49 protein-coding genes (2 of these 49 running past the window's edge) are annotated in these 57329 nt (G+C 71.6%); 13 read left to right on the top strand and 36 right to left on the bottom strand.

The features are described 5' to 3' along the window. A protein-coding gene (locus tag EIO00_RS08425) for a GmrSD restriction endonuclease domain-containing protein (RefSeq protein WP_140176857.1) crosses the window boundary here: on the top strand, positions 1-1851 show its 3' portion. 231 nt of this gene lie to the left of the window's left edge; the window shows 1851 of its 2082 coding nt (coding positions 232-2082); the start codon falls outside the window, past its left edge; the stop codon is at positions 1849-1851. An 85-nt stretch (positions 1852-1936) separates the two neighbouring features. Here EIO00_RS08425 and EIO00_RS08420 read toward each other — a convergent pair whose 3' ends face one another. From EIO00_RS08420 to EIO00_RS08395, 6 genes are all read right to left on the bottom strand, one after another. Further along, positions 1937-2662: an abortive infection family protein gene (locus EIO00_RS08420; RefSeq protein WP_206664079.1), complete on the bottom strand. Its 726-nt coding sequence runs from the start codon at positions 2660-2662 to the stop codon at positions 1937-1939. Positions 2663-3217: 555 nt separating this feature from the next. Continuing rightward, a complete protein-coding gene (locus EIO00_RS08415) occupies positions 3218-4123 on the bottom strand; it encodes a carbohydrate ABC transporter permease (RefSeq protein WP_140176853.1) in 906 nt (301 codons plus the stop codon). Between the two features lie 7 nt (positions 4124-4130). Beyond that, a complete protein-coding gene (locus tag EIO00_RS08410) occupies positions 4131-5570 on the bottom strand; it encodes a carbohydrate ABC transporter permease (RefSeq protein WP_140176851.1) in 1440 nt (479 codons plus the stop codon). 115 nt (positions 5571-5685) lie between these two features. Further along, positions 5686-7008, bottom strand: a complete 1323-nt coding sequence (locus EIO00_RS08405; RefSeq protein ID WP_140176849.1) for an ABC transporter substrate-binding protein — start codon at positions 7006-7008, stop codon at positions 5686-5688. Then, on the bottom strand, positions 7005-8234 hold the full coding sequence (locus EIO00_RS08400) for an ABC transporter ATP-binding protein (protein ID WP_140176847.1): 1230 nt from the start codon (positions 8232-8234) through the stop codon (positions 7005-7007). Before EIO00_RS08400 ends, EIO00_RS08405 begins: the two co-directional genes overlap by 4 nt. Before the next feature lie 207 nt (positions 8235-8441). Continuing rightward, positions 8442-9560 (bottom strand): M24 family metallopeptidase, encoded by a 1119-nt coding sequence (locus EIO00_RS08395; RefSeq protein WP_140176845.1) that lies wholly within the window; start codon positions 9558-9560, stop codon positions 8442-8444. A gap of 97 nt (positions 9561-9657) precedes the next feature. Between EIO00_RS08395 and EIO00_RS08390 the strand changes: the two genes are divergently transcribed. Together EIO00_RS08390 and EIO00_RS08385 are read left to right on the top strand one after the other, a co-directional pair. Beyond that, on the top strand, positions 9658-10617 hold the full coding sequence (locus tag EIO00_RS08390; RefSeq protein ID WP_140176843.1) for a 5'-3' exonuclease: 960 nt from the start codon (positions 9658-9660) through the stop codon (positions 10615-10617). Positions 10618-10780: 163 nt separating this feature from the next. Continuing rightward, complete coding sequence (locus tag EIO00_RS08385; RefSeq protein WP_140176841.1) at positions 10781-11578, top strand: hypothetical protein; 798 nt, start codon at positions 10781-10783, stop codon at positions 11576-11578. A gap of 135 nt (positions 11579-11713) precedes the next feature. Here EIO00_RS08385 and EIO00_RS08380 read toward each other — a convergent pair whose 3' ends face one another. The 6 genes from EIO00_RS08380 to EIO00_RS08355 all read right to left on the bottom strand — a co-directional run bounded on the left by EIO00_RS08380 (position 11714) and on the right by EIO00_RS08355 (position 18006). Further along, the gene (locus EIO00_RS08380) at positions 11714-14470 is read right to left on the bottom strand and encodes a DEAD/DEAH box helicase (protein ID WP_140176839.1); all 2757 of its coding nucleotides are present in this window, start codon (positions 14468-14470) and stop codon (positions 11714-11716) included. A 63-nt stretch (positions 14471-14533) separates the two neighbouring features. Further along, positions 14534-15355: a twin-arginine translocase subunit TatC gene (tatC, locus tag EIO00_RS08375; RefSeq protein WP_241661218.1), complete on the bottom strand. Its 822-nt coding sequence runs from the start codon at positions 15353-15355 to the stop codon at positions 14534-14536. Positions 15356-15461: 106 nt separating this feature from the next. Beyond that, the gene (tatA, locus tag EIO00_RS08370; RefSeq protein WP_140176835.1) at positions 15462-15749 is read right to left on the bottom strand and encodes a Sec-independent protein translocase subunit TatA; all 288 of its coding nucleotides are present in this window, start codon (positions 15747-15749) and stop codon (positions 15462-15464) included. 25 nt (positions 15750-15774) lie between these two features. Beyond that, a complete protein-coding gene (locus EIO00_RS08365; RefSeq protein ID WP_241661217.1) occupies positions 15775-15996 on the bottom strand; it encodes a hypothetical protein in 222 nt (73 codons plus the stop codon). Positions 15997-16045: 49 nt separating this feature from the next. Then, a complete protein-coding gene (locus tag EIO00_RS08360; RefSeq protein WP_140176831.1) occupies positions 16046-17020 on the bottom strand; it encodes a helix-turn-helix transcriptional regulator in 975 nt (324 codons plus the stop codon). Beyond that, a complete protein-coding gene (locus tag EIO00_RS08355) occupies positions 17017-18006 on the bottom strand; it encodes a helix-turn-helix transcriptional regulator (RefSeq protein WP_241661216.1) in 990 nt (329 codons plus the stop codon). Before EIO00_RS08355 ends, EIO00_RS08360 begins: the two co-directional genes overlap by 4 nt. Before the next feature lie 76 nt (positions 18007-18082). Between EIO00_RS08355 and EIO00_RS08350 the strand changes: the two genes are divergently transcribed. Then, the gene (locus tag EIO00_RS08350) at positions 18083-19165 is read left to right on the top strand and encodes a DUF3866 family protein (RefSeq protein ID WP_140176829.1); all 1083 of its coding nucleotides are present in this window, start codon (positions 18083-18085) and stop codon (positions 19163-19165) included. Between the two features lie 33 nt (positions 19166-19198). Here EIO00_RS08350 and EIO00_RS24775 read toward each other — a convergent pair whose 3' ends face one another. The 6 genes from EIO00_RS24775 to prcB all read right to left on the bottom strand — a co-directional run bounded on the left by EIO00_RS24775 (position 19199) and on the right by prcB (position 24414). Next, positions 19199-19417 (bottom strand): hypothetical protein, encoded by a 219-nt coding sequence (locus EIO00_RS24775; protein ID WP_206664078.1) that lies wholly within the window; start codon positions 19415-19417, stop codon positions 19199-19201. 3 nt (positions 19418-19420) lie between these two features. Further along, entirely contained in the window at positions 19421-20086 is a 666-nt protein-coding gene (locus EIO00_RS08340; protein ID WP_140176827.1) for a helix-turn-helix transcriptional regulator, read from the bottom strand. 152 nt (positions 20087-20238) lie between these two features. Then, positions 20239-21168 carry an FKBP-type peptidyl-prolyl cis-trans isomerase gene (locus tag EIO00_RS08335; protein ID WP_140176826.1) on the bottom strand — a complete coding sequence of 310 codons (930 nt, stop codon included), beginning with the start codon at positions 21166-21168 and terminating at the stop codon, positions 20239-20241. Positions 21169-21242: 74 nt separating this feature from the next. After that, positions 21243-22601, bottom strand: coding sequence for a Pup--protein ligase (pafA, locus tag EIO00_RS08330; protein ID WP_140176824.1), 1359 nt, complete (start codon positions 22599-22601; stop codon positions 21243-21245). 217 nt (positions 22602-22818) lie between these two features. Continuing rightward, positions 22819-23517: a proteasome subunit alpha gene (prcA, locus tag EIO00_RS08325; RefSeq protein WP_140176936.1), complete on the bottom strand. Its 699-nt coding sequence runs from the start codon at positions 23515-23517 to the stop codon at positions 22819-22821. Between the two features lie 21 nt (positions 23518-23538). Continuing rightward, a complete protein-coding gene (gene prcB / locus EIO00_RS08320; RefSeq protein ID WP_206664077.1) occupies positions 23539-24414 on the bottom strand; it encodes a proteasome subunit beta in 876 nt (291 codons plus the stop codon). A 136-nt stretch (positions 24415-24550) separates the two neighbouring features. On the opposite strand from prcB, the gene EIO00_RS08315 reads away from it, so the two are divergent. Next, positions 24551-26173, top strand: a complete 1623-nt coding sequence (locus EIO00_RS08315; RefSeq protein ID WP_140176819.1) for a hypothetical protein — start codon at positions 24551-24553, stop codon at positions 26171-26173. Positions 26174-26259: 86 nt separating this feature from the next. Here the strand turns inward: EIO00_RS08315 and EIO00_RS08310 are convergent, their stop codons facing one another. The 5 genes from EIO00_RS08310 to EIO00_RS08290 form a co-directional block, all read right to left on the bottom strand. Next, entirely contained in the window at positions 26260-26469 is a 210-nt protein-coding gene (locus tag EIO00_RS08310; RefSeq protein ID WP_140176817.1) for a ubiquitin-like protein Pup, read from the bottom strand. Between the two features lie 196 nt (positions 26470-26665). Further along, positions 26666-28183 (bottom strand): depupylase/deamidase Dop, encoded by a 1518-nt coding sequence (gene dop, locus EIO00_RS08305; RefSeq protein ID WP_140176815.1) that lies wholly within the window; start codon positions 28181-28183, stop codon positions 26666-26668. Positions 28184-28449: 266 nt separating this feature from the next. After that, positions 28450-30168 carry a proteasome ATPase gene (arc, locus tag EIO00_RS08300; protein ID WP_194151110.1) on the bottom strand — a complete coding sequence of 573 codons (1719 nt, stop codon included), beginning with the start codon at positions 30166-30168 and terminating at the stop codon, positions 28450-28452. A 369-nt stretch (positions 30169-30537) separates the two neighbouring features. Next, a complete protein-coding gene (locus EIO00_RS08295) occupies positions 30538-31488 on the bottom strand; it encodes a tRNA (adenine-N1)-methyltransferase (RefSeq protein WP_140176811.1) in 951 nt (316 codons plus the stop codon). A gap of 113 nt (positions 31489-31601) precedes the next feature. Beyond that, entirely contained in the window at positions 31602-32690 is a 1089-nt protein-coding gene (locus tag EIO00_RS08290; protein ID WP_140176809.1) for a site-2 protease family protein, read from the bottom strand. A gap of 150 nt (positions 32691-32840) precedes the next feature. Between EIO00_RS08290 and EIO00_RS08285 the strand changes: the two genes are divergently transcribed. From EIO00_RS08285 to EIO00_RS08265, 5 genes are all read left to right on the top strand, one after another. Then, complete coding sequence (locus EIO00_RS08285; RefSeq protein WP_140176807.1) at positions 32841-33785, top strand: RecB family exonuclease; 945 nt, start codon at positions 32841-32843, stop codon at positions 33783-33785. A gap of 119 nt (positions 33786-33904) precedes the next feature. Next, entirely contained in the window at positions 33905-35122 is a 1218-nt protein-coding gene (locus EIO00_RS08280) for a sensor histidine kinase (RefSeq protein ID WP_140176805.1), read from the top strand. Between the two features lie 69 nt (positions 35123-35191). Beyond that, positions 35192-35878 (top strand): response regulator, encoded by a 687-nt coding sequence (locus EIO00_RS08275; RefSeq protein ID WP_140176803.1) that lies wholly within the window; start codon positions 35192-35194, stop codon positions 35876-35878. Positions 35879-36166: 288 nt separating this feature from the next. Then, positions 36167-36958: an ABC transporter ATP-binding protein gene (locus EIO00_RS08270; RefSeq protein ID WP_140176801.1), complete on the top strand. Its 792-nt coding sequence runs from the start codon at positions 36167-36169 to the stop codon at positions 36956-36958. A 1-nt stretch (position 36959) separates the two neighbouring features. Then, complete coding sequence (locus tag EIO00_RS08265) at positions 36960-39464, top strand: ABC transporter permease (protein ID WP_140176799.1); 2505 nt, start codon at positions 36960-36962, stop codon at positions 39462-39464. Positions 39465-39542: 78 nt separating this feature from the next. On the opposite strand, the gene EIO00_RS08260 is transcribed toward EIO00_RS08265, so the two are convergent. From EIO00_RS08260 to metH, 8 genes are all read right to left on the bottom strand, one after another. Continuing rightward, positions 39543-40634 (bottom strand): ABC transporter ATP-binding protein, encoded by a 1092-nt coding sequence (locus EIO00_RS08260; RefSeq protein ID WP_277752864.1) that lies wholly within the window; start codon positions 40632-40634, stop codon positions 39543-39545. Between the two features lie 74 nt (positions 40635-40708). Next, positions 40709-41800 carry an ABC transporter ATP-binding protein gene (locus EIO00_RS08255; RefSeq protein ID WP_140176795.1) on the bottom strand — a complete coding sequence of 364 codons (1092 nt, stop codon included), beginning with the start codon at positions 41798-41800 and terminating at the stop codon, positions 40709-40711. Continuing rightward, on the bottom strand, positions 41800-42810 hold the full coding sequence (locus EIO00_RS08250; protein ID WP_206664076.1) for an ABC transporter permease: 1011 nt from the start codon (positions 42808-42810) through the stop codon (positions 41800-41802). Before EIO00_RS08250 ends, EIO00_RS08255 begins: the two co-directional genes overlap by 1 nt. 95 nt (positions 42811-42905) lie before the next feature. Then, positions 42906-44651 (bottom strand): ABC transporter substrate-binding protein, encoded by a 1746-nt coding sequence (locus tag EIO00_RS08245; protein ID WP_140176793.1) that lies wholly within the window; start codon positions 44649-44651, stop codon positions 42906-42908. 39 nt (positions 44652-44690) lie between these two features. After that, positions 44691-45689: an ABC transporter permease gene (locus EIO00_RS08240; RefSeq protein WP_140176791.1), complete on the bottom strand. Its 999-nt coding sequence runs from the start codon at positions 45687-45689 to the stop codon at positions 44691-44693. 375 nt (positions 45690-46064) lie between these two features. Then, the gene (locus EIO00_RS08235; RefSeq protein WP_140176789.1) at positions 46065-46484 is read right to left on the bottom strand and encodes a hypothetical protein; all 420 of its coding nucleotides are present in this window, start codon (positions 46482-46484) and stop codon (positions 46065-46067) included. Positions 46485-46617: 133 nt separating this feature from the next. After that, positions 46618-47289 (bottom strand): HAD family hydrolase, encoded by a 672-nt coding sequence (locus EIO00_RS08230; protein WP_140176787.1) that lies wholly within the window; start codon positions 47287-47289, stop codon positions 46618-46620. Between the two features lie 71 nt (positions 47290-47360). Further along, complete coding sequence (gene metH, locus EIO00_RS08225) at positions 47361-50840, bottom strand: methionine synthase (RefSeq protein WP_140176784.1); 3480 nt, start codon at positions 50838-50840, stop codon at positions 47361-47363. Positions 50841-50973: 133 nt separating this feature from the next. On the opposite strand from metH, the gene EIO00_RS08220 reads away from it, so the two are divergent. The 3 genes from EIO00_RS08220 (at position 50974) to EIO00_RS08210 (ending at position 53160) form a co-directional block, all read left to right on the top strand. Then, positions 50974-51435: a universal stress protein gene (locus tag EIO00_RS08220; protein WP_140176782.1), complete on the top strand. Its 462-nt coding sequence runs from the start codon at positions 50974-50976 to the stop codon at positions 51433-51435. Between the two features lie 182 nt (positions 51436-51617). Next, positions 51618-52478 carry a PAC2 family protein gene (locus EIO00_RS08215; protein ID WP_140176780.1) on the top strand — a complete coding sequence of 287 codons (861 nt, stop codon included), beginning with the start codon at positions 51618-51620 and terminating at the stop codon, positions 52476-52478. Positions 52479-52614: 136 nt separating this feature from the next. Beyond that, positions 52615-53160 (top strand): TrmH family RNA methyltransferase, encoded by a 546-nt coding sequence (locus tag EIO00_RS08210; protein ID WP_140176778.1) that lies wholly within the window; start codon positions 52615-52617, stop codon positions 53158-53160. A gap of 54 nt (positions 53161-53214) precedes the next feature. Here the strand turns inward: EIO00_RS08210 and mshC are convergent, their stop codons facing one another. The 5 genes from mshC to EIO00_RS08185 form a co-directional block, all read right to left on the bottom strand. After that, entirely contained in the window at positions 53215-54462 is a 1248-nt protein-coding gene (gene mshC / locus EIO00_RS08205; RefSeq protein ID WP_140176776.1) for a cysteine--1-D-myo-inosityl 2-amino-2-deoxy-alpha-D-glucopyranoside ligase, read from the bottom strand. A gap of 65 nt (positions 54463-54527) precedes the next feature. Continuing rightward, entirely contained in the window at positions 54528-55301 is a 774-nt protein-coding gene (locus EIO00_RS08200; RefSeq protein ID WP_140176774.1) for an NRDE family protein, read from the bottom strand. Positions 55302-55332: 31 nt separating this feature from the next. Continuing rightward, complete coding sequence (locus EIO00_RS08195) at positions 55333-56109, bottom strand: SCO1664 family protein (RefSeq protein WP_140176772.1); 777 nt, start codon at positions 56107-56109, stop codon at positions 55333-55335. Between the two features lie 64 nt (positions 56110-56173). Further along, entirely contained in the window at positions 56174-56734 is a 561-nt protein-coding gene (locus tag EIO00_RS08190) for a DUF3090 domain-containing protein (RefSeq protein WP_140176770.1), read from the bottom strand. Between the two features lie 56 nt (positions 56735-56790). Beyond that, on the bottom strand, positions 56791-57329 hold the 3' portion of the coding sequence (locus EIO00_RS08185; RefSeq protein WP_140176768.1) for an MSMEG_4193 family putative phosphomutase. 157 nt of this gene lie beyond the right edge of the window; the window shows 539 of its 696 coding nt (coding positions 158-696); its start codon lies beyond the right edge, outside the window; it ends in the stop codon at positions 56791-56793.

The following is a 57329-nucleotide window of genomic DNA, read 5'->3' as shown; positions in this document are numbered from 1 at the left end:
CCCCGGCACGTGATCGTGGACGGGCAGCAGCGGCTCACCTCGCTGTATGCGGTGATGCGGGGCAAGGAGGTGGTGCGGGAGAACTACGAGAAGACCCGCATCCGCATCGCCTTCCGGCCCGCCGACGCCACCTTCAAGGTGACCGACGCGGCCACCGAGCAGGATCCGGAGTACATCCCCGACATCAGCGTGCTGTGGACCGCGCCGAGCTTCCACCGGGTGGTGCGGGAATTCATCAAGGGCCTGCGGGAACGCCGCGAGGTGAGCGAGGACGAAGAGGACCGGCTCGTCGAGGCCCTCAACCGGCTGCGCGATCTGAGCAACTACAGCTCCAACGTGGTGGAGCTGTCGAAGTCCACCGACGAAGAGCAGGTCGCCGAGATCTTCGTGCGGATCAACAGCGCGGGCGTCACGCTCAACCAGTCCGACTTCATCCTCACGCTGATGAGCGTGTTCTGGGAGAAGGGGCGGCGCGACCTGGAGGAGTTCTGCCGCGGCGCCCGGCAGCCCTCCCTGGACGGCACGACCGCCTTCAACTGGTACCTGCGTCCGCAGCCCGACCAGTTGCTGCGAGTGAGCGTGGCGCTGGCGTTCCGGCGCGCGGTGCTCAAGGACGTCTACACGCTGCTGCGCGGCAAGACCCTTGAGGGGCACACCCGCGAAGAGCAGTTCGCGCGGCTGGAGCAGGCCCAGGCCCAGGTGCTCGACCTGGGCAACTGGCACGAATTCCTGCTGTGCCTGGAACGCGCCGGGTTCCGCGGCGGCAAGATGATCACCAGCGAGACGGCCATCGTGTTCACTTACGCGCTGTGGCTGCTGGGCCGCACCGAGTTCGCGGTGCCGGCGCAGCGACTGCGAGAGGTGATCGCCCGCTGGTTCTTCATGGCGCACACCACCTCCCGCTACACCGGCAGCTTCGAGACCCAGGCCGAACGCGACTTCCGCCTGCTGGACGAGGTGGCCCCCGGCGACGCCGACGGCTTCTGCCAGGTGCTGGACCGGGTGGTGGACAACACCCTCACCGCCGACTACTGGAACATCCGGCTGCCCGACGACCTGGAGACCTCGGCCTCGCGGTCGCCGAACCTGTCGGCCTACCTGGCGGCGCTCAACATCCACGACGCACCGGTGCTGCTGTCGCGCACCAGCGTGCGCGCCGCCATGGACCCGGCGGTCACCAGCCGGCGAGGAATCAATCGCGACCACCTGTTCCGCCGGACCTACCTGCAGGAGGCCTACCGGATCACCACCACCGGGCAGATCAACCAGATCGCGAACATGACGCTGGTGGAGTGGCCCGGGTCCGTCCCCGGCGCCGACCCGTCCCGGTACTGGCCCGCCGAGGTGGAGGCCAGCGGGCTGACGCCGGAAGAGGTGGCCCGGCAGATGCACCTGCACGCCCTGCCGGAGGGCTGGCACGAGATGGACTACCAGTCCTTCCTCAAGGCCCGACGCGTGCTGATGGCCCAGGTGATCCGGGAGGCCTTCCAGCTGCTGCGCGACCCCGGCTACACCGCGGCCTACCCCGCCCCCGGCAGGCCGGTGAGCGAAGGCGGACGCGCGGTGTACGGAGTCGATCTCTCCCACCTGTTGGAGCATGGGCTGCTGGAGCCGGGCTGCATCCTCATCGGGGCGGAGAACCACGTCAGCGCCACCGTGACCTCCACCGGCCAGGTCGAGTTCGAGGGGCAGATCTACGACTCGCCGAGCGGCGCCGCCAAGGCGGCCGCCGGTGGCCACCGCAACGGCTGGGAGTTCTGGAGCGCCTCGCTGGACGGCGAGCTGACGCCGCTGGCGATCTTGCGCCTGGAGTACGTGCAGCGAACAGGCCAGAGCGCTCCCTCGGAGTGAACACCCGCCCGTGTGCCGCCCGCATCCGTCGCGCGATCGGCACACGGGCGGCCGACCATCGCGGGCCGCATCCGTCCGCGGAACGTCAAGTGTTCTGCCGCCGTTCCGGCATGTCGGACAGAGTGTCGAGCAAGTAGGCGCACCAGGCGATGGCCGCGCGGACGACCAGGCGGCTGTCGCGGGAGTCGATCCCGCTGACGGCGGTGGCCTGACCGTGCCCGTCACCCGCCTGATTGCGCATCGTGTTCACCTTCTTGGCCAGGCCCGTCAGATGTTCGAGCAGCTCGCTCTGCGCCTTCGGCTTGCCCGCGGCGGTCAGGTCCAGCTGGTCCATCGCCCGGTCCACCAGCCAGGGCACACTAGCGTTCTTGTCGTACTTTTCGCCGCACCTGGTCAAGACGATCTTGGCGGTGGACTCCACCAAGCGCTTGGCGGTGCCGATGTCACGGCCGGGATCCTCGTCCAGGCCGCGTTCCAACCGGGCAAGCTCGACCCGCAGAGCGGATGCATCAGTCAGCCGGGCAGTGGCCAGGGCCGCCAGCTCCCGGATGACCGCCCTCGGATCGCCGCTCTGATCGAGGAAGTAGCCGTCGTTGGCCAGGCATCTCCGCAGGTGCGACAGCCGTCCCGGATCGGCGTCCGGAGACTGGGCATAGGACTCGGCCAGCCTGGCCGTCACCGCCAGCACCGTGTTCACCACCGCCCGGTCGGTCAGGTCCAGGTTTTGGAGCGTCCGGAACAACCGCTGCGAGACGTGCGGGACGATGACCGTCCCACCGTGCCTGCCGACCGGAACCTCGACCAGTTCCAACTCCGTTCCGGCGAGCGCTGCCTCGACCTGAGGCTGTGATCGGGCCAGGTCCGCGATCGCCCCGATGGACGCTCGACTCAGTAGTGGACGCGGCGGTTCGGACATCGCCACCTTCCTCGGTCTTTCCGCATGCCCGGAGCAACCCAATCACGTCCACCGGCAATAGTGCGGGAATTTCCCACAACTACGGCACAAGCTCCCCTGTCTCTGCTGCACCGCAGGGACGAACACGGACCGAGAGTCGACGGCGGGTGCGGACCTCCGCGGCCGTCCGTGGTCGAAAGCACCGCCGCATGCTCCAGAACCCGGCGATGGCACCGGTCTGGGGCAGTGTCGCCCACCTCGACGGCGGTGGCGCGGAAGCCACTCCCCCCAGGCTGGAAGTTACCGGCGAGTTCGTCTCCCAAACGTCTCCCAAAGCCCCGCACCACCGATAAATGATCTTGATCTGTGGTGGCCGGGAGGGCCGCTCGCTCCGGGGCGGCCTGGAAACGGCGTCGCCGCCCGAGCCCGTCGCGGGTTCGGGCGGCGGCGCCGTCCTCTTCATTCGGTCGGCTACTTGACCGAGCCGGCCAGCACGCCCTGGACGAAGTAGCGCTGGAAGGCGAAGAACACGATCAGCGGAACCAGCATCGACAAGAAGGCTCCCGAGGAGATGATGTCGATGTTGGCACCGAACTGACGGGTCTGCTGCTGGATCGCCACCGTCAGCGGGTAAGAGTCCTCGTCACCGAAGATCAGCGCGATCAGCAGGTCGTTCCACACCCACAGGAACTGGAAGATCGCCAGTGAGGCGATCGCCGGACCGCCCAGCGGGAAGATCACCCGGCGGAAGATGGTCCACTCGGTGCCGCCGTCCATCCGCGCCGCTTCCAGCAGGTCCCGCGGGATCCCGGCGAAGTAGTTGCGCAGCAGGAAGATCGCGAACGGCAGCCCGTAGGCGGTGTGGAACAGCACGATGCCGGGGATGGTGCCGAACAGGCCGATGTCGCCGAACAGCTGGATCAGCGGGATCAGGCCGACCTGGATGGGCACCACCAGCAGCGCCACCACGCCCAGGAACAGCCAGTCCCGGCCGGGGAAGTCGATCCAGGCGAACGCGTAGGCCGCCAGCGCCGCTATGACCACCACCAGCAGGGTGCTCGGCACGGTGATCAGGAAGGTGTTGACGAAGCTCCGCGCGATCGCGTCGTTCCCCAGCAGGTTGCCGTAGTTGGCCAGGGTGAGCTGGGCGGGCGCGGTCAGCACGGTCCACCAGCCGCTGTTGGCGCTGTCGGACGCGCTGCGCAGCGACGCCACGAACAGCCCGATCGTGGGCACCAGCCAGATCAGCGCGATCAGCGCCAGCAGCGCCTGCACGAACCCGTTGCCCAGCCTGCCGACGATCCGGGAGGCCACGGACCGGCGCGGCGCACCCGCCGCCAGTCCGCTGCCCGACTCGGCCTTGGTGGTGACGGTCATCGGCGGCTCACCCCTGTTCGGACCGGAATCGGCGGATGTTGAAGATCATCGCAGGCAGCACCAGCAGGAACAGCACCACCGCGATCGCGCTGCCCAGCCCTTGGTCGGGACTCTCCCCGACGAACGACACCAGGTACATCCGCAGCGCCAGCACTTGGGCGTCCTGGATCGACGAGCCCGGCGCCATGATGTACACCAGGTCGAAGATCTTCAGGACGTTGATCACCAACGTCACGAACACCACGACCAGCACCGGCGCCAGCAGCGGGATCGTCACCCGCCGGAACACCTGCCACTCGGTGGCCCCGTCGACGCGGGCGGCCTCCAGGGCGTCCCGCGGGATCGCCGACAGCCCCGCCCCGATGAGCACCATCGCGAACCCGGCCCACATCCACACGTACGCGCCGATGATCGCCGGGGTCACCAGGTTCGGCCCCAGCCAGGTCACCCCGTTGTAGGGCGGGGTGAAGTTGGACTCGGCCAGCCGCAGCGTGTACGCGCCGTCGGGCACGGCGATCCGGAAGGTGCCGTCGTCGCGGGTGGTGGCGGTCGCCACGACCTTCCCGCCCTGCAACGCCTCGACCTTGACCTTGGACAGGCCCTTCTCGTTGGCGTCGATCTGGTTGGGCTTGCCGCCGCCGGGCGCGAAGTCGGCCCACACGGTGCCGGTGACGGCGCCGGGCTGGGCGGGGGCGGCCTTCGCCGCCTTCAGGTCCCGCTGCTTGGCCGGGGAGAGCGCCACCAGCGGCAGCGCCACCGACTGGCCCGGGCGCACCTGCGCGGTGGTGGAGAACCCGCCGCTGCCGTCGGGCCGCAGCGGGCTGCCCTGCTCACGAGGCCGCACCCCCGGATACGGCGAGGGGGACTTGAACGTGTCGTGCACGCCGACCGCGATCGCGTTCAGCACGCCGCGCTCGGGCGCGTGGTCGTACACGAGGGTGAAGATCACACCGGCGGCGACCATCGAGATCGCCATCGGCATGAACACGATGATCTTGAACGCGGCGGCCCACCGGACCCGCTCGGTGAGCACCGCGAAGATCAATCCGCATGCGGTGATCAACGCGGGCGCCACCGCCACCCAGATGGCGTTGTTCTTCAACGCCTGGAAGGTGGCCGAGTCGGTGAAGATCGCCACGTAGTTGTCCAGCGCGACGAAGGTCTCCCCGTCGGCGTCGTACAGGCTCCGCCAGATCGTGTACAGGATCGGGTACACCACCAGCAGGCCCAGCAGGATCAGCGCCGGGGCCAGGAAGCCTCCGGCCAGCCAGGGCGGGGGTCCCAGCCGCCCCTTTCCGGCCGCGACACCGCTCGTGGCGGACGAGGGCGCGGCGACCGCCGCGGCACGGTCGCCGGGGGACGCCGAAGCGGGCGGGGACGAGTCGGCGGCGGACGCGTCGTCCGGCCGCTGCTCGCGCGGCGCGGGCGGGTCGGAGGTGTCTGTCATCGCGCACTCTCCCGGAGGGCTGCTCGGCGGGTGGAACGAAGGTCAGGCGGGCACCGGGCCGACGGGTGGGACGGGCCGGGGCACCGCGGCCCGTCCCACCCGGGTCGTCAGCGGATCACTTGAACGCCGCCTTGGCGGCGTCCTCCAGCTTCTTGGCGGTGCCGTCCACGTCGGACGGGTTGCGCAGGAAGTCCTGCAGGATCTTCCACTCGCCCTGACCCTTGGTGCCGCCGAACGCCGCCGGCGCCAGGTCGGACATGTCGAACCGGAAGTCGTCGCCGGCGTCGATCACCGCCTTGGCGATGCGGCGCTGCACCTCGTCGGGGTAGGTCGACAGGTCCACCGCCTTGTTCGGGGAGATGAAGCCGCCCTGCTTGGCCCAGATCTCGGCGGCCTCGGCCGAGGCGAGGAACTTCATCAGCTCGCGGGCGGCCTGGGTGTCCTTCATCATCACCGCGACGTCGCCGGCGCCCACCACCGGGGCCTTGTCACCGACCGCCGGGAAGGGGAAGAAGTCGGCGTCGGTCCCGACCTTGGACTTGGTGTTGGTGCTGATCTCCGAGGCGACGAAGTCGGCGCCCGGCAGCATCGCGGCCTTCGGCGAGTCGCCGAACACCGCCGGCACCGAGGCGGGGAACTCGGTCTGCAGCGCACCGTCGCGTCCGCCGGCCAGGAAGTCGTCCTTGCTCCAGATCTCGGCCAGCTTGCGCAGCGTCTCCTTGACCGTGTCGTCGGTGTAGGGGATCTCGTGCTTGGACAGCTGGTCGTACTTCTCGGGCCCGGCCACCGACAGGTAGACGTTCTCGAACCAGTCGGTCAGCACCCAGCCGTCGGCCCCGCCGACCGAGATCGGCGTGGCGCCGGAGTCCGCCAGGGTCTGCGCGGTCTTCACGAAGTCCGCCCACGTGGTGGGCGGCTGGGTGATGCCGGCGTCGGTGAAGGCCTGCTTGCGGTACCAGATCGTGGACTTGCTGGAGGCCTTGAAGTAGACCCCGTACATGGTGCCGTTGTGCGAGCCGAGGTTCTGCCAGACCTGGGCGAAGTTCTGCTTGACCAGGTTCTGGGTGTCGTCGGGCAACGGCTTGATCCAGCCCTTTTGAGCGAACTCCACCAGCACGCCCTGCTGCGGCAGGAACGCCACGTCCGGCGGGGCGTTCCCGTCCACCTTGGAGCCCAGGTAGGCGGCGACGTTGTCGCCGGTGGGGGTGTAGGTGACCTTGGCCCCGGTGCGCTTGCTGAACTCGTCCAGGACCTTCTGGAACTTGGCGCCCTCGTTGTCACCGGTCCAGATCGCGGCGACCGTGACGGTCTGCCCCTTCAACGGCCCGTCGTTGCCGCCGCTGTCACCGCCGCCACAGGCGGCCGCGGCGGATACCGCGAGCCCGGCCGCCAGCGTGACGCCCAGCATCCGCCGGCGGCTCCACATTGCGTCCCTCATTCGGATTCCTTCCTCGGGGAAGGCTGCGCCGAGTCCCAGATCGACGCGCCTGTCTCGGGATCGAAGAAGTGCATGCGCGCGGTGTCGACCTGCGCGATCACCGGGTCGCCGACCTTGACGCGGGTGCGCGGGCTGAACCGGGCGACCATCGGGGCCCCGCCCTGCGCCGCCGGCTGCGGATCGTCGGCGCCGACGTCCCGGGCCAGTTCTCGGGTGTCGTCGGTGACGACCAGGTCGGCGTCCACCGAGAAGTGCACCAGCACGTCGGAGCCCATCGCCTCGACCAGGTCGGCGGTGCAGGTCAGCCGGGCGTCCTCGGGGCCGGGGGCCAGCTCGGCGTCCTCCATGTCCTCCGGCCGGATCCCCACCACCACCGGGCGGTCCAGGTACGAGCGCAGCGCCGGGCGGGCGGTGAGCGTCTCCGGCTCCACGCGCAGGGACTGGCCGCCGCGGAACTCCACCCGCAGCGCGTCCCCCTCGCCGGTCAGCCGCCCGATCAGCATGTTCATCGCCGGGGAGCCGATGAAGCCGGCGACGAACAGGTTGGCGGGCCGGTCGTAGAGCTCCTGCGGCGGGGCGACCTGCTGCAGCACGCCCTTCTTCATCACCGCGACCCGGTCGCCCAGGGTCATCGCCTCGGTCTGGTCGTGGGTGACGTAGATGGTGGTGACGCCCAGGTCCCGCTGGATGCGGGCGATCTCGGCGCGCATCTGCACCCGCAGCTTGGCGTCCAGGTTGGACAGCGGCTCGTCCATCAGGAACGCCTGCGGCTCGCGGACGATCGCCCGGCCCATCGCCACCCGCTGCCGCTGGCCGCCCGACAGGTTGCGGGGCTTGCGGTCCAGATGGTCGGCCAGGCCCAGTCGCTCGGCGACGTCCTCGACCTTGCGGCGGATCTCGTCCTTGGGGACCTTCCGCAGCGACAGCCCGAAGCCGATGTTCTCACGCACCGACAGGTGCGGGTACAGGGCGTAGCTCTGGAACACCATCGCCACGTCCCGGTCCCGGGCCGGCACCCGGTTGACGACGCGGTCGCCGATCCTGATCTCCCCCTCGGAGATGTCCTCCAGCCCGGCGACCATCCGCAGCGCGGTGGTCTTGCCGCAGCCGGAGGGGCCCACCAGCACGAGGAACTCCCCGTCGCCGATGTGGAGGTTCAGATCGGTGACCGCCCGGGTTCCGTCGGGGTAGACCTTGCCGACTCCTGCCAGGACGACCTCGGCCACGGTGTCTCCTTTTCAGGCGAGCAACGCTGCTGACATCCGCACGTAACCCCGGCGGAACACGTAATTGGGTACTCCTGTCACCTCCTACGGCGCAACCATCATGCGCCGTGCTGAAGGTTCGTAAAGAGATCGTTATCCAACCTGAGCGCACAAAAAGGACCGGGACGCCGTGGGGCGTCCCGGTCCGATGAGCCGCGTCGGCCGGGGTCAGTCCACGATGATCAGGCCGCGGTCCACGTGGTTCATGCGTTCGAAGCCGTCCTCGGTGCACACCACGATGTCCTCGATCCGGGCGCCGTGCGCGCCCGGGTAGATGCCCGGCTCCACCGAGAACGCCATGCCCGGTTCCAGCGGCTCGGTGTTGCCCGCCACGATGTAGGGGTCCTCGTGGGTCTCCAGCCCGATGCCGTGCCCGGTGCGGTGGATGAAGTGCTCGCCGTACCCGGCGTCGGCGATGATCCTGCGGGCGGCGGCGTCCACCTCCTCCGGCGTCGTCCCGGGGCGCACCGCCCGGCACGCCGCCTCTTGGGCGCGCTGCAGCACCTCGTAGTAGGCCAGATAGTCGGCGGGCGGCTCGCCGATGCAGTAGTTGCGGGTCTCGTCGGAGCAGTAGCCGCTGGGCATGGTGCCGCCGATGTCGACCACCACCGGCTCGCCCGGCCGGATCACCCGATCCGACAGCTCGTGGTGCGGGCTGGCGGCGTTGGGGCCCGACCCCACGATCACGAAGTCCACCCGGGCGTGGCCCTCGGCGACGATCGCCTCGGCGATGTCGCGTCCCACCTCCCGTTCGGTGCGGCCGGCCTTGAGCAGGGCGGGGACCTGGCGGTGCACCCGGTCGATCGCCGCGCCGGCCTCGCGCAGCGCCGCCACCTCGGCGGGGCTCTTGCGGATCCGCAGCCGGCTCATCACCCGGCTCGCCGGCACCTGCCGGGCCTGCGGCATGGCGTCGCGGAACCGCAACGCCATCACCGCCCACATCCGGTCGGCCACCCCGACCGCGTCGATCCCGCCCAGCCGCCGCGCCACCAGCGCGTACGGATCGTCGGTCTCCTCCCAGGGCACCATCTCCAGATCCAGCGAACCGGCGGGAGAGGCCTGCGCGGCGGCCAGCTCCAGCCGCGGCACCACCAGGAACGGGTCCCCCTCGGCCGGGACCGCCAGGCAGGTCAGCCGCTCCAGCTGGATCGCGTCATAGCCCGTCACGTAGCGCAGGTCGGGACCGGGGGTCAGCAGCAGCGCCCCCAGCCCGGCCTCGGCGGTGGCCTCACGGACACGGGCGAGGCGGGCGGGCGGATACAACTCCGTCGTCACATCCGGCTTCATCGATCTGGTCCTTCGTCGTTCGGCGTGGTTACAGCATTCCAGCACCCGGGCCGGGCGGGCGCGCCGGGATGTCCCCGGCGCATGGCACGATGGCGGCATGAGCGAGCCGCAGGCCACCGGGGGGCGCACGAGCACGCTGATGCTGCTCGACACCCCGTCGCTGTACTTTCGGGCGTTCTTCGGCGTGCCGGAGTCGGTGACCGCCCCGGACGGGACCCCGGTGAACGCGGTCCGCGGGCTGATCGACATGATCGCCCGCCTGATCCGGGACCGTGCCCCCGACCGGCTGGTGTGCTGCATGGACGCCGACTGGCGTCCGGCGTTCCGGGTGGCGGCGCTGCCGTCGTACAAGGCGCACCGGGTCGCCGAGGACGGCGGGGACCAGACCCCCGGCGCGCTGGCGGCGCAGCTGCCGATCATCGACGCGGTGCTGGACGCGGTGGGCCTGGTGCGCGCCGGGGTGCCCGGATATGAGGCCGACGACGTGATCGGCACGCTGACGGCCCGCTGCACGGCCGCCGGCGGCGCGGTCGACATCGTCACCGGCGACCGCGACCTGTTCCAACTGGTCGACGAGCGCGGTCCGGTGCAGGTGCTCTACACCGCGCGCGGCATCCGCAACCTGCAGGTGATGGGCGAGAAGGAGGTCGCCGCCAAGTACGGCATCCCCGGCCGCGCCTACGGCGACTACGCCACGCTGCGCGGCGACCCCAGCGACGGGCTGCCGGGGGTGCCGGGGGTGGGCGACAAGACCGCCGCCGCGCTGGTCACCCGGTTCGGGTCGGTCGAGGGGATCCTGCGCGCGCTGGACGCCGGCGCCGCCGCGGGGTTCCCGGCGGGCAGCCGGTCGAAGCTGGCCGCCGCCCGCGACTATCTGACCGCCGCCCGAACCGTGGTCAGGGTGGTCACCGACATCGACGCGCCCGAACTGGACGGGCTGGACGACGCGCTGCCGCCCGCTCCGCGCGACCCCGAGGCGCTGGCGTCGCTGGCCGAGGAGTGGAACCTGCGCAGTCCCGTCGACCGGCTGGTGCAGGCGTTGGCGGGGCGGTCGTGATCCACCGTGTGTCACACGACACAGACCGTGAGGACGGATCGGCACAGCATGACGGGTGACCGGTCCTTCCACGGCCGGTCGTTCAGCCGGTCGGCGTCCGGGACGGTGACACCCACTCCCCCCTTCTCCCAGGGCGCCGGCCTCGCCGGCGGGACGGCAGGAGATGGACATCGTCGATGACACCGCGGGGCCGCCGGATCGGCCCGGTGGACCCGTCGCGGCACGTCCGCGACGCTCCCAGCACTGCGTGCTGCTGGCCGTGGACATGGCGTCGTTCACCGATCCGGCGCGCACCGACCGGGTGCAGCTGGCGCTCCGCGAAACGCTGTACGAGGCGGTGGCGGGCGCCTTCGACGACTGCTCGCTGGGCTGGGACGACTGCCTGCACGAGGACCGCGGGGACGGGATGCTGGTGGTGATCCCGGCCCGGATGCCGACGATCACGGTGGTCGATCCGCTGCTGGGGCGGCTGGTCGAGCGGCTGCGCCGGCACAACCGTTGGGCGTCCGGCCCCTACCTCGTCCGGCTGCGGGTGGCGGCGCACATCGGCGAGGTCCATCACGATGCGCACGGCCTGGTCGGTACCGCGGTCAATCACCTGGTCCGGCTGCTGGACGCGCCGCCGCTGAAGCGGGCGCTGGCAGATTCCGGCGGCGAGGCGGCGCTCATCGTCTCGGACTACTTCTACGACAGCGTCGTCCGGCACGCCGGAGGTCCGGTGGACCCCGCCGCGTTCTGGCCGGTCACCGTGGAGGTCAAGCAGACCCGGACGCGCGGCTGGGTGCATCTGCCGCACTCCCCCGCCGGAACCCCGGCGTTGCGGGAGGCCGCCTCCCTCCGGCCGGTCCCCCGGGAACGAGCGGTGCCCAGGGGACCGGCCGGAGGGATCGCGTTCTTCGGGAACGTGACCGTGCACGGCGACGTGGTCGCCGGCGACAAAATCGTTCACGGCGATCGGTGACCGGCCCTCGTCGCGGCGTCCGTTTGGTGGGCGTTCGGTCCGTGTAGTGGCGGGTTCGGCGCGATCCAACCCCGGACCTTTACATAGTAAGTCCGATTTTTACATTTTTGTAGAGCAGGATGGTTCGCGATCGGCTCAGGCCACCGACGAGTAGGCGACCACTCCGCGCCGCATGGCGTCCATCGCCCGGTTCGCGACCTTGCGGATCCGGCCGTCCTCGGGAGCCGCGTCGGCGATCTGCCCGAGCAGGTCGATGAGCTGCTTGACCGCCCGCACGAAGTCGCCCGCGGTCATGTCCGACTCGGTCAGCACCTCCTCCAGCGGCCGTCCCGACGCCCACTGGTAGGCGGTCCAGGCGAACCCCGGATCCGGCTCCCGCAGGAACGACACCCGGTTGTCCTTCTCGATCGCGTCCAGCTCGCCCCACAACCGCAGCATCGCCGCCAGCGCGTCCTGCGCCGGACCCGGCGGGACGCGCGGCGCGGAGGCGACCTCGGGCTGGCGGGACTCGTACACCAGCGCCGACACGCACGCCGCCAGTTCCGGCGGCTCCAGGTCCTCCCACAGGCCGGCGCGCAGGCTCTCGGCGGTCAGCAGGTCCAGCTCGTTGTAGATCCGGCCGAGCCGGCGGCCCTCCTCGGTGACGGTGTCGCCCTCCAGATAGCCGAGCTGCTCCAGCACCCGGCACACCCGGTCGAAGGTGCGGGCGATCACCTGGGAGCGGCCCTCCACCCGGCGGCGCAGCGCCTCGGTCTCCCGCTCCAGCCGGAAGTACCGCTCCGCCCAGCGGGCGTGGTCCTCCCGTTCGCTGCAGCCGTGACAGGGATGCCGCCGCAGCTCTCGCCGCAGCCGGGCGATCTCGGCGTCCTCCCCCGCGCCCGGGCCGCCGCCCCGGCGGCGGCGATGCGCCTTCAGGTCCGGTTCGGGCACCTTGGTGCGCAGCGTGGACGCCAGGTCACGGCGCTGCTGCGGGCTGCGCGGATTGAACGACCGGGGGATGCGGATCCGCTCCAGCGGCTCCACCGGGGAGGGGAAGTCCAGCGGCGACAGCCGTTGCACCGACCGCTGCGCGGTCAGCACCAGCGGCGCCGGACCGTCGGACCGCCGGCCCAGCCCCGGGTCGATCACCACCGCCAGGCCGGCGCGGCGGCCCGCGGGGACCACGATCACATCACCGGGACGCAGCCGCTCCAGCGACCGGACGGCCTCGGCCCTGCGGGCTGCGCTCCGCCGGCGGGCCAGCTCCGCCTCCCGGTCCGAGAGCCGACGGCGCAGCGTCGCGTACTCCATGAAGTCGCCCAGATGGCAGCTCGCCGCCTCGGCGTACCCGGCCAGGGCCTCTTCGTTCCTGTGCAGCTGCCGGGCCAGGCCCACCACCGCCCGGTCCGCCTGGAACTGGGCGAAGGACTCCTCCAGCAGGGTGCGGGCGCGCTCCCGGCCCACCGCGCCGACCAGGTTGACCGCCATGTTGTAGGAGGGCCGGAAACTGGAGTTCAGCGGGTAGGTGCGGGTGCCGGCCAGCCCGGCGACCGCGAACGGGTCCATGCCGGGCGACCAGATCACCACCGCATGGCCCTCCACGTCGATGCCGCGCCGACCGGCCCGCCCGGTGAGCTGGGTGTACTCGCCGGGAGTCAGGTCGGCGTGGGTCTCGCCGTTCCACTTGTCGAGTTTCTCGATCACCACGGTGCGGGCCGGCATGTTGATGCCCAGCGCCAGCGTCTCGGTGGCGAACACCACCTTGATCAGCCCGCGGGTGAACAGCTCCTCGACGACCTCCTTGAAGGTCGGCAGCATCCCGGCGTGATGGGCGGCGATCCCGCGCATCAGCCCGTCCAGCCACTCGTCGTAGCCGAGCACCCGCAGGTCCTCGTCCGGGATGTCGGCGGTGCGCATCTCCACGTGCGCCCGGATCTCCTCGGCCTCCTCATGGGAGGTCAGCCGCAGCCCCGCGTACAGGCACTGCCGCACGGCCCCGTCGCATCCGGCCCGGCTGAAGATGAACACGATCGCCGGCAGCAGCCCGGCCCGGTCCAGCCGCTGGATCACCTCGGGACGGGCCGACGGGCGGAACCGGGGCGGCCGGGCGACCCGCCTGCGGCCGGTGCGGCGCCCCTGGTTGATCTTGGCGCGGCGGATCTCGTCGACCGCGATGTTGCGCAGCTGCGGGTTGATCCGGGGCCGGCCGTCGGGGTCCCCGCCGTCGACGAACAGGTCGTACAGCCGGTTGCCGACCAGCATGTGCTGGAACAGCGGCACCGGCCGGTGCTCGTCGACGATCACCGCGGTGTCCCCGCGGACCGCCTGCAGCCACTCGCCGAACTCCTCGGCGTTGGAGACGGTGGCCGACAACGCCACGATCCGGACCGAGTCCGGGACGTGGATGATGACCTCCTCCCACACCGCGCCGCGGAACCGGTCGGCCAGGTAGTGGACCTCGTCCATGACGACGAAGGCCAGCCCCGCCAGGGTGTGCGATCCGGCGTAGAGCATGTTGCGCAGCACCTCGGTCGTCATGACGACGATCGGGGCCTCGCCGTTGATGCTGTTGTCGCCGGTGAGCAGGCCGACCTTCTCCGGGCCGTAGCGGCGGACCAGATCGGCGTACTTCTGGTTGGACAGCGCCTTGATCGGAGTGGTGTAGAAGCACTTCTGCCGGTTCGCCAGCGCCAGATGGACGGCGAACTCCCCGACGACGGTCTTGCCCGATCCGGTGGGGGCGGCCACCAGCACGCCCTTGCCCGCCTCCAGGGCGCGGCACGCCCGGAGCTGGAAGGGGTCCAGCTCGAAGTCGTACAGCGTCTGGAAGTCCAGCAGCGCCGGCCCGTTCTCGCGGACGCGCGCGCGATGCGCGGCATACCGTTCGGCGGGCGTGGTAGCAGGGGAATCCATGGTGCCGAGCCTATGGTCTCGCGCGAGGCGTTCCCAACCGACGGCCGACACCGCCGGGCGCGGTCAGCGGGACCGTTCGCCCTTCTCCAGCTCCGCGTCGAGCTCCTCCAGGTTCAGCGGAGCGGCCTCGTCGTCGCCCAGCCCGGCGTACGGATCGGGCCGCCGGGCGCGCCGCCGGTCGTTCAGGAACGCCAGCAGCGCGGCGACCTCGAACAGGCCGACGGTCGGCAACGCCAGCGCCAGCATGGTGAACGGGTCGGCGCTGGGCGTGGCCACCGCGGAGAACACGAAGATCCCGAAGATGATCATCCGCTGGGACTTGCGGATCCGTGCGCTGCTGAGCACCCCGGCCAGGTTGAGCACCACCACGAACAGCGGCAGCTCGAACGTCAGGCCGAACACCAGCAGCATCGCCAGCACGTAGCCGAGGTAGTGGTCCACCGTGATCAGGGCCGCCACGTCGTCGGGCACGAACCCGAGGAAGATCGACAAGCCCTTGTCGACGGTGAGATAGGCGAGCACGGTGCCGACGAAGAACAGCGGGATCGCCGCGCTGAGGAAGATGTAGGTCCACCGGCGCTCCCGGCGGTACAGCCCGGGCGCCACGAACGCCCATATCTGGTACAGCCAGACCGGCGCCGACACCACCGCCCCGATGATGAACGCGATCTTCAGCCGCAGGAAGAACGAGGAGAAGATCCCGTTGACCACCAGGGAGCAGGCGCCGTTGAGGTCATGCGACTGGGGCAGCTCGCAGTAGGGCTCCTTGAGGAAGTCCCACACCGGCTGGAACACGATCCAGCCGACGACCGTGCCGGCCAGCAGGCCGAGAATGGCCTTGATCAGCCGGTTGCGCAGCTCGCGCAGGTGGTCCATGAGCGGCATGCGGCCCTCCGGATCGGCCGGAGGGCGGCGCCTGGTCAGCTTCCACATGAGCGTGGGTCAATCCCGACTGTCGGTCACCGCGTGCAGATCGACGCCGGCCCGCGGATCAGCGGTTGCGGGCCTGGTCGGGATCGACCGGCACGCCCTGGATCGGCTCCCCGGACGGCAGCTGGGGCTGCGCCGGCGGCTGCTGCGGGGCGTACTGCTGAGGCTGCGCCGGCGGCTGCGGCGGCTGCGGCGCCTCGTCGTCCTCCTGCAACCCCTTGGCCTCGGCCCTCAGGATGCGGGCGGACCGGCCCAGCGAACGCGCGAGCTGCGGAAGCCTCGCGGATCCGAACAGCAGCATGACCACCGCGAGGATGATCAGAATCTCGCCCCAGCCAAGTCCAGCCATGTCATTCCTTCTCAGTGGGTGCCGTTCATGACGATCGTACGCCGTCGGCGGGCGTGTGAGACCCCCTCGCCTCCCGCAACCGGTGAAGTTCACCCTGCAACGCCGACTGTTCCTCGTTCAGTCGCCGACGGGTGCGCTCGAGTTCACGTCCCAGCCCTTGCACCGCGCGGAACACCTTGGCCGTGCACAACGCCAGCACCAGCAGCCCCGCGGAGGACAGTGCGACCAAGACCTGAGCCCAACCCACACCGCCACGGTAGCGAATGGCGGGGACGCACGACAGGCCGCGGGGACGGTCAGGCCGACGCCGCCTCGTACTGCGCCAGCGCCCGGGCCGCGTCCGCGCGGACGGCCTCGGCCAGCTCCGGCGGCCCGACGATCCGGCCCTGGTCGCCCAGGCGCAGCGCCAGGCCCCGCACCCATCGGGGGTCGGGCGTGCGCAGCACCACCCGCAGCCGCCCCTCCCCCAGCTCCTCCACGCTCTCGCAGGGATAGTGGTCGGCCACCCACCGACCGGCCGGGGTCAGCTCGAAGGCGACCTCGATGTCGTCGGGCGAGGGGTGGAACAGCCGGCCGGCGCGCACGTCCCGGGGCCGCGCCTCCGCGGGCACCTCGGCGGGGACGTCCAGCACGGTCAACTCCACGATCCGGTCCAGCCGGAACAGCCGGACCCCCTCGGCGCGGCGGCACCAGCCCTCCAGATAGGCCTGGCCGTCGACGACCAGCAGCCGCATGGGGTCCACGTCGCGTTCGGTGTTCTCGTCGCGCCCGGGCACGTAGTAGGTCAGGTGCAGGCGACGACCCCGGGCGATCGCGTCGCGGACCCGGGCGGACATCTCCCCGGCCGAGTCGACCTGCACCGACATCTGGCTGCTGACCGCGGCGGCGCCCTCTCCGGCGGCGTTCTCCAGCTTGGCGATCACCCGGCTGAGCGCGTCCCGGTCGCGGGGGTCGCCGATCTCGGCCAGCATCCGCAGCGCCACCAGCAGCGCCCCGGCCTCGTCGGCCTTCAGCCGCAGCGGCCGGGCGATGGACTCGGCTTCGCTGACGGTGATCTCCCCGCCCTCGTACGACAGGTCGATCGGACAGTAGGGGTCGGGGGCGCGCAACTCCACGCACCACAGCAGGTTCAGGTCGTCGATCAGCTGCTTCTCGGTGATCCCGAACGCGGCGGCGGCCTCGTCCAGGGCGACGCTGTCCCGGCTGACCACGTACGGAACCAACGCCAGCAGTCGCGCCAGCCGGTCGCTGGAGGTGGTGTGCCTGCTCACCCGGCGTCCCCTCTCGCCTCTCCCCGATCGTGTCCCGCCAGCACCGACTTGAGCCGCTGGATCACCGCGTCGCGCAGATCGGGCGGATCCAGCACCACCACGTCGGCGCCGAACCTGGCCAGGTAGGGCGCGAACCGCTCGGCCTCGTGGAACGACAGCCGCGCGGTGTCCCACCCAGGGCCGTCCGGGCGCACGTCCGTCGCCCAGCGGCGCAGGCCCTGCGCCGCCCCGGCGCGCAGCCGCACGGTCGCCGAACGGGCCTCGGCGGGGGTCTCCATCCGCTCGAAGGCGAGCCTGCGGATGTCCACCCCCTCCGGCACGGTGACGCTGCCGGGCGGGCCGTCGGCGGCCACCTCGCCGACGATCCGGCTGAGCCGGAACACCCGGGTGTCCTGCCGGTCGGTGTCGTATCCGACCAGGTACCAGCGGCCGCGGCGGCTGACCACCCCCCACGGCCGCACGTGCCGGCGGGTCGCCGCGGTGCGTCCCACGCCCTGGTAGTCGAACGCCACCGGGTAGCGGTTCTTGACGGCCTCCCACAGCGCCGGAAAGGCCGGCTCCTCGGTGTCCACCCGCGGCTCGATGCCCAGCGAGTCGGTCTCGGAGGTCTCGATCCCGGCGGCCCGCAGCTTCAGCAGCGCCCCGGAGGCCGCCTCGGCCAGGGCGGCGCGCCGCCACACCCGGGCGGCCAGCCCCAGCACCGCGGTCTCGTCCGGGGTCAGGTGGATCTCCGGCAGCTCATAGTCCTGCGGCGGGATCCGGTAGCCGATCTCCCCCGTCTCCTCCTCGCTGCCGACCTCCAGCGGCACCCCGAGCTCGCGCAGTTCCTCCTTGTCGCGCTCGAACATCCGCTTGAACGCCTCGCCGGAGTCCGGGTAGCCCGGCACCGCCCGGCGGATCTGCTCGGCCGTGAGATAGCGCCGGGTGGCCAGCAGGCAGACCACCAGGTTCAGCAGGCGCTCGGTCTTGCGCCGCGACAACGCCACCACCTCGATCCTCGGGCGCCCGGATCTTGCGCGGAGTGCCTCCGCCCCCTCAGGTCAAGACGCTACCGTTTCCGGCGTGATCCGATGGCGTCAAGGCAGGGTGGAACGCATTCGCCGGGAATGGCCGGGGTCGGTCGAGCTGGAGGTCGTCCTCGACGGCGGGTCCGAGACGGTGCGGGCGCTGGCCTATCCGGCCCTGGTCGGCCGTCCCGAGCCGGGGGACGCGGTGCTGCTCAACACCACGGCGCTGGCGCTGGGGCTGGGCACCGGCGGCTACGCCCTGGTGGTCGCGGTCCCCGACCGGCTGCCGCCGGACCCCTCCGGTCCCGGGCACCTGGTCAAGGCCCGCTACACGCCGCTGCAGGCCACCGTGCTGGGCGTCGACGAGCAGGACTCCCCGCATCACGAGACGCTGCGCGACGCCGACTCCCTGGAGGGGATGCCGGTGATCGTGGCGGACCTGCACTCGGCGCTGCCGCCGATCCTGGCCGGGCTGCTGGCCGCCCGTCCCGGCACCCGGGTGGTGTACGTGATGCTGGACGGGGGCGCGCTGCCGGCCTGGTTCTCGATGGCGGTCGGCCGGTTGCGGGCGGCGGGGGCACTGGCCGCCACGGTCACGGTCGGGCAAGCGTTCGGCGGTGACGTGGAGGCGGTGACGGTCCACACCGGACTGCTGGCGGCGCGGCTGGTGCTGGAGGCCGAGGTCGCGGTGCTGGCGCAGGGGCCGGGGAACCTGGGCACCGGGACCCGCTGGGGGTTCTCGGGGGTCTCGGCGGGTGAGGCGATCAACGCCGCCGCGGTGCTGTCGGGGCGGCCGGTGGCGTCGCTGCGGGTCAGCGAGGGCGACGCGCGGGAGCGGCACGTGGGGGTCTCCCACCACAGCCTGACCGCCTACGGACGGGTCGCGCTGGCCAGGGCGCAGGTGGTGGTGCCGGAGCTGCCCGGGGAGTTCGGGGAGCGGGTGCGCGGGCAGGCCGAGACGCTGGCCGAGCGGCACGAGCTGGTGCACGTCCCGGTGGACGGGCTGGCCGACGAGCTGCGGGCGGCCGAGCGGGACTGGGGGGTGCGGCTGTCGACCATGGGCCGCGGCCTGGAGGAGGACCCGGCCTATTTCCTGGCCGCCGCGGCCGCCGGCCGGCACGCCGCCTCGCTGCTCTAGCGCCCCGCTCCGGCGGCCGCGGCGGCGCGGCCGTCAGTCCGCCCCGGCGGCGACCGTCCGGGCGGCGCGCTCGGCCTCGGCGCGCGCCGCCTCCTCCGGCGTGCAGTGGTCGCGGAAGGTGAACGCCCGGGGCATGGGGCCCTCGCGCCGCAGCAGCTCCAGGAAGTCGGCCATCGACGGGTCGTTCAGGGGAGCCTTCAGCCGGGCGATGTTGAACTGGGCCAGGTGGAAGTCGCTCGTGCCCGGCAGCACATGTCAACGTTCACTGTTTTTAAAAGCCGTCAGCACCGCGCAGCCCCGTCCGGGACGGGGATCCATGCGGGGCGTCAGACCGGGCGCGTCCTCCAGCAGCCCCTCCAGCAGCGCCAGGTTCATCCCGCACACCAGCGGCGGGAACCCCTCCGACAGCGCGTGGAAGGGGCGGTTGCGCATGCGCAGCACCGCGCCGTCCGGCGACTCCTCGACGACGGGCTCGTAACCGCGGGCGGCCAGCAGGGCCCGCACCGCCTCCAGGCCGCCGCCGAGATCGGCGCCCGCGGCCAGCTCGCGGCCCCGGCGGCGGGCGACCCGGCGCAGCGGCTCGTCCAGCCCGCTCTCCTCGGCGGCCTCGGCCAGCAGCTCGGCGGCCGTGCGGTAGTCCCGGGGCGGCAGCGACACCGTCCGCTCCCCCGCGGCCCGCCGGTACAGCTTGGCGGGGCGGCCCGCCCCCGGCCCCGAGCGGCCGCTCAGCCGGCGGCTGGTGGTCTCCAGCAGGCCCGCCTCGACGAGCCTGTCCAGATGGTGCGCGGCCAAGGTGCGCTGGACGCCGACCGCCGCGGCCGCCTCGTTCCGCCCGACCTCGTGGTCCCGGGCGGTCACGTACTCATACAGCCGCCGCCGGACCGGGTCGCGCAGGGCGGCTATCGCCTCGACATCGTCCATCCGGCCAGTCTGAAAACAACCGGCTCAGGCGATAGAAGGACGATCGGGCGGGCCGGGGCGGCGCGGACCGCCCGCCGCCCCGGCCCCGCTCGGGCGCCCGTCCCGCCGCGACGCGGGACGCGGCGGGACGCCGGGACGCGCGGGGAACGGGATCAGTGCGCGCCGAGGATGTCGACCACGTAGATCAGGGTGTCGTCGCCCTTGATCCCGTAGTGGGGCAGACCCTTGGAGCCGTACCCCCAGGCCGGCGGCACCACCAGCAGGACGCGGCTGCCGATCCGCTGCCCCACCAGGCCCTCGTCGAAGGCCTTGATGTCCTGGCCCACGCCGATGACCTCGCCGGCGGGACGCCCCTCGCTCCAGGTGGAGTAGAACTCCTTGCCGGTCCGCCACAGCACCCCGGTGAAGTGCAGCACCGCCAGCCGGTTGCCGCGCAGAGCCGGCCCGGTGCCCTGGATCAGCGTGCGGACCTGCAGCTTGGCGGGCGGGGCGGTGCGCGGCACCCGCACCCGGGGCGCGCGACCGGCGCCGGCGTCGGCGACCTGCGGCAGCCGGGCGTCGGCCAGCGGCTGCGGGGCGCCCTTGGCGGCGGCGTCCTTGCCGTAGGTCGCCAGCACGTCCAGCACGTACACCAGCGAGTCGTTCGGGCCGATCTGGTGCCGTTCGTCGCCCCGGTCGCCGTACCCCTGGTCGGGCGGGATCAGCGCGACGACCCGGCTGCCGACCTTCGCGCCGACCAGCGCCTTCTCCAGACCGGGCACCAGCTTGCCGGAGGGGAACGCCCCCGGCCTGCCCGCCGTGTAGCTGTTGGCCACCAGCTTGGCGCCGGCGCCGTTCCAGCGGTAGCCGACATAGGAGGCCACCACCAGGTCGCCCTTGCGGACTTCGGCGCCCTCGCCGTCCACCAGGGTCTCGATCTTCAGCTTGTCGCCCGGCTCGGCGTCGGAATCGAACTTCACCTCCGGCTGCCCGCCGTACTCTCCGGACACCTCCACCGGCATGCCCCGGCCCAGCGAGCAGCCCGACAACAGCAGCGACGCGGCCGCCAGAGCGGCCGCCGGCAGGAGCAGACGACGGCGCATGAGCGTCCTTCGGGGGTGACGGAGCGGACTTGCGCGTCACCTTACCGGCTGGTCACCCCCGAAGGCAGCCCGCCTCACATCCCTGCGATGAGCTTGTCGACCCGCTCGTCGACCGAGCGGAACGGATCCTTGCACAGCACCGTCCGCTGGGCCTGGTCGTTCAGCTTCAGATGCACCCAGTCGACGGTGAAGTCCCGGCGCTTCTCCTGGGCCCGCCGGATGAACTCGCCGCGCAGCCGCGCCCGGGTGGTCTGCGGCGGCACCGACTTGGCCTCGAAGATGTCCAGATCACGGGTGACCCGCTCGACCGAGCCGCGCCTCTCCAGCAGGTAGTACAGGCCGCGACCGCGGTGCACGTCGTGGTAGGCCAGATCCAGCTGGGCCACCCGCGGCGAGGACAGCGGCAGGTCGTACTTGCGGCGGTAGCGCTCGATGAGCTGGTACTTGGTGACCCAGTCGATCTCCCGGGCCACCAGGTCCAGATCCCCGGTCTCCACCGCGCGCAGCGTCCGCTCCCACAGGTCCAGCACCCGCATCGTGACCGCGTCGCCGCCGCGGCGGTCCACGAAGTCCCGGGCCTTGCCGTAGTACTCCTTCTGGATCTCCAGGGAGGAGGCCTCCCTGCCGTTGGCCAGCCGGACCCGGCGGCGGCCGGTCATGTCGTGACTGACCTCGCGGATGGCGCGAATCGGGTTCTCCAGGGTCAGGTCGCGCATCACCACCCCGGCCTCGATCATCCGCAGCACCAGGTCGGTCGCCCCGACCTTGAGCAGCATCGTGGTCTCGCTCATGTTGGAGTCGCCCACGATCACGTGCAGCCGGCGGAAGCGCTCGGCGTCGGCGTGCGGCTCGTCGCGGGTGTTGATGATCGGCCGGGACCGGGTGGTGGCCGAGGAGACCCCCTCCCAGATGTGCTCGGCCCGCTGCGAAACGCAGTACACCGCGCCGCGCGGCGTCTGCAGCACCTTGCCCGCCCCGCAGATGATCTGCCGGGTGACCAGGTACGGGATCAGCACGTCGGCCAGCCGGCCGAACTCCCCGTGCCGCCCCACCAGGTAGTTCTCGTGGCAGCCGTAGGAGTTGCCGGCCGAGTCGGTGTTGTTCTTGAACAGGTAGATGTCGCCGGCGATGCCCTCCTCGCGCAACCGCCGCTCGGCGTCGACCAGCAGTCCCTCCAGGATCCGCTCGCCCGCCTTGTCGTGCGTCACCAGGTCGACGACGCTGTCGCACTCGGGTGTGGCGTACTCGGGGTGGCTGCCCACATCGAGATACAGCCGCGCGCCGTTGCGCAGGAAGACGTTGCTGCTGCGTCCCCATGACACCACCCGGCGGAACAGGTAGCGCGCCACCTCGTCGGGCGACAGCCGCCGCTGTCCGCGGAAGGTGCAGGTGACCCCGTACTCGTTTTCGAGCCCGAAAATGCGCCTGTCCACATCTCGACCCTATGCGGCGAAGGGCCCGCCCGACAGTGCCCGGCGACGCACGAATGCCGAACCGGCATGATCCGGCGCGCCGCCGACACTGACGAAAACCTTCGAACCACCCCATATGGAGGGACTGATTCATATGGCTTTACATGACGACAAATCCCCCGTCTGCCGCCGCAGACGGGGGATCGGGCTCACCGGACCGCGTCGCCCGCGCGGTCGGTCAGGACTCCGTGCCGGCGCCTTGGGCCAGCAGCTCCTCGATCCGCGGGGCCGGCAGCCGGCGGAACAGCCGATGCTCACGGCTGCGGTCCAGCACCGCCACCTCCAGCGCCTTGGCCTCCAGCCGCCGGTCGGCCTCCTGGGCCTCCAGCGACTGCACCGCCGCGCGCAACGCCGCCGACAGCGACAGGCCCTCCCGGAAACGCTCCTTGAGGGCCTGCTCCACGGCCTCCACCTGCCCGCCCATCGCCACATAGCCGTGCTCGTCGCGGACCGAGCCGTCGAACGTCAGCCGATAGATCTGGTCGGAGTCGGGGTCCACCCCGGCCTCGGCGACCACGAGCTCCACCTCGTACGGCTTGCTGGAGTCGGTGAAGATCGTGCCCAGCGTCTGGGCGTAGGCGTTGGCCAGGCCGCGCGCCGTCACATCGCCCCGGTCGTACTGGTAGCCGTTGATGTCGGCGTAGCGGACGCCGGCCAGCCGCAGCGTCTCGAACTCGTTGTACTTGCCGACCGCCGCGTAGGCGATCCGGTCGTAGATCTCGCTGATCTTGTGCAGCGCCCGCGAGGGGTTGTCGGCCACGAACAGGATCCCGCCGTCGTACTGCAGCACGACGACGCTGCGGCCACGCGCGATGCCCTTGCGCGCGTAGTCCGCCTTGTCCTTCATGATCTGTTCGGGCGAGACGTAGAACGGCATGGTCACCGGAGTGGGTCCCTTCTATCGCAGCGGGGCGGTCGGGCCGCCCGGCGAGTCGTGGCGCCCGTCGACGACGGTCCGGGCCAGATCGGCGACCTCCTCGTCGGTCAGCCGGCGGTAGCCGTCGCCGGTGACCGTCGCGACCACCGGGTAGATCTTGCGGATCAGGTCCGGTCCGCCGGTGGCCGCGTCGTCGTCGGCGGCGTCGTACAGCGCCTGAACGCACACCAGCGCCGCGTCGGAGGCGTCCAGGTCGGGCCGCCACAGCTTCTTCAGCGCGCCGCGGGCGAACACCGAGCCGGAACCGATCGCGTGGAAGTCGTGCTCCTCGTAGCGGCCGCCGGCCGCGTCGTAGCTGAAGATCCGGCCGACCCCGCGGTCGGTGTCGTACCCGGCGAACAGCGGCACCGCCACCAGGCCCTGCATCGCCATGCCGAGGTTGCCGCGGATCATCGTGGCCAGCCGGTTGGCCTTGCCCTCCAGCGAGAGGGTGCGGCCCTCGATCTTCTCGTAGTGCTCGATCTCGACCTGGAACAGCCGGACGATCTCCATCCCGATCCCGGCGGTGCCGGCGATCGCCACCGCGGAGAACTCGTCGGCGCGGAAGACCTTCTCCACGTCACGCTGGGCGATCATGTTCCCGGCGGTGGCCCGCCGGTCGCCGGCCATCACCACCCCGTCGGGGAACGTCACCGCCACGATCGTGGTGGCGTGCGGTACCTCCACATCCTCCGGGTTTCCCCCGGCGAGGTTGCTCATGCGGCGGCCGGGCAGCAGGTCGGGGGCGTAGGACCCGAGGAACTCGGTGAACGAGGACGTGCCCGGGTTCATGAACACCCCCGGAAGACGTCCGGTGTACGAATCGTGGGACGCCACGCGACTCCTTCCCTCCACCATGGCACCGGCACCCCCAGGGGTCTCACCGGCGCGGACGATTACGACCCTAACGTTCAACCAGCGCGAGGCGCATATCTGGCATCGCTCCGGGAGTCCGCCCACGGCGAACCGGGCCGTGGGACACTACGATGACGGCGTGGTTTGGGGACCTCCTGGCCCGCCGCCCGGGCAGCCGGGCTGGCCGGGCCCTCACGGGCAGCCGACATGGCCCGGCGATCAGGGCCCGCCGGTATGGCCCGGCACGCCCGCGCCGCAGGGCGGGCCGCCGCTGCCCGGTCCGCCCCCTCCCTACCCCCTCCCGCCGCCCTACCCGGGAGCACCGGGCGAGCAGGGTCCGCCCCCCGACGACGGCGACGCGTTCGAGCGCGCCGAGCACGACACCCGCGCCACCGTGGCCGCCCCCTGGTGGGCCGTCGCCGCCCCGGTGCACCGCCAGCAGGCGCTGGTGACCCGTCTGGTGCACCTGCCCGACGGCTCCTGGTGGATGTACGGGGCGTGGGCGCGCTGGTACCGCTGGCACCCCGCCGACGGCCGCTGGTTCCCCTGCTTCCCGCCGCGCAGCGTGCAGGTGCGCCGCTCGGCCCAGACCGCCCGGCCCGGGCTGAACCCTCCGGCGATACCGGTGGAGATCCTGCCCTCCGGGCCCGACTTCGCCTACGACTACGGGCCGCCGCTGGCGGTGGCCGGCCGTCCGGTGTCCGGGGCGCTGCTGTACCGGCTGCGCTCGGTGATCGCCGAGGCGGCGGCGGCCCCGCCGTTGGACTATCCGCTGGGCTGGAGCCACTTCCTGCACGGCACTCCCAGCACCGTCGCCGCCACCTGGAGCGCGATGCTGTGGTGCGCGGCGGTCCCGGTGTTCGATCCCGACCCGGAGAAGGGCGGCCGGGCGGGACTGCTGAACCTGTGGGAGCCGTACCTGTCGCGCCCGCTCGACGGCCGGGGCAGGCTGCGCTGGGTGATGCCGCCGCTGCTGCGCACCATCATCGCCCTGTACGCCGAGCGGATGCGGGCCGGGCGACCCGACGCCGCAGGGCACATCGTGCGCTGCATGGTGATGACCGCGCAGGCGCTGCGCGACGATCCGCGGTTCAAGGTCCGCGCCCAGGCGCTGCTGTCGATCGCCGAGCCGCTGCAGGCCAATCCGGCGCTGGACCACAGGGCCCTGCCGTACGGGGACGAGGCGGTGGAACGGGAGTGGATGAGCCGCTGCCCGCCGGGGCTGGGCGCCACGCTGTTCTTCGACGCCGCGCCGGGACAGCGTTTCCAGATGGCGATGTACGACCTGGCCGACGCCCTGGTCCCCATGTGCGGGGACCCGGAGGGCCCGGACTTCATCGAGCCGCGGCACGCCGCGGTGGCGCTGCTGGCCGCCGACCTGGCCGGGCACCGGCCCGACCTGGCGCAGCAGATCGGCACCTGGCTGGATCCCGAGCTGCGCGGGCTGCTGACCGACGTCCTGGAGCGGCCGGAGCACGAGCTGCGCCGGCTGTGGCCGGCGGAGGGCGGGATGCCGGGGGACTTCCGGCCGGCCGACGCCGAGATCGCGCTGCGGGCCATGAGCGCGGCGGCCGCGGTGGACCTGGCCTGGTGCCGGCTGGCGCACGAGACCCCGATTCCGCCGGAGGGCTTCGCCGTCCCCGACGCGTTCGCCGCCGCGCTGACCGGGCCGACGACCGCGGAACGCCCGCGCCCCGAGGACGACGGCGAGGACGACCGGGAGACGGAGGAGCCCGACCGGAAGACGCAGGGGTCCGGGTGACGCCGACCGGCGTCACCCGGACCCCTGCGCGAAGATCCGCACCGCCGGACGCTCGGCGGCGGGAGGCGATCGGACCGCGGCGGCGGTTACTGTCCGCCCTTTTGCACGTAGGAGCGGACGAAGTCCTCGGCGTTCTCCTCCAGCACCTCGTCGATCTCGTCGAGGATGGCGTCGACGTCCTCGGACAGCTTCTCGTGGCGCTCGGCGACGTCCTCACCGACCGCCGCCTGGGTCTCCTCGACCTCCTCGTGGCGGCGCGTGGTCCGCTTCTGACCGCCGGTGTCCTTGGTGGCCATCGGTTACCTCCACTCAGTGCCGGTGCCCTCAACCCTACCTGCGATCACCAACGGCCAGCGGACTTCGATGTCCGATGTGCCTTGTGACGTCCGGGGGCTGTCTCGACACGGTTATCGCCCGCCGGACCCCCACTGAAACGGTCATATCGGTCACGACCTCGCATCGGCAACGTCAGTCCATCCGGTCCACCGGGTCTCAGTTCTCCCCGGTGAGCACGGCGACCAGCTCGGCGGCGGTCTGACAGCGGTCCAGCAGGGCGCCCACGTGCTGCTTGGTGCCGCGCAGCGGCTCCAGGGTCGGCACGCGCTGCAGCGACTCCCGCCCCGGCACGTCGAAGATCACCGAGTCCCAGGAGGCGGCGGCCACCGAGTCGGCGTACTGCCACAGGCACCGGCCGCGGAAGTAGGCGCGGGTGTCGGTCGGCGGGTTCTCCACCGCCGCCTCGATCTCGGCGTCGGTGACGATCCGCTCCATCCGGCCGCGCGCCACCAGGCGGTTGTACAGGCCCTTGTCGGGGCGGACGTCGGTGTACTGCAGGTCCACCAGCTGCAGCCGCGGATGCGACCAGTCCAGCCCGTCGCGGCTGCGGTAGCCCTCCAGCAGCTCCAGCTTGGCCACCCAGTCCAGCTCCCGCGACAGCTGCATGGGGTCCTCCCCCAGCCGGTGCAGCACCGACTCCCAGCGGTCCAGCACGTCCCGGGTGAGCTCGTCGACGTCGGAGCCGAAACGGTCCTCGACGTACTTGCGGGACTGCTCCAGGTACTCCATCTGCAGCTGCACCGCGGTCATCTTGCGGCCGTCCCGCAGGGTGATCAGGTGCTTGCAGGTGGGGTCGTGGGAGACCGCGCGCAGCGCCGCCACCGGCATGTCCACCGACAGGTCCACGGTGAGGAACCCGTCCTCGATCATCGACAGCACCAGCGCGGTGGTGCCGAGCTTGAGGTAGGTGGAGACCTCGCTCATGTTGGCGTCGCCGATGATGACGTGCAGCCGCCGGTACTTGTCGGGGTCGGCGTGCGGCTCGTCGCGGGTGTTGATGATGGGCCGTTTGAGGGTGGTCTCCAGGCCCACCTCCACCTCGAAGAAGTCGGCGCGCTGGCTGATCTGGAAACCGCTGCCGCGGCCGTCCACCCCGATGCCGACCCGGCCCGCGCCGCACACCACCTGCCGGGAGACGAAGAACGGCGTCAGGTGCTTGACGATGTCGGCGAACGGCGTCTCCCGCTTCATCAGGTAGTTCTCGTGACAGCCGTAGGAGGCGCCCTTGTTGTCGGTGTTGTTCTTGTAGAGCTGGATGGGATGAGTGCCCGGCACCATCGCGGCGCGGCGGGCCGCGTCGGCCATCACCCGCTCTCCCGCCTTGTCCCAGATCACGGCGTCCCGAGGGTTGGTGCACTCGGGCGCCGAGTACTCCGGGTGCGCATGGTCGACGTACAGCCGCGCCCCGTTGGTGAGGATGACGTTGGCCAGCCCCAGATCCTCGTCGGTGAGCTGGCTCGGGTCGGCCACCTCGCGGGCCAGGTCGAAGCCGCGCGCGTCCCGCAGCGGGTTCTCCTCTTCGAAGTCCCAGCGGGCCCGTCTGGCCCGAGCCGCCGAAGCCGCCTGGTAGGCATTGACGACCTGCGAGGACGTCACCATCGCGTTGGCCCCTGGCTGACCGGGCACGGAAATGCCGTACTCGGTCTCGATCCCCATCACCCGCCGAACACTCATATCGTCGAGCCTAGTGCCGATCGGTGCCACTTCGGGGGGACGGAATCGGACATCGCCGGCGCCGCCGTCCCGCCCGTCCGCCGGCGTCGGCGCTCGACGCGTCGCGCGGCGCCCCGCCTCCGGTCTTCACTGTCGTACATCATCGCCGGGTTATTACCCCGGCCTCGGAGGTTTACCTGTCGATCGGCCGCACGCCCCCTCGACGCGGGACGCGGCGGCCGCCCGCGGGCGGCCGCCGCGTCCGATGTCGCCGGCTCGAGGGGCGCTTACAGGTACTGGCCGGTGTTGGCGACGGTGTCGATGGAACGCCCGGCCTCGGCGCCCTGCTTGCCGGAGACCAGAGTGCGGATGTAGACGATGCGCTCGCCCTTCTTGCCGGAGATGCGGGCCCAGTCGTCGGGGTTGGTGGTGTTGGGCAGGTCCTCGTTCTCGCTGAACTCGTCGACGCAGGCGGCCAGCAGGTGGGACACCCGCAGGCCCTTCTGGCCGGTCTCCAGGTACTGCTTGATGGCCATCTTCTTGGCGCGGTCGACGATGTTCTGGATCATCGCGCCGGAGTTGAAGTCCTTGAAGTACAGCACCTCCTTGTCACCGTTGGCGTAGGTGACCTCCAGGAAGCGGTTCTCCTCGGTCTCGGCGTACATCCGCTCCACGACCCGCTGGATCATGGCCTCGACCGTGGCCTCGGGCGAGCCGCCGTGCTCGGCGAGATCGTCGGGGTGCAGCGGCAGGTCGGGCTTGATGTACTTGGAGAAGATGTCCTTGGCCGCCTCGGCGTCGGGCCGTTCGATCTTGATCTTGACGTCCAGCCGGCCGGGCCGCAGGATCGCCGGGTCGATCATGTCCTCGCGGTTGGAGGCGCCGATGACGATGACGTTCTCCAGGCCCTCCACGCCGTCGATCTCGCTGAGCAGCTGCGGGACGATGGTGTTCTCCACGTCCGAGGAGACCCCCGAGCCGCGGGTGCGGAAGATGGAGTCCATCTCGTCGAAGAACACGATCACCGGGGCCCCGACCGAGGCCTTCTCCCGGGCGCGCTGGAAGACCAGGCGGATGTGCCGTTCGGTCTCGCCCACGTACTTGTTGAGCAGCTCGGGGCCCTTGATGTTGAGGAAGAAGCTCTTGCCCTCCTGACCGGTCTTCTCCGCGACCTGCTTGGCCAGCGAGTTGGCGACGGCCTTGGCGATGAGGGTCTTGCCGCAGCCCGGCGGGCCGTACAGCAGCACGCCCTTGGGCGGGCGCAGCTTGTGCTCGCGGAACAGGTCGGCGTGCAGGTAGGGCAGCTCGATCGCGTCGCGGATCTGCTCGATCTGCGGTCCCAGGCCGCCGATCTCCTCGTAGGAGATGTCGGGGACCTCCTCCAGCACCAGCTCCTCGACCTCGGCCTTGTGGATCTTCTCGTAGGCGTAGCCGGAACGGGGCTCGAGCATCAAGGAGTCGCCGGCGCGCAGCGGGACCCCGCGCAGCGGCTCGGCGAGCCGGATCACCCGTTCTTCGTCGGCGTGGGCGATGACCAGGGCGCGCTCACCGTCGTCGAACACCTCCTTGAGCATGACGACCTCGCCCTGCGTCTCGAAGCCCAGCGCCTCGACGACGTTGAGCGCCTCGTTGAGCATGACCTCCTGGCCGGGCCGCAGCTCGGAGACGTCGACGGACGGGGAGACGTTCACCCGCAGCTTGCGGCCGCCGGTGAAGATGTCGACCGTTCCATCGTCCCGCGCCTGCAGGAAGACGCCGAAGGCGGACGGCGGCTGCGCCAGCCGGTCGACCTCCTCCTTGAGCGCGACGATCTGTTCCCGTGCCTCCTTGAGGGTCGCGACAAGACGTTCGTTCTGCCCGGTCACGGCGGCCAGGTTGGCCTGCGTCTCCTGAAGGCGCTCTTCCAGCACACGAACCTGACGCGGAGACTCCGCGAGCTTACGGCGCAGCACGGAGATCTCCTCCTCCAAGATGGAGACCTGCGTTTGAAGGTCGCGCACCTCCATGTCGTGCTGCGCCTTACGCGCCCCAGCATCGTCACGAGCGGCCACGCCCCGTCACCTCCTCAAGAGAGAGCCGACGACCTACTCAGACCCTACCTATCCGGAGGGCTCCCGTAACCTGCCCTTGGGGTGCTCGTGTCGTGCCGGATCGACCAGAGGTCCATTTCCCGGCGCTTCGCGACCCGCGAACACATCACGGAAAATACTGGAACGCCACGAGGATCTGTCTTCATTCCCGCCCTGGCGCGAGGTTCTCGCATCGGAAGCGGTACCCGTGAACGATCTGAAAATCCTGACCGGATATGTGAATTCGATGTAACACGTTCACCGGGCCGTCCGGGCCCGCCCGCGGATCCGCGGGCGGAGGGCCGCTCACCCCTCGTCGGGGGCGGAGGGGGCCTCCTCGGGGGCGGGGTGGGCGCCCTTGGCCGGACGGCGGCGGCGCGGCGGAGGGGCGACCCCGTCGGCGAGCCGACGGGCGGTCACCAGGAACCCGGTGTGACCGACCATCTTGTGATCGGGGCGGACCGCCAGTCCGTCGACGTGCCAGGAGCGCAGCATGGTCTCGAACGCGTACGGCTCGGCGAACGACCCGTGCGCGCGCAGCGCCTCCACGATCCGCGACATCTGGGTCGTGGTGGCGATGTAGACGCACACCAGCCCGCCGGGGACCAGCGCCTTGCCCACCGCGTCCAGGCACTCCCAGGGGGCCAGCATGTCCAGCACCACCCGGTCGACCTCGGTCTCGGCGAGCTTCTCCTCCAGCGCTCCGACGGTCAGCCGCCACGCCGGATGCGGGCCCCCGAAGAAGGTCTCCACGTTCCGGCGGGCGACCTCGGCGAAGTCCTCGCGCTGCTCATAGGACGACACCAGCCCGTGCTCGCCGACCGCGCGCAGCAGGAAGCAGCTCAGCGCGCCGGAGCCGGCGCCGGCCTCGACGACCCGGGCGCCGGGGAAGATGTCGGCCATCGCCACGATCTGGGCGGCGTCCTTGGGGTAGACCACCGCGGCGCCGCGCGGCATGCGCACCGTGTAGTCGACCAGCAGCGGCCGGAACGCCAGATAGTCGACGCCGCCGGTGGAGCGGAACACGCTGCCCTCGGGGCTGCCGATGACGTCGTCGTGGGCGATGACGCCCTTGTGCGAGTGGTACTGCCCGCCGGGCCGCAGGGTGATGATCTTGACACGGCCCTTGGGGTCGATCAGCTGAACCCGGTCGCCGGCGCGGAAGGGCCCGTGCGGGACGCGCCCGACGACCCGGGGGGCGGGGGCGGCGGGGGTCTCGTCGGGTCCGGGCTCTCCGGTCGGCTGCGGTTCGGTCATGGTCGTCAAGGTTATCGGGATTGATCGCCCGCTCGGACCGCTCCGGAACGGGGCGGGAGCGGGTCGCCTGGAGCGCCCCGGCGGGCGGGGGACGAGGGGCCGGCGGCGGACGGTCACGCCCCCGTGAAGGCCCGTCCCACGTCGTCCGCGGCCAGCACCCCGTACACCCGCCCGTCCGGCTCCACCAGCAGGTACTCCGAGGCGGGAGCCCGCCGCAGCGCCGCGATCAGCTCCTCGCCGGACAGGTCCGCGGGAAGCGTCAGCCCCGGCGTGAGGCTGCGGGACACCTCTCCGCTCGTCATCCAGGGACGGCGATGCTCGGGCACGGCCGTGACGGCCCGTTCGCTGACCAGCGCCACGGGCCGATCCCGGTGATCGACGATCACCAGCGCGCCGGCGGCCTGCTCGTGCGCCCGGCGGATCGCCTCCGCCAGCGGCAGGTCGGCGGTGACCAGGGCGGCGCGGCGGGCCAGGGCGCGGGCGTGCAGGGCCGGGATGCGGGCGCGGACGCGTTCGGCGCGCAGCGCATGGGTGGCGCCGACCCAGATGAACGAGGCCACCAGCACCGACCACAGCAGGACCAGCCAGTCGCCGCCCACGGCCCCGGAGGGCAGGGAGACGGCCAGCGCCCCGGCCGCGAGGGTGCACAGCGCGATGCCGCGGCCCACCCAGGCGGCGGCCACGGTGCCGTCCCGGCCGCGGCCGGTGATCTTCCACACCGCCGCGCGCACCAGCCGACCGCCGTCCAGCGGCAGCCCCGGCAGCAGGTTGAACGCCCCGACCACCGCATTGGCCAGGGTCAGCCCGGTGACCAGCAGCTCGGCCACCGGCGGCAGCGGCAGCGCCAGCAGGGCCCCCAGCCCCGCGGCGGCCAGCACCAGGTTGGTCAGCGGACCGGCGAACGCGATCAGGAACTCCCGGCCCGGGGTGGGCGACTCGCGTTCGATGACGGTCTCGCCGCCGAGGATGTGCAGGGTGACCGACCGGACGGGCAGCCCGAACAGCCGGGCGGTCAGCGCGTGGCTGAGCTCGTGCACGAACACCGAGGCGTACAGCAGCACCGCGTAGGCGAAGGCCACCGCGTGGCTGAGCGGCGGGGCCGCGACCGTGCGGGCCTGGTCCTCGAACAGCACCGTGATCAGCACGGCGACCAGGAACCAGCTCGGCGACACGTACACCGGGACTCCGAACGGCCTGCCCATGGGGAATCCCGGGCGAGGGTCCGCGCCGTGCGGTGGGGTCCCGGTCCCGGGAGGGGTGTCTGCCACGCCATCGATGCTACGACCGCGCCCGTCGGGTTCCGCCGCACGCGCCTGACGGATTCCGTCACAGGAGTCGCCTACCCTGTCGCCATGGCCACCACCGAAGCCCCCTCCCACCCCTCCGCGGACGCCGATCCGGCCGCGCCGGCGGTCGTCGGGGCGCTGTCGCCGTCGCGGGCCGGGGACTTCATGACCTGTCCGCTGCTGTACCGGTTCCGGGTGATCGACCAGATCCCCGAGCGGCCCAGTCCCGCCGCGGTGCGCGGCACGCTGGTGCACGCGGTGCTGGAGCGGTTGTACGACCTGCCGGCCGAGCGGCGCACGGTGGCCGCGGCGCTGGACCTGCTCGGCCCGCAGTGGGAGCGGCTGCTGTCGGAGGAGCCGGAGCTGGGGACGATGTTCCCCGAGGAGCCCGATCCGGAGGCGGCCGGCGACCCGGACGCCGACCCGCAGGCGTGGCTGGCGCGGGCGCGCGAGATGGTGGAGCGCTACTTCACGCTGGAGGATCCGCGGCGGCTGGAGCCGGCCGAGCGCGAGCTGTACGTGGAGACGGTGCTGGACTCGGGGCTGAAGCTGCGCGGCTACATCGACCGGGTGGACGTCGCGCCCACCGGCGAGATCCGCATCGTCGACTACAAGACCGGCAGCGCGCCGCGCGCCGACTTCGAGGCGCGGGCGCTGTTCCAGATGAAGTTCTACGCCCTGGTGATGTGGCGGCTGCACGGCACCGTGCCGCGCATGCTGCAGCTGATGTACCTGGGCAACGGCGAGGTCCTGCGGTACGTCCCCGACGAGGCGGACCTGCGGGCCACCGAGCGCAAGGTGGAGGCGCTGTGGCGGGCGATCCGCCGGGCGATGGACACCGGCGAGTGGCGTCCGCGGCGCAGCCGGCTGTGCGATTGGTGCGACCACAAGGAACGCTGCCCGGAGTTCGGGGGGACCCCGCCGCCGCTGCCGGCCGAGCCCGCCCGGCGCCGCTCCCCCGCCGACCTGGAGCCGGGGCCGTCGCGGCTGGCCCGCGTCGACGACCTGTGACCGGACGACCTGCGACCGTCTGACCCGTCGCCGCCCCCTCCGGGGTCCTCCTCAGGGAGGACCGACCCTCCCCGCACAGGAGGGGTCGCGCCCGGACGCGAGGTCCTAGGGTGAGGAGCGTGTCACCCCGCATCCGCATCGCCGAGGGCCGTCGTCTGCTGCGCGCCCACCCGCAGGTCGCCGACCTGCTGCTGGCGCTGCTGTTGCTGGCGGTGGGGGTGCCGCAGCTGGTGCTGGCCGAGCTGCCGGAGACCCATGCGGAACGGCTCGCCGAGCCGGACGCCCGCAACGTCGCGATCGTCGTCGCGACGACGCTGGCGCTGACCTGGCGGCGCCGTGCGCCGACGGCGGTGCTGCTGTGGACGACCGGCGGAGAGCTCACGCTGGCGGCGCTGGGCTATCTGCCGTCGTCGGCGGACGTGGGGGCGTTCCTCGTCTCGATCTACACCGTGGCGGCGCACCGCGGGCTGGCGCGCAGCGCGCTGGGCGGGCTGGTGGCGTTCGCGGCGTTCAACGTGATGCTGCTGCTGCACGAGAGCGGCATCTCGCTGATGGACTACATCACCGACGGGGCGCTGCTGGCGGGGATGTGGGCGCTGGGCCGCAACCTGCGGCTGCGCCGCGCCTATCTGGCCGAGCTGGAGGACCGGGCGGAGCGGCTGGAGCGGGCCCGCGGCACGGGCGCACGGGCGGCGCGGATGGAGGAGCGGTCGCGGATCGCCCGGGAGCTGCACGACGTGGTCGCCCACCACGTCAGCGTGATGACCGTGCAGGCCGGCGCGGCCCGGCGGATCCTGGACCGCGACCCCGACAACGCCCGCGAGGCGCTGGCCACCATCGAGGAGGTCGGGCGGACCGCGCTCAGCGAGATGCGCCGGATCGTCGGGGTGCTGCGCACCGATCGGGACCCGGAGCAGGCCGGCGGGGAGCTGTCCCCGCAGCCGGGCGTCGCCGATCTCGGCGAGCTGGTCGAGCACGTCCGCGAGACCGGGCTGGCGGTGCAGCTGTGGATCGAGGGCGAGGCCCGGCCCCTCTCCCCGGGGGTGGACCTGGCGGCGTTCCGGCTGGTCCAGGAGGCGCTGACCAACACCCTCAAGCACGCCGGGCCGCAGGCCCGCGCCTGGGTGCGGCTGCGCTACACCGAGACCGACCTGACGGTGGAGGTCGAGGACAACGGCCGCGGAGCGCAGACGCTGCTGTCGGGCGACCGCGACCGGCCGGGCCACGGACTGGTCGGCATGTACGAGCGGGTCGCGCTGTACGGCGGGGAGCTGCGGATCGGACCGCGGGTCGGCGGGGGGTTCGGAGTGCGGGCCCGGTTCCCCTTGGACGCATGAGCCGGCCCGCCCGCGATCGGAGTCGGCCCGCCGGTGCGGACGGGCCGCGGAGGACGGGAGAATGACCGTATGACCGTACGCGTCCTGCTCGTCGACGATCAGCCGCTGCTGCGCACCGGGTTCAAGCTGATCCTGGAGGCCGAACCCGATCTGACGGTGGTCGGCGAGGCCGGGGACGGTGCGACGGCGGTGGAGCTGACCCGCTCGATGCTGCCGGACGTGGTGCTGATGGACATCCGGATGCCCGGCATGGACGGCATCGAGGCGACCCGGCGGATCGTCCGGGAGGGGGCGGCCGCGCACGATCCGCGGGTGCTCATCTTGACCACGTTCGACCTGGACGAGTACGTGATCGAGGCGGTGCGCGCGGGCGCCAGCGGGTTCCTGCTGAAGGACGCCCCGCCCGAGGACCTGGTGTCGGCGATCCGGATCGTGGCGGCCGGCGACGCGATCGTGGCGCCCAGCGTGACGCGGCGGCTGCTGGACAAGTTCGCCTCGCGGCTGCCGTCGATGCGCGAGTCGACCCCCGCGCCGGGCCTGGAGACGCTCACCGAGCGGGAGCGCGAGGTGCTGCGGCACGTGGCGCGGGGCCTGTCCAACGCCGAGATCGCCCGGGAGCTGGTGGTCAGCGAGACCACGGTCAAGACCCACGTCGGCAACGTGCTGGCCAAGCTGGGGCTGCGGGACCGGGTGCAGGCGGTGGTGTACGCCTACGAGACGGGACTGAGCCGCCCGGGCCAGCACGATCCCAGCTGAGACCGGCCCGAGAGCCGAGACGGCCGGGGCCGCCCGGTCCGGGCCGGGGCGCCGAGCCGAGGCGCGGCCACGCCGTCCCTCCTCCCGAGGTCCAGGGGCCTTCCTCTGTCGGGAGCATCCGGCTGCTACTTCCGGAGGAGCGCCGGTGCGGTGGACTCCTGCGCAGGCAGTACCGTCGATTCCCGTCCACAGGCTCATCTGTCGGGCATGTCGACCCCGTAGCGTGATGGTCATGCCCCGGCCGGACGGCCGGGCCCATCGCATCCCCATCCCCTCACAGGAGTTCTCGTGACATATAGCGCCCCGATCACCGAGGAAGCGCTCACCGGCCCGGAAGCGGGCGATCTGGCCGCGCGCGCCCTGCAGATCACCAAGGTGTACGGCAGCGGCGACGCCCGCGTGACCGCCCTGGACGGTGTGACACTGGGAATTCCGCGCGGACGGTTCACCGCCATCATGGGTCCGTCCGGATCCGGCAAGTCCACGCTGATGCACTGCATGGCCGGGCTCGACTCGATCGACTCCGGCCGGGTGCTGATCGGCGACGTGGAGCTGAACAAGCTGGACGACAAGCGGCTCACCAGGCTGCGCCGTGACAAGATCGGGTTCATCTTCCAGGCGTTCAACCTGGTCCCCACGCTGACCGCGCTGGAGAACATCACGCTGCCGATGGACATCGCCGGCCGCAAGCCCGACAAGGAGTGGCTGGACCAGGTCATCGACACGGTCGGACTGCGGCCCCGGCTGGGGCATCGGCCGAGCGAACTGTCCGGCGGGCAGCAGCAGCGGGTGGCGTGCGCCCGGGCGCTGGCCTCCAAGCCGGAGATCATCTTCGCCGACGAGCCGACCGGGAACCTGGACTCCCGGTCCGGCTCGGAGGTGCTGGAGTTCCTGCGCGATTCGGTGCGCCGGATGGGCCAGACGATCGTGATGGTCACCCACGATCCGGCGGCGGCCGCCTACGCCGACGAGGTGATCTTCCTGTCCGACGGGCGGATCACCGACACCATGGTCGAGCCGACCGCCGTGAAGGTCCTGGAGCGGATGAAGGGCTTCGACCTGCCGGGGGGCGGGGCCTGACATGATGCTCAAGGTCACGCTCCGCAACCTGGCGGCGCACAAGATCAGGCTGTTGCTCACCGCGGTGTCGGTGATCCTGGGGGTCGCCTTCGTGGCGGGCACCCTGATCTTCACCGACACCATGGAGCGGCAGTTCGACAAGCTGTTCTCCAACATCAGCCAGGACATCGCGGTGGACGTCCGGGCCAAGCGGGATCCGGACTTCGTCGACGACGGCACCGGTCCCGCCGTTCCGGTCCCCGCCTCCCTGATCGACACGCTGCAGCGGGTCGACGGCGTCCACAGCGCGTTCGGCAACGTCGTCGGGTACACCGCGCTGGTCGGCAAGGACGGCAAGGTGCTGTCGACCAACGGCGCCCCGGCGGTGGGGTTCAACTGGGTGGACGGCGACTTCGACCTCACCGAGGGCCGCAAGCCGCAGGCCCCCGGCGAGGTGGCGCTGGACACCAAGACCGCCGAGCGGGCCGGGTTCCGGATCGGCGACCGGGTCCGGCTGGTGGTCAGGAACCACCCGACGCAGCAGGCCACGGTGGTCGGGCTGTTGGACGCCGGCCATCTGATGGGCGCCTCGGCGATCGCGTTCGACACCGCCACCGCGCAGCGGCTGCTGCTCAAGCCGGGCTACTTCTCCGACATCGCGGTCCGCTCCGACGGGGTGGACGAGAACACCCTGCGCGACCGGGTGGCCGCGGTGCTGCCGCCCCAGTTCGAGGCCATCACCGGCACCGAGATGCGCGAGGAGGCCGAGAGCGACGTCGCCGCGATCCTGGGCTTCTTCCAGACCTTCCTGCTGGTGTTCGCGCTGATCTCGATCTTCGTCGGCGCGTTCATCATCTTCAACACCTTCTCCATGCTCGTCGCCCAGCGCACCCGGGAGCTGGCGCTGCTGCGCGCCATCGGCGCGGCCCGGGGGCAGGTCACCCGGGCGGTGCTGGGCGAGGCGGTGGCGGTCGGTCTCGTCGGCTCCACCCTGGGCCTGGCGGCCGGCGCGGGCCTGGCGGTGCTGCTGCGCGAGCTGGTCGGCATCGACGTCGAGAACGGACTGGTGTTCGGCCCCACGCCGGTGATCTGGTCGTACGCGGTCGGGGTCGGCGTCACGGTGATCTCGGCCTACTTCCCGGCGCGGCGGGCCGCCAAGGTCCCGCCGGTGGCGGCGATGCGCGACGACGTGGCGCTGCCGCAGCGGTCGCTGCGGATCCGGCTGGCGATCGGCGGGCTGCTCACCGCGGTCGGCGCGGCGCTGATGGTGCTGGGCCTGGTCGGGGTGGAGCTCGGCGGCAACGTGATGATCCCGGTGGGGTTCGGGGCGTTCGCGGTGTTCCTCGGGGTGGCCATGCTGGCCCCGGTGATCAGCGGCCCGGTGGTGCGGGTGCTCGGCGCCGCCTACCCCAGGCTGTTCGGGGCGCCGGGCCGGATGGCGCAGCGCAACGCCCTGCGCAACCCGCGCCGCACCGCGGCCACCGCCGCCGCGCTGATGATCGGACTCGCCCTGGTCACCGTGGTGAACGTGCTGGGCGCGTCGATGCGCTCGTCGGTGGACCGGGCGATCGACACCCAGCTCGGCGCCGACTACCTGGTCTCCGCGCAGGGCGGCCAGGCCGGCGTGGACGCCACCGCCATCGAGGCGGTGCGGTCCGTGCCCGGTGTGGAGCAGGCGCTGCCGGTCTACATCGGTCAGGGCCGGTTCGACGGCAAGAAGGGCGCCTATGTGGCCGCCGACGAGGCCACCGTGAAGGCCGGGACCACCGTGAAGCTGCGGTCGGGGACGACCGCCATGGGCGAGGACGGCATGCTGATCTCCACCGACGAGGCCGAGGCCAAGGGTTGGAAGGTCGGCACCGTCGTCCAGGTGCGGTTCAGCGACCGCGAGCAGGAACGGCTGCGGGTCGTCGGCGTCTACGCCAAGAACGACTTCCTGGGCGCGCGGGTGCTGCCCACGGCGGCCTACAAGGCGCACGAGAGCGCCCCGCCGTTCATGCTGGTGGTCAACACCGCCCGGAGCGACGCGGCGACCGCGCAGGCGCTGCGGCGGGCGCTGGCCGACCACCCCGCGTTGCAGGTCCAGGACCGGGCGGAGGTCAAGAAGGAGGCGAGCGCCCAGATCGACGGGCTGGTCGGCTTCCTGACCGTGCTGCTCACCATGTCGATCATCATCGCGGCGGTCGGCGTGATCAACACCCTGGCGCTGTCGGTGATCGAACGGACCCGGGAGATCGGGCTGCTGCGGGCGGTCGGGCTGTCCCGCCGTCAGCTGCGTCGGATGATCCGGCTGGAGTCGATCGTGATCGCGGTGTTCGGGGCGCTGCTGGGCATCGCCATCGGGGTGGTGTTCGGGGCGGCGATCCAGAACGCGCTGGCCGACGAGGGCCTGACCGTGCTGCACATCCCGGTCGGCACGCTGGTGGTCTACCTGGTGGTGGCGGCCGTGATCGGGATGCTGGCGGCGGTGTGGCCGGCCTGGCGCGCCGCGCGGATGGACATCCTCAAGGCGATCGCCACCGAGTGACCCCGGCATGACGACGCGCCCCGCACGGAGCAGGCCGTGCGGGGCGCGCGCGTTCGTCGGTCGGGGCGGGGGGCGGGCTCAGCCGTCGATCTTCTCGACCGTCCCCGTGGTGACGCGTTCGCCGGCGGCCTTGGCCACCAGCTCGGTGGCGCCCTCCGGGGCGTTCTCCGGGAAGTGGCAGGCGGTCTGGTGTCCCGGCCGCAGCTCCACCAGCGGCGGCTCGACCCTCTTGCAGATCTCCTGCGCCTTCCAGCAGCGGGTGTGGAAGCGGCAGGCCGGCGGCGGGTCCAGCGGGCTGGGCACGTCGCCGGTCAGCCGGATCCGCTCGCGCTCCCGGCGCTTGGCGGGGTCGGGGATCGGCACCGCCGACAGCAGCGCGTTGGTGTAGGGGTGCATGGGCGAGTCGTACAGGTCGCCCGCCTCGCCGATCTCCACGATCTTGCCCAGGTACATCACCGCGACCCGGTCGGAGATGTGCCGCACCACCGACAGGTCGTGCGCGATGAACACGTAGGTCAGGTCCAGTTCGTCCTGCAGGTCCTCCAGCAGGTTGACCACCTGCGCCTGGATGGACACGTCCAGCGCGGAGACCGGCTCGTCGGCGACGATCAGCTTGGGGCGCAGCGCCAGCGTGCGGGCGATGCCGATGCGCTGCCGCTGCCCGCCGGAGAACTCGTGCGGATACCGGTTGTAGTGCTCGGGGTTGAGCCCGACCAGCTCCAGCAGCTCCTGCACGGCCTTCTTGACGCCCTGCTCGGTCTGGATCTTCTGCAGCCGGAACGGGGCGCCGACGATGGCGCCGACCGTCTGCCGCGGGTTCAGCGACGAGTAGGGGTCCTGGAAGATCATCTGCAGGTCGCGGCGCAGCGGGCGCATCTGCCGCTGCGACAGGCGGGTGATGTCGCGCCCTTCGAAGACGATCCGGCCGAAGCTGGGGTCCAGCAGCCGCATGATCATCCGCCCGGTGGTGGTCTTGCCGCAGCCGGACTCGCCCACCAGGCCCAGCGTCTCGCCCTTGTGCACGGTGAAGGACACGCCGTCGACCGCCTTGACCGCGCCGACCTGGCGGCGCAGCAGCCCGGCGGTCACCGGGAAGTGCTTGCCCAGGTTCTCCACGGACAGGAGCGGCTCGTCGGTCCGCTGCGGCCGGGCGTCCTTCGTCACCGACACCGCCGCGGTGCCCTCACCGCCCCCCGTCTGCGAGGTGCTCACTGTGTTCTCGCCTTCCTTCGCGCCGGTATCGGTCACAGCTTCGGCTTGATCTCGTTTTCCCAGATCTCCCTGCGCCGTTCCAGCGGCAGGTGACAGGCGACCCGGTGTCCCGGCTCGACCTCGACCAGTTCGGGCCGTTTCTCCTCGCTGCGGCCCTTGGTCAGCTCCGCATAGGCGCAGCGCGGGCTGAAGGCGCAGCCGGCCGGAACGTTGATCAGGCTGGGCGGAGTGCCCTTGATCGGCAGCAGCCGGTCGCCGCGGTCGCGGTCCAGCCGCGGCATCGAGCCCAGCAGGCCCCAGGTGTAGGGGTGCTGCGGCCGGTAGAAGGCGTCCTCCACGCTGGCCTGCTCCACGCAGCGCCCGGCGTACATGACCAGGATCTCGTCGCTGAGCTCGGCCACCACGCCCAGATCGTGGGTGATCATGATGACCGCGGAGTTGTACTCCTCCTGCAGGTCCCGGATCAGGTCCAGGATCTGCGCCTGCACGGTCACGTCCAGCGCGGTGGTGGGCTCGTCGGCGATCAGCAGCTCGGGGTTGCACGACAGCGCCATGGCGATCATGGCGCGCTGCCGCATGCCGCCGGAGAACTGGTGCGGATAGTCGTCCACCCGCCGTTCGGGCTTGGGGATCCCGACCCGGCCCAGCATGTCGATGGCGTGCTTGCGGGCGACCTTCTTGCTGACGTCGTTGTGCACCCGGTACGCCTCGATGATCTGGTCGCCGACGGTGTAGAACGGGTGCATCGCCGACAGCGGGTCCTGGAAGATCATCGCCATCCGGCGTCCGCGCAGCTTGCGGACCTCCTCCGGAGAGGCGCTGATCAGTTCCTGCCCGTCCAGCCAGATCTCCCCGGAGATCTTGGCGTTGCGCCGGTTGTGCAGGCCCAGGATGCCCAGGCTGGTCACCGACTTGCCGGATCCGGACTCGCCCACGATGCCCAGGGTGCGGCCGCGTTCGAGCTTGAACGACAGCCCGTCGACCGACTTGACCAGGCCGTCGTCGGTCGGGAAGTGGATCCGCAGGTCGCGGACCTCCAGGAAGGCGGTCGGCGGGGGCGAGTCCGCGGTCACGGTGGCCGGTGCCCCGTCCAGTGTCTCGGCGGGTCGCTTGTGCTCGGCCATCAGCTGTGCCTCACCCTCGGGTCGATCACGCCGTACAGAATGTCCACGATCAGATTGGCCAGCACGATGAACAGGGCAGCCGTCATCACCGTCCCCAGCACGACCGGCAGGTCGCTGCCGATCACCCCGTCCAGGGCCAGCCTGCCCAGGCCCTTGAGGGAGAACGTCTGCTCGGTGAGGATCGCACCGCCCAGCAGCAGTCCCAGGTCCAGGCCGAAGACGGTCAGCAGCGGTGTCAGCGTGGCGCGCAGCGCGTGCTTGGTGACGACGGTGCGCTCCGGCAGTCCCTTGGCCCGTGCGGTGCGGATGAAGTCCTCGTTCATCGTCTCCAGCATCCCCGCCCTGGTGAGCCGGGCGTACATCGCGGCGTACAGGAACGCCAGCGTCGTCCAGGGCAGGATGAGCGAGGACGCCCACTTGACCGGGTTGTCGGTGAAGGAGTGATAGGACACCGACGGCAGCAGCCCCCAGGCGTGCACGACGAAGGTCAGGGACAGCAACCCGGTGAAGAAGATCGGCAGTGAGACACCGGCCAAGGCCATCACCATCGCCGCCCGGTCGAAGACCGTGCCCCGCCGCAGCGCCGACAGCACGCCCACCGAGACGCCGACCAGCAACCAGATCACCGCGGCCCCGATCACCAGGGAGAAGGTGACCGGGATCCGGTCCAGCAACTGCTCGGTGACGCTGGTGTTGGTGCGGAACGAGTAGCCCAGGCAGGGCGCGGGGCAGTCGATCTTGGCGGTGCCGGTGTCGTAGGTGTCGCCCAGCACGATCGCCTTGACGAACCGGCCGTACTGCACCGGGACCGGGTCGTCGAAGCCGAACCGCTCCTTGATCGCCTGCACGGTCTGCGGGGTCGGCGCGCGTCCGGCGAACCGGGAGGCCAGGTCATCGGGAGTGGTGCCGGCCAGTCTGGGGAGCAGGAAGAAGATGGCGAAGGTCACCATGCTGATGACCACCAGCAGCGCCACCGCTCCGATGATGCGGCGTATCAAGAATGCGATCACAGTGGTCGGCCCTGGCGGCCGGCCGGGACCTCCGGTCCCGGCCGGCCGCTCGCGGCCCTCACCTGCCTTCTGCGTGAATCAGGTGGTGGAAACGGTTACTCGGTCACGCCCAGGGTCGAGTAGTTGTACATGCCGTAGCCCTGGTGGAAGAACACGTTGGTCAGGGTCTCCGGCCGGTACAGCAGGGACCGGGCGTAGACGTTGGGCAGGATCGCGGCCTCGCTGCGGGCGCGGTCGTCGATCTGGTTGTAGATCTTCGCCCGCTCGGCGGGGTCCTCGATCGTCATGACCTCGTCCCACCACTTGTTGATCTGCGGGTCGTCCAGCTCGGACGGGTTGGCGTTGCCGCTCTCGACGATGGCGTCGCCGTCGGTGATGGCCTGCAGGTAGCCGTACCCGGTCGGCCAGTCGGCGAGCCAGCCGTAGGTGCCCAGCCCGATGTTGTTCTTCTTGTTGAAGGACGGGGAGCCGAACTGGTCGTTGGTGTAGGTGTTGGCCGGGTAGCCCTGCAGGTTCAGCTTGATGCCCACCCGGGCCAGCGACTGCTGCATCGCCTCGGCGACGGCCTTCTCCTTGTCCCGGTCGCTGCGGTAGACCATGGTGGTCTCGAAGCCGTTGGGCTTGCCGCAGCGCTGCAGAGCGGCCTTGGCCTGCTCCACGTCACCGGTGTAGCCCTTCTCGGCCTTGGTGAAGTGGTCGGTGCCCTTCTCACGGCCCACCACGGTCGGCGGCATGATCGAGGTGGCCAGCTCACCGCCGACGTCACCGCCGTAGGCGCGCCACAGGGCGTCACGGTTGGTGGCCCACACGATCGCCCGGCGGCACTCGACGTTGTCGATCACCTTGGTGTTGATCGGGATGTACCAGTGGAAGCCGCCGGGCGGGTTGTCGGCGTTGTTCTTGAGCTTCTCGTCCTGCAGGATCTGGGCACGCGCGTTGTCCTGCACGCCCGAGCCCGCCAGGTCGACGTGGATCTGGCCGGACAGCAGCTGGTTGTCCAGCTCCTGGGCGTCCAGGCCGGCCCTCACCTCGATCTTGTCGGGCAGCTGCTTGCGGTGCGGGTCGGTGTTGGGGTCCCAGTACTCGTTGCGGACCAGCGTGCCGCCCTTGCCCGGCTGGTAGTTGCCCTCCCACTTGTAGGGGCCGGAGGAGAACGGCCGCAGGCCGTAGCGCTCGCCGGTGTCCTTCTCCGGCGGGACCGGCGCGGTCTGGCCGGAGAAGTTCACCAGCTCGTTGAACTCGGGGAACGGCTTCTTCAGCTTGAAGACGACGGTGTAGTCGTCGGGGGTCTCGACGCCCTTGAAGTTGTCGAGGTTCTTGTCCTTGTAGGGGCCCTTGTAGCCGTCGGCGTCCAGCAGCTGGGAGAAGTAGGACGGGCCGTTGCGCAGCACACCGCGGTCGAAGGTGCGGGCCACCGCGTACTTGATGTGCTGGGCCTTGATCTCCGAGCCGTCCTCGTACTTGAGGCCCTTCTTGAGCTTGAAGGTCCAGGTCTTGTTGTTGTCGCTGGGCACGCCCAGGGACTCGGCCAGGTCCGGCGCCGGCTTGCCGCCCTCCGGTCCCGGCTTGGCCGGGTAGGTCAGCAGGCTGCGCGAGTACAGCCGGGAGAAGTTGGTGGACCAGGCGTAGTACATGTTGCCCGGGTCGGTGCTGTCGATGTCACTGCTGATGGCCATCCGCAGGACACCGCCCTTCTTGTCGGAAGGGTTGTGCACCTTGTTGACCGCGGCGTTCCAGCCTCCGCCGTTGCCGCCTTCGTCGTCACCACCGCAGGCGGTCAGCCCCAGGCTGAGGGCGAGTGTTCCGGCCGCTGTGAGGGCCAGCAATCTGGGACTTTTCATCAAGTGCCCTTTCATAGATCGGTGTTCCCAGGCATCCGTTCAGCGCGTGCGCGGGTCGAGCGCGTCCCGCAGACCGTCGCCGAACAGGTTGAAGGCCAAGACCGTGACGAAGATCGCCAGGCCGGGCGCGAGGACGAAGTGCGGGGCGATGCGGTAGGTGCCGATCGCGTCCGACAGCATGCTCCCCCAGGCGGGGGTGGGCGGATTGATGCCGACGCCGAGGAAGGACAGTCCCGCCTCGAACAGGATGTTGGTGGGGATCAGCAGGGTCGCGTAGACCAGGATCGGCGCCACCAGGTTGGGCAGGATCTCCCGGACGATGATGTAGGTGTTGCTCGCCCCCAGGCTGCGGGCGGCGTCCACGAACTCGCGCTCGCGCAGCGACAGGGTCTGGCCGCGCACGATACGACCGATGTAGGGCCAGCTGAAGAAGCCGATGATGAACACCAGCACGGCCATCCGCAGCCCGTTCCCGCTCAGTCCCCACATCCGCTGCGGGATCACGCCGACCACCGCGATGGAGAACAGCAGCAGCGGGAAGGCCAGGAAGATGTCCATCAGCCGGGCGATCAGGGAGTCCACCCAGCCGCCGAAGTAGCCGGCGACGACGCCGAGGGTGGTGCCGATCACCACCGCGACCAGGGTGGCCAGGAAGCCGACCAGCAGCGAGACCCGGGCGCCGTAGACGACCCGGCTGAACACGTCCCGGCCGTTGCCCGGCTCGAGACCGAACAGGAAGTCGGCGCTGACGCCGCCGAAGGGCTTCAGCGGCTTGCCGAGCGTGGGGTCGATGAGGTCCTGGTGGAACTCATTGGGCGGGTGCCCCAGCAGACGGACCACCAGGGGCGCGAACACCGCGAGCAGGATCAGCAGGACGATCACGACGCCGCCGGCCATGGCGACCCTGTCGCGCTTGAGCCGCATCCAGGCGATCTGGCCGAGCGAACGGCCCTGGATGGACTTCTTCTCGACCCCCTCGAGGACGGCCTCGGGCTGAGCCTGCGTCTCAGACCCGGACACCTCGATCGGCGCGGTCACGCTCGGTACCTCCCTGCACGTCGGCAACGCTGCCGAGCAGTCAGGGCACGGACCCGGGTGGGCGCACCCGGGGCTTCCTGCTCCTGACAGCGCGTTCGCTGGAGGGAAACCTAGCCCTCCAGCACTGAGCATCCATCCCGGGACCAATGCCCGAAAGTACCCGTGTCCGACTTGTGATCACGTCGTCATCTGGGGCGCTGACGGGTCAGGATCACCCGGGAGGACAAAACGCCCAGATATTACGTGCGAGTAGGTACCCGGTGCCAAATCGAACCGAGGGCGCCGCAGGAAGCTTTACCGTTCCGAGTCCGAGGTGATACCGATCAGCCGTGGAGGCCGCCGCTCGTCGGGAGGACTTCCGGCCCGGCCGGCGGATCAGGTGATGCCGCGGCGGCGCAGGATCTCCTCGATCTCGGCCATCTCGGGGTCGGCGGCGGGGCCCGCAGAGCGCTCGACGGCCCGCCGGGGGCGGCCCGCCCCCTGCTCCCCGCGCGCCGTCCGCCCGCCGCCCTCCAGGGCGCCGCCGGGGCCCCGGCGGCTGAGCATGACGCCGGAGACCAGGTACAGCAGCACGGCGAGCCCGGCCAGGGCCACGCCGACCCACCGGGCGGGGCTGAGCACCAGATCGGCGATGAACTCGGTGACGCCGGTCAGGGCGGCCGCCAGCGGGATCAGCGACAGCGAGACGCCGCGCAACCCCGAGGCGGCGCCCCGGCGCTTGCCCACTCCGTAGCTGATGACCAGCCCCAGCACCGTGATCCCGAGGCTGATCATGAAGAGCATCTCGTCTCCCATGCCGGGTCCCCCGCCTTCGTCCTCGCGTACGCGTCCACGACCATCGTCACACGTACATAACGAAAGACTCCTCATCCGGGCGCAGGGTTCCCGTTCTCCGCGAATCCTCCCGACGGAGGTCCTCCCGAGGGCCTCAGCGGGCCCCGCGGACCAGGTCCCGCAGCACGGCGAGATCAAGATCCTGCAACGATTCGACGACGGTTCTGCCGGGCGCGGGGGGCACGGGGACGACCCCCGGCACCGCGACCGTGACGCATCCGGCGGCCTCGGCGGCGGCCACGCCGGTCGGCGAGTCCTCCAGGGCGACGCAGCGCCGCGGATCGACCGCCAGCCGCGCCGCGGCGGTCAGATACGGCTCGGGGTCGGGCTTGTGCCGCGCGACCTCGTCGCCGGCCACCGTGACGTCGAAGTTCTCCCGGCCGACGCCGTCCAGCACGGCCTCGATGAGCACCCGGTGGCTGGAGGAGACCAGGGCGGTGGGGATCTGCGCGGCGCGCACCTCGGCGAGCAGCTCCTTGGCCCCGGGCATCAGGGGGGCCGACTCGCTCAGCCGCTCCGCCATGCCCTCCAGCAGCCGCCGCTCGACCTCCCGCTGCGAGGCGACCGGCCCGGTCAGGGACAGCATGTAGGCGGCGGCCCGGCCCAGCGAGCCGCCGACCATCTTCCTCTGGTGCTCGAGACCCCAGGGACCGCCGAGCCAGGCCATCACCTCGGTCTCGACCTCGAACCACATCCGCTCAGAGTCGATGAGCAGGCCGTCCATGTCGAACAGGACGGCCTGCGGCCCGGTGTCGGGCACGCACATCCCCCTTCCCCGGGCCCGGCCCGGGATCGGCGGCGCGAACGCCGCTGGTTCGGACGTTGAAGGCCGCTGGATCAGACGTTGAAGTACTTGGCCTCGGGGTGGTGCACGATGAGGGCGTCGGTGGACTGCTCGGGCACCAGCTGGCACTCCTCCGAGAGGGCGACGCCGATCCGCTCCGGCCGCAGCAGCCGCATCACCACGGCGCGGTTCTCCAGGTCCGGGCAGGCCGGGTAGCCGAAGGAGTAGCGGGCGCCCCGGTAGTCGACCCTGAAGAAGCCCTCCAGGTCGTCGGGGTCCTCCTCGCCGAACCCGATCTCGGCGCGCACCCGGGCGTGCCAGTACTCCGCCAGCGCCTCGGTGAGCTGCACCGACAGGCCGTGCAGCTCCAGATAGTCGCGGTAGGCGTTCTTGGCGAACAGCTCCGCGGTGGCCTGCGACACCTTCGACCCGACGGTGACGAGCTGGAAGGCGACCACGTCGGTCTCCCCGGACTCGCGCGGCCGGAAGAAGTCGGCCAGGCACAGGTGCCGGTCACGGCGCTGCCGGGGGAAGGTGATCCGCTCCCGCTCCGAGCCGTCCTCGTTCAAGATCACCAGGTCGTCGCCCTCGCTGACGGCCGGGAAGTAGCCGTAGACGACGGCGGCCTCGATCAGGCCCTCGGACTGGATGCGGTCCAGCCACATCCGCAACCGGGGACGCCCCTCGGTCTCCACCAGCTCCTCATAGCTCGGGCCGTCGTCGCCGCGGGCGGGCTTGAGGCCCCACTGGCCCATGAAGGTGGCCCGCTCGTCCAGGAAGGCCGCATAGTCGGCCAGCGGGACGCCCTTGACGATGCGGTCGCCCCAGAACGGCGGTTCGGGCACCGGGTTGTCGACGGCCACGTCGGAACGGGCCGGCATGTCCTCCGGCTCGGTGACCTTGAGGGTCGCCCCGGCCTTGACCCGCCGCCTGCGCAGCGGCGGCAGCTGGGCGCCCTCCTCGCCGCGCTTGACGGCCATGAAGGCGTCCATCAGCCGCAGACCCTCGAAGGCGTCGCGGGCGTAGCGGACCTCGCCCTCGAACATCTCGGCCAGGTCCTGCTCGACGTAGGAGCGGGTGAGCGCGGCGCCGCCGAGCAGCACCGGCCACTCGCGCGCCAGGCCGCGGGCGTTGAGCTCCTCCAGGTTCTCCTTCATGACCACCGTGGACTTGACCAACAGCCCGGACATGCCGATGACGTCGGCGCGATGCTCCTTGGCGGCCTCGAGGATGGCCGACATCGGCTGCTTGATGCCGAGGTTGATCACCTCATAGCCGTTGTTGCTCAAGATGATGTCGACCAGGTTCTTGCCGATGTCGTGCACATCGCCCTTGACGGTGGCCAGCACGATCCGGCCCTTGGAGCCCGTCTCGCCCTCGACCTTCTCCATGTGCGGCTCCAGGTAGGCCACCGCGGTCTTCATCACCTCGGCGGACTGCAGCACGAACGGCAACTGCATCTGTCCGGAGCCGAACAGGTCGCCGACGGTCTTCATGCCGTCCAGCAGCACGTCGTTGATGATCTCCAGGGCGGGGCGCTGGGTGAGCGCCTCGTCCAGGTCGGCCTCCAGGCCGTCGGCCTCGCCGTCGATGATGCGCCGCTTGAGGCGCTCCCACAGCGGCAGCGCGGCCAGCTCCTCGGCGCGGGAAGCGCGCATCGACGCGGCGTCCACGCCCTCGAACAGCTCCATGAACCGCTGCAGCGGGTCATAGCCCTCGCGGCGCCGGTCGTAGACCAGGTCGAGCGCGACCCGGCGCTGCTCGTCGGGGATCCGCGCCATCGGCAGGATCTTGGAGGCGTGCACGATGGCCGAGTCCAGCCCGGCGTTGACGCACTCGTTGAGGAACACCGAGTTCAGCACGATCCGGGCGGCCGGGTTGAGGCCGAAGGAGACGTTGGAGACGCCCAGCGTGGTCTGCACGTCCGGGTACCGGCGCTTGAGCTCGGCGATCGCCTCGATGGTCTCCAGGGCGTCGCGGCGGGTCTCCTCCTGGCCGGTGGCGATGGGGAAGGTCAGGCAGTCGACGACGATGTCCTCCAGCCGCATCCCCCACTCGCCGGTCAGGTCCTCGATGATCTCGCAGGCGATGCGGACCTTGTCGGCGGCGGTGCGGGCCTGGCCGTTCTCGTCGATGCACATCACCACCACCGCGGCGCCGTGCTCGCGGACGGCGGTCATGGTGCGGTGGAACCGGGACCCGGGGCCCCGGCCGTCCTCGTAGTTGACCGAGTTGACCAGCGCCCGGCCGCCGAGCATCTCCAGCCCGGCGCGCAGCACGTCCGGCTCGGTGGAGTCCAGCACGATCGGCAGGGTGGAGGCGGTGGCGAGCCGGAACGCCAGCTCCCGCATGTCGGACACGCCGTCGCGGCCCACGTAGTCGACGCACAGGTCGATCATGTGGGCGCCGTCGCGGGCCTGGTCGCGGGCGATCCGCACGCAGTCGTCCCATCGCTCGGCCAGCATCGCCTCGCGGAAGGCCTTGGAGCCGTTGGCGTTGGTGCGCTCCCCGATCGCCAGGTAGGAGGTGTCCTGGCGGAACGGGACGTGCTGGTACAGCGAGGAGGCGCCGGGCTCGGGACGCGGCCGGCGGGCGGCGACCTCGCGCCCCCGGACGCGCTCGACGACCAGGCGCAGATGCTCGGGGGTGGTGCCGCAGCAGCCGCCCACCAGGGACAGGCCGTAGTCGCGGACGAAGATCTCGTGGGCGTCGGCCAGCTCCTGCGGGGTCAGCGGATAGCGGGCGCCGTCGGCGGTCAGCTCGGGCAGCCCGGCGTTGGGCATGCAGGACAGGCCGATGCGGGCGTGCCGGGCCAGGTAGCGCAGGTGCTCGCTCATCTCCGCGGGGCCGGTGGCGCAGTTGAGGCCGATCAGGTCCAGGCCCAGCGGCTCCAACGCGGTGAGCGCGGCGCCGATCTCCGACCCCATCAGCATGGCGCCGTTCTGCTCGATGGTGACCTGGCCGATCAGCACCACGTCGACGCCGGCGGCCTCGATGGCCCGGCGGGCGCCGTTCAGGGCGGCCTTGGCCTGCAGCAGGTCCTGGCACGTCTCCACCAGCAGGGCGTCGACGCCCCCGGCGATCAGTCCGGCCGCGTTGCGCTCGTAGGCATCGCGCAGCTCGGCGTAGGTGACGTGGCCGAGCGTCGGCAGCTTGGTGCCGGGGCCCATGGAGCCGATCACCCAGCGGGGCCGGTCGGGCGTGGAGTAGGCGTCGGCGACCTCGCGGGCGATGCGGGCGCCGACCTCGGACAGCTCCTCGATCCGCTCGACGATGCCGTATTCGCCGAAGTTGCCCAGGTTGGCGCCGAAGGTGTTGGTCTCGATGCAGTCGACGCCGACGTCCAGGTAGGCCTCGTGCACCGCCCGGACGATGTCCGGACGGGTGACGTTGAGGATCTCATTGCAGCCCTCATGGCCCTGGAAGTCGTCCAGGGTGGGGTTCTGCGCCTGGAGCATCGTCCCCATCGCGCCGTCCGCCACGACGACTCGTTCCCGGAGAGCCTGACGCAACGACTGTGGGGATGCACTCATAGCCCACAACTCTAGCCGCAGCCCTTTCCCGAACCCTCGGAGAGGGAGGTGAATAACACCGCATCCCGTGACGGGACGATAGGGGAGCGGATAAGTTTCCTTTCGGTAACTAACTCCCCGGTAAGGAGCGGCGATGGGCTCGTACCGCACCATCCTCGTCGGCACCGACGGCTCGAACTCCTCCTTCCGCGCGGTGGAGGCAGCCGCGCGCCTGTCCGCGGACACCGAGGCCACCCTGGTGCTGGTGACGGCGTACTACCCGATGCGGGAGCGCGACCGGCTCAGCGCGGCCGACCAGCTGGGCGATCTGGCCTACAAGGTCCAGGGGGCGACTCCGGCCGAGGACGCGCTGCGGGCGGCGCGGGAGCGGGCGGTGGCGGCCGGCGCCACGGAGATCGAAGAGATCGCGGTGCAGGGCGACGCGGTGGACGTGCTCGTCAAGGCGGCCAAGGAGCGCAAGGCGGACCTGCTGGTCGTCGGCAACCGAGGCCTCAACAGCCTGGCCGGCAGGATCCTGGGCTCGGTGCCGGCCAACCTGTCGCACCGGGCGCCGTGCGACATCCTCATCGTGCACACCACCGACGGCAGGAAGTGACCCGTCCGCCGCGGGTCCCGGCCCGGCCGGGCCGGGACCCGCGGCGGAGGACGCGCGGGCGCCCCAGGACGTAGGGTGGCTTCATTCGATCATGAGCGGCCGACCGCAGCCGCCGGCCCGGCCCCGCCCGGGAACAACGGCGCGCGCCGTGACGCTGTACCTAGGTCGGAAGGAGGCGCGGGGTGATCGAGTTCGAAAACGTGCCCGAGCTGGTCGACCCGGTCTTTGTGGCCGCCTTTGAGGGCTGGAACGACGCCGGGGAGGCGGCCAGCGGGGTGATCCGGCATCTGGAGTCCGCCTGGGACGCGTCCCCGCTCGCGGAGCTGGATCCGGAGGACTACTACGACTTCCAGGTGACCCGCCCGACGGTGGAGCTGGTCGACGGCGTCCACCGCAGCATCACCTGGCCCACCACCCGCATCTCGTGGGCCCGTCCGCCCGGATCGGAGCGCGACATGGTGCTGATCCGCGGGATCGAGCCCAACATCCGCTGGAAGTCGTTCTGCCGCGAGCTGATCGAGGCGCTGGAGCGGCTCGGCGTGCGCACCGGCGTGCTGCTGGGCGCGCTGCTGGCCGAGGCCCCCCACACCCGCCCGGTGCCGGTGAGCGGCTCCACCTCCGGCCCGAGCGCGGCCGGCGGCCTGCACCTGGAGCCCCACCGGTACGAGCCCAGCCGCTACGAGGGTCCGACCGGAATCCTGGGGGTGCTGCAGGACGCCTGCGCCAAGGCCAGCATCGGCACGGTGGCGCTGTGGGCGTCGGTGCCGCACTATGTGTCCCACCCGCCGTCCCCGAAGGCGACGCTGGCGCTGCTGCGCCGGGTCGAGGACCTGCTGGGACTCACCGTGGCGCTGGGCGAGCTGCCGGAGGAGGCCCGCGCCTGGGAGCACGGCGTCAACGAGCTCGCCGAGCAGGACACCGAGGTGGCCGAGTACGTGCGGGCGCTGGAGGAGCAGAAGGACGCCGCCGAGCTTCCGGAGGCCAGCGGCGAGGCCATCGCCCGGGAGTTCGAGCGGTATCTGCGGGGCCGGGAGAACGGCTGAGACGTGATCTACACTTGACGGGGCTGGCGGAACGACCGTTCGCCGGCCCCGTGTCGTCGATGGCCCGCGCACGCCGCCAAGTGCGCCGAAGCATGGACGTTCCGACCTTCCGGAGGGGTGTGCGCCCCTCGGCGCGATGACCGCCGTGCGGGCCGGGCGGCCCGCCTCCCCCGCGCTCCGCGTCCGGCCCCGCCGCGAGCTGCGCCGCCAGCGGCGCCGCCGGGCGCACTCCTGCTGGGACCACCTGATCGCCGCCCCGCTGTGGCCGCTGCACGGCGCCAATCTGGGGACGCTGCTGCGCACCTGCGACGCGGTGGGCGCCTGCCTGGCCGTGCCGCGGTTCCCCTGGGTGCCCGAGGCGCTGCGGCGCGGCAACACCCTGCGGCACCCGTCCTGCGTGCACTGGGTCGGCGACCCGCTGTCGTGGCTGGAACGGCAGCGCGCCCGGGGAAGCCGCGTGATCGGGGTGGAGCTGGCCGACGAGGCGATCCGGCTGGCCGACCTGCCTCCGGCGCGGACCCGCACCGTCGTGGTGCTGGGGCACGAGCAGCACGGCATCCCCCCCGAGGCGCTGGATCTGCTGGACGCCGCGGTGGAGATCCCGATGGTGGGCACCGGGCAGAGCCTGAACGTGGCGGTGGCCGGATCGCTGGTGCTCTACAAGCTGGCCGGGCTGGTGTAGCGGGGGCCGCCCGGCCCGTCGCCGGGCGGCCTCGCGGCGGCCCGGCCGGTCCGGCTACAGCTCGACGCCCAGCAGCGCGTCGGCGAGGGCGCGGATCTGGGCGGGGGCGGCCTCGTCCGGGTCGCCCGCGGCGGACAGGGCCCGCTCGGCCCAGCGGTCGACGGCCGCGAGCGCCGCGGGGGCGTCCAGGTCGTTCGCCAGGGCGCGGCGGACCTCGGCGGCGACCGGGGCCGCGGCGGGGCCGGCGGGCAGCCGCACGGCGGCGCGCCAGCGCTCCAGGCGTTCGGCGGCGCGGGTCAGGTCCCCGTCGGTCCACTCCCAGTCGGAGCGGTAGTGGTGGGCCAGCAGCGCCAGCCGGATCGCCATCGGGTCGGCGCCGCCCTCCCGCAGCCGGGAGACGAACACCAGGTTGCCGCGGGACTTGGACATCTTCTCGCCGTCCAGGCCGACCATGCCGGCGTGCACGTACGCCTTGGCGTGCGGGCGTTCGCCGGTGGCCACCTGGGCGTGCGAGGCGCTCATCTCATGGTGCGGGAACGCCAGGTCCGAGCCGCCGCCCTCGACGTCGAAGGCCATGCCCAGATAGCGGATGGAGATCGCCGAGCACTCCACGTGCCAGCCGGGGCGGCCGCGGCCGAACGGGGAGTCCCAGGCGGGCTCGCCCGGCCGCTGCGCCATCCACAGCAGCGCGTCCAGCGGGTCCTTCTTGCCGCGCCGGTCCGGGTCGCCGCCGCGCTCGGCGAACAGCGGCAGCATCTGGTCCCGGGACAGCCCGCTGACCTGCCCGAACTCCGGGTCGGCGGCGATCGGGAAGTACAGGTCGCCGTCCACCTCGTAGACCGCGCCGCGGGCGCGCAGCCGCTCCACCATCTCGATGATCAGCGGGATGGCCTCCACCGCGCCGACGTACTCGTCCGGCGGCAGGATCCGCAGCGCGGTCATGTCCCGGCGGAACAGCGCGATCTCCCGGTCGGCCAGCGCCCGCCAGTCCTCGCCGATCTGCTGGGCACGTTCCAACAGCGGGTCGTCGACGTCGGTGGCGTTCTGCACGTAGCGAACCTCGTGGCCGCCGTCCCGCCACACCCGGTTGACCAGGTCGAACGCCAGATAGGTGGCGGCGTGGCCGAGATGGGTGGCGTCGTAGGGGGTGATGCCGCACACGTACATCCGTGCGGTCGGGCCCTCGGGCTCGACGGGCCGGATCCCGCCGGAGGCGGTGTCGTGAAGGCGCAACGGCACCGCGGGTCCGGTGAGACCGGCGTCGGACAGACGGGGCACCTCGGGGGCGGACCACGATCGCATGCCTGAAAGCTTATCTGTGCACCGAATCGACCTTGAAGCGGAGATCGCAGCCCGCCGTCCCGTTATCAGGCGGACAGCACCGTCGTCCAGGCGCTCCTGTCGCCGGGGGCGGCGGTGAAGTCGTAGCGGACGCCGTCGGACGAGAGCGCCACCAGGCTGATCGAGGAGGTCCCCCACAACCGCCCGTCGCCGAAGTCGCGGCTGAGCACCAGGGCGCGGGGGTCCTCGCGGTCCAGGCCGCCGCCCTCCACCAGCGGCAGCCAGGCGCCCCACGCCTCGGCGACGGTCCCGCCGCGCGGCTCGGGACGGGGCGCGGCCTCCAGCAGCGGCCGGAAGTGCGCGACCCGCGCCGCCATCTGGGCGACGGCCTGCGGATGCGCCTCCGGGTGCGGCTCCCGACCCTCCAGCCCGGTGTTGACGATCATGTGCAGGCCCGCCGAGAGCTTGCGCTCGGTCAGCTCCACGCCGTCCCAGCTCCACAGCCGCGCCGTCGCGGGCTCGACGCAGACCAGGTGGAACGGGTCGAACCGCGCCAGGTCCAGGTCGCCGATCTCGCCGGCGGCCGCGACGCGCAGCGGCAGCTCACCGCGCGAGATCCGGCCGTCGGGCGGGGCCGGGCGGCCCTGCCCGTTGAGCACGCACGCCGCCCGCGGCGCGTCGGGGGCCACGGCCAGCCAGGTGCCGCCCGCCTGCAGGTCGATGCCGCCGATCAGGCCGGGGCGGTCCGGCCAGTGCGCATCGGGGGGCAGCCAGGGCCGGTCGGCGAACTCGTCGCGCACCCCGGCCAGGAGCACCGGACAAGGAGACAAGGGGTCGAAAGCGACCACCGCCGTACACATGCCCCCATTGGATCATTACGGGCGCGCATGCTCAGTAGGGGGGCCAGGGAACGGCGGGCCAGTCCTCCGGCGGGTAGGGGTGGATGCGGTGCTTGAGCATCAGCTCCACCCGGTGCACGGTGGCGTCGATCTCCTCGGCGGTGAGCAGCTCGCCGAGCCGCCGCCGCAGCGGCCCGGAGCGCAGCCGCCCGTCCAGGCGCCGCAGCGCCTCCAGCGCCTCCTCGGGCAACGGCTCGCCCCGCCACTGCCACAGCACCGTCCGCAGCTTGTAGTCCACCGAGAACGTGACCCCGTGGTCGCAGCCGTACACGTGGCCGGGTCGGGCGTCGCCGGGCGGCAGCAGATGCCCGATCTTGCGGTCGGCGTTGTTGATCACCGCGTCGAACACCGCCACCCGGCGAATCGCCGGGTCCTGCGAGCGCGACAGCGCCACCACGTCCACGTCCGGGTCGGATTCGATCCACAGCTGGACCATGCCGGGGCCGTAGGGCCCGTCACGGTGCACCGTGGGGGGGACGATGTGCCAGCCCATCGCCTCCGACACCAGGTAGGAGGCGACCTCCCGGCCGGCCAGCGTGCCGTCGGGGAAGTCCCACAGCGGCCGCTCCCCCGCCACCGGCTTGTAGACGCAGGCGGCGCGCAGCCCGTCGTGCTCGACGGTGCAGTACAGGGTGGCGTTGGAGGCCTGCACCAGGCGCCCCTCGACGGTCAGCCGGCCCTCGGCCAGCAGCCGCTCGGCGGTCGCCACGTCGGCCGGGTCGACGGTGCCGCCGGAGGCCGCGGCGGGGTCGCGGGAGGGCTGCGTCATGGGCTCATTGTCCTGATCGCGGGGGGCGACGGCCAACCCGGTCCGCCGCGCCGTCTCCGGCCGGTCACCGCAGATGCCCGTTCTGCCGGGGGCACACGTGCCCGGCGGCGTCCAGCGGCAGCCCGCACAGCGGGCAGGGGGGACGTCCCGCGGAGACCACCTTCATGGCCCGCTCGGCGAACGCGCGGGCCTGCCCGGCGGTGATCCGCACCCGCAGCACCGAGATCGGCGGGTCGTCCTCGCCGGGCTCGGCGGTCAGCGGCTCGGGCCCCTCCCGGTCGGTGGCCTCCTGGGCCTCGATGACCACCCGTTCGTCCTCCGGGTCCCAGGCCAGCGCCATGGTGCCGACCCGGAACTCCTCCTCCACCGGTTGATCGAGGGGGTCCTCGTCCCGCAGCTCCGCGGGGGTGACCGCGGGCACCGGGGCGGTGCCGCCGCTGCGTCGCAGCACCTCGTCCAGCAGCTCCTCCAGGCGTTCGGCCAGCATGCTCACCTGGAACTTCTCCAGCGCCACGCTGGTGATCCGGCCGCCGGCGCGGGCCTGCAGGTAGAAGGTGCGCTCGCCCGGGCGCCCCACGGCGCCGGCCACGAACCTGTCCGGCTGGTCATAGCTGATGACGGGCATGAGGAGACCTCCCTCCCAGAGGCCGACCGGTGAGTCGACGCCCCTGTGGCATGACCTTACGCACCGCCGCCCACCGGCGCGTCGCCTTCCGGCGCGGCGTCCGGCGGCGGCAGCAGCCCGTCGACGCCGCCGCCGGTGTCGTTCAGCCGGATCACGAACGGCCGCAGCTCGGTGTAGCGGATCACGGTCAGCGACGCCGGCTCGACGTGGATGCGCTGGAACTGGTCCAGGTGGAGACCGAGGGCGTCGGCGACGATCGCCTTGATGATGTCACCGTGGCTGCACACCAGGTAGGCGGCGTTCGGTCCGGCCTCGGCGGCGATCCGGGCGTTCCAGTCCCGGACCGCGGCGACCGCCCGGTGCTGGGCGGCGGCCATCGCCTCCCCCTCGGGCCCGGGGAAGGTCACCGCGCTGGGATGGGTCTGCACCACCTTCCACAGCGGTTCGGCGGCCAGCTCCTCAAGCGGCCGCCCGGTCCAGTCGCCGTAGCGGACCTCGCCGAACCGCTCGTCGCGGTGGATCTCGTGCGGTCCGTCGCGCCCGGGGGCGGAGACGATCGCCTCGGCGGTCTGCAGGCAGCGGTCCAGCGGGCTGG

The organism is Thermomonospora catenispora (genome assembly GCF_006363815.1).
Taxonomy (GTDB): domain Bacteria; phylum Actinomycetota; class Actinomycetes; order Streptosporangiales; family Streptosporangiaceae; genus Thermomonospora; species Thermomonospora catenispora.
Note: the sequence above shows the minus strand (reverse complement) of the source record. Positions and strands in the feature narration are given on the sequence as shown.

What these genes read in the sequence shown, in the direction of transcription:
- EIO00_RS08415 (WP_140176853.1), bottom strand. Translation starts at nt 4,123, where the DNA reads ATGACCGTCACCACCAAGGCCGAGTCGGGCAGCGGACTGGCGGCGGGT.
- EIO00_RS08410 (WP_140176851.1), bottom strand. Translation starts at nt 5,570, where the DNA reads ATGACAGACACCTCCGACCCGCCCGCGCCGCGCGAGCAGCGGCCGGAC.
- EIO00_RS08405 (WP_140176849.1), bottom strand. Translation starts at nt 7,008, where the DNA reads ATGAGGGACGCAATGTGGAGCCGCCGGCGGATGCTGGGCGTCACGCTG.
- EIO00_RS08395 (WP_140176845.1), bottom strand. Translation starts at nt 9,560, where the DNA reads ATGAAGCCGGATGTGACGACGGAGTTGTATCCGCCCGCCCGCCTCGCC.
- EIO00_RS08390 (WP_140176843.1), top strand. Translation starts at nt 9,658, where the DNA reads ATGAGCGAGCCGCAGGCCACCGGGGGGCGCACGAGCACGCTGATGCTG.
- EIO00_RS08385 (WP_140176841.1), top strand. Translation starts at nt 10,781, where the DNA reads ATGGACATCGTCGATGACACCGCGGGGCCGCCGGATCGGCCCGGTGGA.
- EIO00_RS08380 (WP_140176839.1), bottom strand. Translation starts at nt 14,470, where the DNA reads ATGGATTCCCCTGCTACCACGCCCGCCGAACGGTATGCCGCGCATCGC.
- tatC (WP_241661218.1), bottom strand. Translation starts at nt 15,355, where the DNA reads ATGCCGCTCATGGACCACCTGCGCGAGCTGCGCAACCGGCTGATCAAG.
- tatA (WP_140176835.1), bottom strand. Translation starts at nt 15,749, where the DNA reads ATGGCTGGACTTGGCTGGGGCGAGATTCTGATCATCCTCGCGGTGGTC.
- EIO00_RS08340 (WP_140176827.1), bottom strand. Translation starts at nt 20,086, where the DNA reads ATGGACGATGTCGAGGCGATAGCCGCCCTGCGCGACCCGGTCCGGCGG.
- EIO00_RS08335 (WP_140176826.1), bottom strand. Translation starts at nt 21,168, where the DNA reads ATGCGCCGTCGTCTGCTCCTGCCGGCGGCCGCTCTGGCGGCCGCGTCG.
- prcA (WP_140176936.1), bottom strand. Translation starts at nt 23,517, where the DNA reads ATGCCGTTCTACGTCTCGCCCGAACAGATCATGAAGGACAAGGCGGAC.
- prcB (WP_206664077.1), bottom strand. Translation starts at nt 24,414, where the DNA reads ATGGTGGAGGGAAGGAGTCGCGTGGCGTCCCACGATTCGTACACCGGA.
- EIO00_RS08310 (WP_140176817.1), bottom strand. Translation starts at nt 26,469, where the DNA reads ATGGCCACCAAGGACACCGGCGGTCAGAAGCGGACCACGCGCCGCCAC.
- dop (WP_140176815.1), bottom strand. Translation starts at nt 28,183, where the DNA reads ATGAGTGTTCGGCGGGTGATGGGGATCGAGACCGAGTACGGCATTTCC.
- arc (WP_194151110.1), bottom strand. Translation starts at nt 30,168, where the DNA reads ATGGAGGTGCGCGACCTTCAAACGCAGGTCTCCATCTTGGAGGAGGAG.
- EIO00_RS08295 (WP_140176811.1), bottom strand. Translation starts at nt 31,488, where the DNA reads ATGACCGAACCGCAGCCGACCGGAGAGCCCGGACCCGACGAGACCCCC.
- EIO00_RS08290 (WP_140176809.1), bottom strand. Translation starts at nt 32,690, where the DNA reads ATGGGCAGGCCGTTCGGAGTCCCGGTGTACGTGTCGCCGAGCTGGTTC.
- EIO00_RS08285 (WP_140176807.1), top strand. Translation starts at nt 32,841, where the DNA reads ATGGCCACCACCGAAGCCCCCTCCCACCCCTCCGCGGACGCCGATCCG.
- EIO00_RS08275 (WP_140176803.1), top strand. Translation starts at nt 35,192, where the DNA reads ATGACCGTACGCGTCCTGCTCGTCGACGATCAGCCGCTGCTGCGCACC.
- EIO00_RS08265 (WP_140176799.1), top strand. Translation starts at nt 36,960, where the DNA reads ATGATGCTCAAGGTCACGCTCCGCAACCTGGCGGCGCACAAGATCAGG.
- EIO00_RS08255 (WP_140176795.1), bottom strand. Translation starts at nt 41,800, where the DNA reads ATGGCCGAGCACAAGCGACCCGCCGAGACACTGGACGGGGCACCGGCC.
- EIO00_RS08245 (WP_140176793.1), bottom strand. Translation starts at nt 44,651, where the DNA reads ATGAAAAGTCCCAGATTGCTGGCCCTCACAGCGGCCGGAACACTCGCC.
- EIO00_RS08235 (WP_140176789.1), bottom strand. Translation starts at nt 46,484, where the DNA reads ATGGGAGACGAGATGCTCTTCATGATCAGCCTCGGGATCACGGTGCTG.
- EIO00_RS08230 (WP_140176787.1), bottom strand. Translation starts at nt 47,289, where the DNA reads ATGTGCGTGCCCGACACCGGGCCGCAGGCCGTCCTGTTCGACATGGAC.
- metH (WP_140176784.1), bottom strand. Translation starts at nt 50,840, where the DNA reads ATGAGTGCATCCCCACAGTCGTTGCGTCAGGCTCTCCGGGAACGAGTC.
- EIO00_RS08220 (WP_140176782.1), top strand. Translation starts at nt 50,974, where the DNA reads ATGGGCTCGTACCGCACCATCCTCGTCGGCACCGACGGCTCGAACTCC.
- EIO00_RS08210 (WP_140176778.1), top strand. Translation starts at nt 52,615, where the DNA reads ATGACCGCCGTGCGGGCCGGGCGGCCCGCCTCCCCCGCGCTCCGCGTC.
- mshC (WP_140176776.1), bottom strand. Translation starts at nt 54,462, where the DNA reads ATGCGATCGTGGTCCGCCCCCGAGGTGCCCCGTCTGTCCGACGCCGGT.
- EIO00_RS08200 (WP_140176774.1), bottom strand. Translation starts at nt 55,301, where the DNA reads ATGTGTACGGCGGTGGTCGCTTTCGACCCCTTGTCTCCTTGTCCGGTG.
- EIO00_RS08195 (WP_140176772.1), bottom strand. Translation starts at nt 56,109, where the DNA reads ATGACGCAGCCCTCCCGCGACCCCGCCGCGGCCTCCGGCGGCACCGTC.
- EIO00_RS08190 (WP_140176770.1), bottom strand. Translation starts at nt 56,734, where the DNA reads ATGCCCGTCATCAGCTATGACCAGCCGGACAGGTTCGTGGCCGGCGCC.